This is a genomic window from Enterobacter cloacae complex sp. 6730903, from assembly GCF_048283985.1.
Taxonomy (GTDB): Bacteria; Pseudomonadota; Gammaproteobacteria; order Enterobacterales; family Enterobacteriaceae; genus Enterobacter; species Enterobacter hormaechei_C.
Map to the genome: position 1 here is coordinate 56,122 of NZ_JBLVXX010000011.1, position 56,858 is coordinate 112,979.

The following is a 56,858-nucleotide window of genomic DNA, read 5'->3' on the forward strand; positions in this document are numbered from 1 at the left end:
AGACAGATTATGAAAACGACTGACCTGACCAGCCTCATTGACCGGTTTCCGCTGCTGGCGGATTTGATTGCCCTGAAAGCGATCACCTGGCTTAACCCGCGCACCACGACGCTGGCGGAAGGGTTGCCGTATGTCGGGCTGACCAAAGCCGACGTTGACGACGCGCATGCGCGCCTGAAACGCTTCGCGCCGTATCTGGCGAAAGCCTTCCCGGAAACGGCGGCGACGGGCGGGATTATCGAATCCGACCTGGTCGCGATTCCGGCGATGCAAAAGCGGCTGGAGAAAGAGTCCGGCAAGGCCATTCCAGGCACGCTGCTGCTGAAAAAAGACAGCCATCTGCCGATTTCCGGCTCGATCAAAGCGCGCGGCGGCATCTATGAGGTGCTGACCCATGCGGAGAAACTGGCGCTAGAAGCCGGGTTGCTGAGCGTTGAAGACGACTACAGCGTTCTGCTGGAGCCGCGCTTTAAGGACTTCTTCAGCCAGTACAGCATCGCGGTGGGCTCAACCGGCAACCTGGGGATGTCCATCGGCATTATGAGCGCACGCATTGGCTTTAAGGTCACGGTGCATATGTCCGCCGACGCCCGCGAGTGGAAGAAAGCCAAACTGCGCAGCCACGGCGTCATCGTCGTGGAATATGAGCAGGATTATGGCGTGGCGGTGGAGCAAGGGCGCAAAGCGGCGGAAAGCGATCCGAACTGCTTCTTTATTGACGATGAGAACTCCCGCACGCTGTTCCTGGGCTATGCGGTTGCAGGTGAACGCCTGAAAGCGCAGTTTGCCGCGCAGGGCCGCGTGGTGGATGCCGATCATCCCCTGTATGTCTTCCTGCCGTGCGGCGTCGGCGGTGGCCCCGGCGGCGTGGCGTTTGGCCTGAAGCTGGCCTTTGGCGATAACGTCCACTGCTTCTTCGCGGAGCCCACGCACTCGCCGTGTATGCTGCTGGGTGTCTACACCGGGCTGCACGATGAAATCGCCGTGCAGGATCTGGGTATCGACAACGTGACGGCGGCAGACGGTCTGGCGGTAGGTCGCGCGTCCGGCTTCGTAGGCCGCGCGATGGAGCGTCTGCTTGACGGGTTCTATACGTTGTCCGACCAGAGCATGTACGACCTGCTCGGCTGGCTGGCGCAGGAGGAAGGGATTCGCCTGGAGCCGTCGGCGCTGGCGGGGATGGCCGGGCCGCTGCGCGTTCATTCGGATACCAACGTTACCCACCTGGTGTGGGCAACCGGCGGCGGGATGGTGCCGGAAGACGAGATGGCGAAATATTTAGCGAAAGGGAAGTAATTATGCCGGGTGGCGGCTACGCCTTACCCGGCCTACAGGTGCAAAATTTGTTGAATGTGGGTTACCGCAAACAGCAGCGACAGCGACAGCACGGCCAACGCAATCAGGAACTTATCCCGCACCGCTTTCGGCTGCGCAAAGTCGTTCTGCGACACGTCCATCAGGTTACGGCTGCGGGTGTAGCGCCATAAAATGATAGCTACCAGCGCCAGCACAACAATGGAGATCCAGAATGGCGCCCCCGTGCGGTGCCAGTTGTGCTTAATGGCAAGAGCGATCAGCGCGCCATACCCCAGCAGCGTGCGCAGCCAGGCCAGCGAGGTTCGCTCCGGCTGAAGGCCGGGGTCCGCTTCCCGCCGCGCTTTGCGGCTATCCGGCATACAGCACCAGTAGCATCACTACGCCCGCAACCATCAGCAAAATCGTACTGATAATGAGCAAGCCGCGCGTATAGGGGAGATCCTGCTTCAGACGCATCGCCTTTTCATTTCTCAGCCAGCGCAGATAGCCATAAATCGCCAGCACGCCGGCAATCAGGCACAGCAGCAGGGCCAGCACTTCGCGAATCAACGGGGTGGCAAAATCGGGGGCGAGCTGATCAAGGCCGACGCCTGCGGCCAGAAAGCCCAGGGCGGTGCGGATCCACGCTAAGAACGTGCGTTCGTTAGCCAGTGAGAAGCGGTAGTCCGGCGCTTCACCGAGGCGGGAAATGTTCATCAAGATTCCTTGTCGTGCAGCATGCAGGCTTCAGCATAGCGTAATTCAGCCAGGACAAGGAGACCGGCATCAGGCGATGCCGGTCAGAAAGATTAGTGCAGCTCTGGCCAGTAATCCTTATTCGCTTCAATCAGATCGTCCAGAATCGCCTTCGCCACCGATGCGCTCGGTACGGTTTTCGACAGGGTAATCGCCTGCCAGAGTTTCTGATACGAGCGCTGCTCCCAGGCGTCCACCACCAGTTTTTCCACCGCCACCTGCTGGCTCATGAGCCCTTTCTGGAAGTGCGGAATATCACCCACGGTCAGCGGCTCCGGTCCGTTGTGGCCGACCAGACAAGGGATTTCTACCATCGCGTCAGCGTCAAAGTTATGGATAGCCCCATTGTTAGGCACAATCAGCAGCATGCGTTCCTGGGTGTTAAAGGCAATCGCGGTCGCCAGATCGACGATGTACGACGCATGTTCGTCGATTTCCAGTTCACCGGCAGAAGAATGACCGGCTTCGATAATCGCCCGGCATGAACTGAATACATGCTTCTCACGGTGATCCATCACTTCATTGGCGCGGGTACGCTCCGGGTTGGAATGGGCGACCACATAGTCCGGGAACAGGTAATATTTCAGGTAGGTGTTCGGCATGGTGTCCGGATCCAGCGCCTGTACGTCTTTGGCCTTGGCGAAGGTATCGTTCCAGCTCGCTTCAGTATGCGCATCTTCCGAAGGCGGCACATAGCCGTTTTTCGCTACGTATTCGCGCAGTTTTGGCATCAGATCGTTGCCGTTCAGATCTTCAATCGACGTCCACCAGCCGAAGTGGTTCAGACCGTAGTAGCGCACGCGCATCTCTTTGCGGTCTTTCAGGCCGACAATCTGCGCCATACGCCCTTCAATGCCGATCGGCATGTCGCAGATGTTGAGAATTTTCGCGTTCGGACGCAGGCGGCGCGTGGCTTCCGCGACAATCGCCGCCGGGTTGGAGTAGTTCAGCATCCACGCGTTCGGGGAGTACTGCTCCATGTAATCCACCAGCTCCAGCACGCCGCCGATGGAGCGCATGCCGTAGGAGATGCCGCCCGGCCCGCACGTTTCCTGGCCCAGCACGCCGTGACGCAGCGGGATTTTTTCATCTTTTTCACGCATCGGGTATTTGCCCACGCGAATATGCGCCATCACGAAATCCACATCGGTAAACGCCGCTTTCGGATCGGTGGTGTAACTAAATTCAATCTCCGGCGCCTGCTCCTTGAGGATGATTTTGCACGCCTCGGCGATGATCTCCTGACGTGCTCCGTCATTGTCATAGAACTTCAGCGCACGCAGCGGGAAACGGTCACGGTTGGCTAACAGCATCAGGACGATACCAGGCGTGAATGTACTGCCGCCGCCTGCAATAACAACTGAGAATTTTTTCATGATATAGCCTCTGTCAGAGTGGTTTGTTCGTTTGTTAAAGGGGTTTTCATCAGCGATTCCAGCTGGTCGCGCACCTGAGGAACGTGCAGACCGACAATCACCTGTATGCCGTTGCCGCGCCGCACTACACCGTGTGCGCCCAGGGCTTTGAAGACGTCGTCGCTTTGGGTTTTCGTCATATCCACCAGGGCGATACGCAAGCGGGTGGCGCAGTTATTGATACTTTCGATGTTTGCTGCGCCGCCGAGCGCCTGTAAGAACCCAGCGGCCTGCCCGACCTTCTGGCTGGCTGCCGCCGGGGCAGTGGTTTGCCCGCGCGCGGCCTTATAGTCGGCTTTGTTGTAGAGTTTGATTTCGCTCTCTTCCCGACCCGGCGTTTTGAGATTCAGACGTTCGATAAGCGTCCTGAAGACCACGAAGTAGATCCCTGTGAAGCAGAGGCCGATGCCAATCTGGGTGAATACCGTCGAGGCGTGGTTATGGAACATCGGGATCCAGTTTTGCGGCAGGAACTGGTCCAGCAGACCGCCCCCCATGTTCCCCACCACCCCGAAGGTATACATCACCGTCGCCATCGTTGCGGCCAGCACGGCGTGGATGGCAAACAGCAACGGCGAGATAAACAGGAAGGTGAACTCCAGCGGTTCGGTAATGCCCACCAGCACGGCGGTAAGCGTGGCCGGGATCAGCAGACCTGCCACTTTGACGCGGTTCTCCGGCGACGCGGTATACCAGATAGCCAGCGCAATACCGACTGAGCCAAACACCTTAGAGTTGCCGTGCAGCGCGAATCCGCCCTCCGGGAACAACGTTTTCAGCGGCACAGTGCTCTGGCTGAACTCCTGAAGGTGCTGTGCCCAGTAGACCTGAATGCCACCTTCTACCGCAGCCGGGCCAAAGATAAACGGACCGTAGACAAAGTGGTGTAATCCGGTTGGGATCAGAATGCGTTCCAGGAAGGTATAAACCCATACGCCCAGCGCGCCAGCGGTACGGAGAAAGGCCTGCAACGACTCAATGCCCATCTGCACTTTCGGCCACCCCAGCAGCGTCAGCCAGGCGCAGGGGATCATGACGAAGAACGCGAGGATAACGACAAACGAGGTGCCCTGGAAAATCCCCAGAAAGACCGGCAACGGCTTGTCGAAAAATCGGTTGTGGATGGCGGTGACGAGCCCGGAAATGATAATCGCCCCGATGATGCTGGTATCAAGCGTTTTGATTCCGGCAATCATCGCCAGCCCGCTGCCGGCAGTGGGTTCAGCAGAGAAGTCGACGCCAAAGAAGTGACCCCAGGTCATCCCCATCGTGTTGATAAAGTAGTTCCAGGTCAGGAAGCTAATCAGCACCGCCAGACAGGCGCGGCCCTGCGCCTGCTTTGCCAGGCCAATCGGTAAGCCGACAGCAAAAATCAGCGGCATATTACGGAACACCGCCCAGCCGCCCTCTTCAATGATGTGAACAATTTGCGCGAACAGATTATCTGGCGCGGTTAAGGCCTCACCGACAAACAGCGGGTTGCGAAGCATGATGGCGATCCCAACCACGATCCCGGCAAAGGGAAACAGCAAAACCGGGGTGAACATGGCGCCGCCAAAGCGTTGTATTTGACTGAGCATTTTTAAATCCTCATGAAACAACCTGTAGGGGATAGAGGCCTTTATGGTTTTTTACTGGCCTGAGGTGAGCATAAGAACTTACTGATGCGGCAACATGGTATGCCGCTGCGATTCGTGATCGCATTCATGGTTTTAATTTGACCAATCAGGTCTACTTTTTAAACTAAACATGGACAAGTTAAGACGTATTCCACGCCATGATGTGCGCAGAGAGGTCTACTGGTGATCTACAAATCAATTGCCGATCGGCTACGGCTGCGGCTGAATTCCTCGGACTACAACATTGGCAGTCCGTTACCCGGAGAAAAAGCGCTGGCAAAAGAGTTTGGCGTAGCCCGGATGACCATCCGCAAGGCGCTGGATCTGCTGGTAAGCTGGGGGCTGGTTGAACGTCGACACGGCAGCGGGACGTTCGTGGCGCGCAAAGACGTTCATCATGAAACGACTAACCTGACCGGGCTGGTGGAGGTATTGCGCCAGCAGGGGAAAGAAGTGCAGAGCAAGGTGTTGCAGTTTGAAGTGATGCCCGCGCCGCCCGCCATCGCCAGCCAGCTGCGGATTCAGGTTGATGAGCGGATCTATTTTTCAAGGCGGGTGCGTTACGTTGACGGAAAACCGCTGATGCTGGAGGACAGCTTTATGCCGGTGAAGCTGTTCCGCAATCTTTCCCTGGCGCATCTCGAAGGGTCTAAGTTTGATTACATCGAGAAGGAATGCGGGATCACCATCAGCGGCAACTACGAGAGCCTGACGCCGGTGCTGGCAGATAAACAGCTGGCCGGTTATATGAATGTGCCGGAACAGACGCCGCTGCTGCGCATCACCTCCCTTTCCTACAGCGACAGCGGCGAGTTCCTCAATTATTCCGTGATGTTCCGGAACACCAGCGATTACCAGGTGGACTACCATTTGCGGCGTATCCACCCGGAAGACTTATTAGCCCATCCCCCAGAACAGCACCGCCAGTAGCTGCGGGGTGATAATGCGAAGAAACATCACCAGCGGATAAACCGTGGCGTAGGACAACGCCGCCGCGCCGCTGGTGGCGTGCAGGTTATTGGCGAACGCCAGCGCGGGCGGATCGGTCATGGAGCCAGCCAGCATGCCGCACAGCGTGAGATAGTTCATTTTAGCGAAGATACGCGCCAGTAATCCGACCGTTATCAGTGGGATAGCGGTAATAAATATGCCGTATCCTACCCAGCTCATCCCTTCGCCGTTCACCAGGGTATCGACAAAATCGCCGCCGGATTTCAGCCCCACCACCGCCAGAAACAGCACGATGCCCAACTCCCGCAGCGCCAGGTTAGCGCTCGGCGGCATAAACCAGTAGAGCTTGCCGACAGAGCCGATACGCCCGAGGATCAGCGCCATAATGAGCGGCCCGCCTGCCAGACCCAGCTTCAGTGCCACCGGGAAGCCGGGCACGTACAGGGGGATGGAGCCAAGCATGACGCCAAGCCCGACGCCGATAAAGACCGGCAGCATCTGCACCTGCTGGAGTTTTTGCTGTGCGTTGCCCACCATGTCCGCTACGGCATCAATGGATGAGGGACGCCCGACGAGGTTGAGAATATCACCGAATTGCAGGCTGGCATCCTGGCTGGCCACCAGCTCGACACCGGCGCGGTTAAGCCGGGAGATCACCACGTCATAACGCTCTTTAACCTGCAAATCGCGTATTTTCTTGCCCAAAACCTTCTCATTGGTCACTACCACGCGCTCCACGCGCATGTCCGTTCCACGGGTTGAGAGTGATGTATCCACCTCCTGACCAATCACCAGCCGGGCATTGTTTAAATCCGCCGGTTGCCCTACCAGATGCAGGAGATCGCCGTGCTGAATAAGGGTGTCAGGTGAAGGCACCATCAGCGTTTCATCACGTTTCAGGCGGGAACAGATAATGGTCGCGCTGTTCAGAATGGGAACATCCTGAATCGCCATATTGTTCAGGTTGGGGTTTTCGACGCGAATGTTGATGGTTTTAATGAGCGCATGGCCGTTGGTCAGCGTGCTTTCATGCTCTTTTGCCTCCTGCTCGACGTTAACGCGGAACAGCACGCGCACCAGCCACATCGAGAGCAAAATACCGCAAATGCCAAACGGATAGGCCATGGCGTAGCTCATCCCCATCTGATCGACGACATCAGCAGGGATACCCAGATCGCGCAGAATTTGCTGGCCCGCCCCGAGCGCGGGCGTATTCGTGACGGCGCCGGAGAAGATGCCCAGCACAACGGGCAGCGGAATCGCGAAGAGTTTATGCAGAATGGCGGTAACCAGCCCACCCATCACGACGATGCCGAAGGCAAAGAGATTAAGGCGTAAACCGGAGACGCGCAGGGAAGCGAAGAAGCCCGGCCCCACCTGAATACCGATGGTATACACAAAGAGGATCAGGCCGAACTCCTGGATGAAATGCAGCATATCGGCGCTGAGTACCCACCCAAGCTGGTCGGCAAAATGGCCGACAAAAATCCCGCCGAACAGCACCCCGCCGATGCCAAATCCGACGCCGCGGATTTTGATATTCCCCAGCCATAGCCCCACTACCGCGACAAGGGCCAACACGCTAACGGTTAACGCGATATCACTCATGATCCACATCCTGTGTATAACCATAGTTATGCTAAGGATTCTCTCAGAGCTGACGGCGGTTGTATGGGCGATGGCGCACAAAAAAGCCCTGCCGGGGCAGGGCTTCATGGCATCTGTGAGCGAGTCGGGTGGCGGCTGAGCCTTACCCGACCTACAGGATCGGCAGGTTTGCCTCGCGGCAAAAACGTGGTTTAGCTGTTCAACGCCGGGCGTTCGCTAATGGCGATGCGCTGAGGCGCAATGGCTTCCGGCACGTTACGGGTGAGGTCAATGTTCAGCAGCCCGTTAGTGAACGTCGCGCCAGAAACTTCCATATGGTCTGCCAGAGTAAAGCTCAGGCTAAACGGCTGAGTGACAAGCCCCTGATGCAGCCATTTGGTCTCGGTGTCTGGTTTTTCCGGTGACCCTTTCACGGTCAGGCGCGTACCCTCAAGCTGGATGTCGAGATCATCCTGGCGGAATCCGGCCAGCGCAAGCGTGATGCGGTAGTGGTTATCATCGCTTTTTTCGATGTTGTACGGCGGAAAGGTCTGCTGTTCGGTTGCGCTTTGCAGCGCGTTAGCCAGTTTGTCAAAACCGATCCACTGACGCAGCAGGGGAGAAAAATCATAGTTACGCATACTAAATCTCCTTCTGAGAAGCGAGTTCGGCACAGTTTAATTTTGTGCACAGTTGTACCTGCAAACCCTTGCGGATTCGCATATGCTCCCGTTACGGCAAGCAATTTCAGATGGGCCGCAGCCGCGACCCGCTTAATTAGTTGATTTCGATACGACGCGGTTTTTTCTCTTCCGGAATCACACGTTCCAGTTCGATAAACAGCAGGCCGTTCACCAGGTTCGCGCCCTTGACGTGGATGTTCTCAGCCAGCTGGAACTTGCGTTCAAAGTTGCGCTCTGCGATACCCTGGTAGAGGTAGGTTCGTTCTTTCTGTTCGCCCGTATGGGAGCCTTTCACCACCAGCAGATTGTCCTGCGCGGTGATCTCCAGTTCGCTCTCTGCGAAACCGGCAACAGCAATCGCAATGCGATAGTGGTTTTCGTCAACCAGTTCAACGTTGTAAGGAGGATAGCCGTTGCTCTGGCTCTGGTTGTTTTCTAAGTGGTTGAACAGACGATCAAAACCAATGGCAGAACGGTATAGCGGAGAGAGATCGAAATTACGCATAGATAAATGCTCCTGAAATCAGCGAGAAAATGTAGCCTTCCACCATGGACAGGCTTCTGCTTCCCCGAACACCCATCAGGCGTGTCCGTTATCGGGTTACATTCTTAAAATGGGTCTGGATACGGCCTTTTCAAGACTGTTGATGTGAGATTTTTTTGCACTTTGCTGGTTGTCGCATAGACTCAGGGGCACAGCACAAAGGGTTAAATTGCGATGGCGACCACAGTGCGGGAGTTTTGAGCTATCCATTTTGGACGCGCCTCGCTATAACCCTGAGTTGCAGGTTAATGCCGTGCTACTAATGATGACTGAGTGATGATGAGAAATGTTCTGATTAAGCTGGCGACGTTCAGCGGGGTTGTTTTACTTTGCGGGTGTTCGAGCGTGATGTCGCACACCGGCGGTAAAGAAGGAACATATCCGGGGACGCGCGCCAGTGCCGCAATGATCTCTGATGATGAGACAAACTGGGGTACCAAATCTCTGGCGATTCTTGATATGCCGTTTACGGCGGTTGCCGATACGCTTTTGCTGCCGTGGGATATGTTCCGCACCGACAGCTCAGTGCGTTCGCGCGTTGAGAAAAGCGAGCAGGAAAAGCTGGCGACCAATTCCGTCATCCCGCCCGCAGCGATGCCTCCACGCTAATTCTGTGCGGTTTCCGTTAGCCACAGCTGGCGGAAACCGTCCTTCTCTTCCATCCATGCAATAAATCGTCCGTCCGGGGAAAACACCACAGCGTCAGCAGACGGCGGATTGCCGTGATCGGACGTCACAAACGTCACCTCTCCGGTCTGCGCATCGCAGCAGGCAATGCGGCCTGCAAGCACAAATCCCAGCCCGTTGCCGGAAGGATGCCAGTTAAAGGCTGACTGAATATCACGCTCAGCGTGGGTCAGCTGGCGCGGCTCGCCGCCCTCAGGGGAGATAAGCCACAGCTGCACAACGCCGTTATCGTCCCGCATTAAAAACGCAATCTGCGTTCCCTGTGGATTGCTGCGCACCCAGTGGCGCGGCACGTTCACCAGCCCCGGATACGCCTTCTGGTGGGTGAAGGTAAGGCGGCGTTGCATGACGCCCGCAGGCGGCGCGGGCATTGTATCCGGCGTCCCCTGCAACGGCGCATCACCCGCCCGTTTCCAGCCCTGCTCGTCTTTGGGGAGATCGACAATAAACAGTTCGGGCACTTTCTCGCCTTTCGCAGACACCGTATCGCCGATAAACGCTAGCCTGTCGTTGCCCACCCAGCCCTCTTCGTAGGCGCGGTTGATCTCATCGCTGCCCGGTTTCGGGTTCGGCGTTGTACGGCTTACCAGTACGCTCCAGAAGGTTCCGGCATATTCCCGCGGATGGTTCCCCTGTGGGTTTACCGGACCAAAAGGCGCCGCCACCCCGACGTTACGCAAATCCAGCTGCGGATCGCGCGCGTGCAGCACATGGTCGTTGTAGGTAAAGCTGACGAACTGCCCGTTCGGGCTAAAAACGTGGACGTGGCTGCCGCCACGCAGCGCGCCTGCGGTGTAAGGCGCGGTGATATCCATCGCATCAAGATTGCTCACCTGACCATTGTGCGCAATCACCCCCTGGCGATGATGAAAATCGTAGTGCCAGTCTGCATCCGGGTTTTTCGGGCCGTGGATAAAAACATATTTGTCCTGCGCCGGATGAACGGTCACCACGCCGACATGCGCGCCGTCAGTCGCACGGTAGATCGCCTCAACCTCGCCCGTACTGACATTGACCCGCTCAATGGTTTCACCGGTAAACGACGCGCCTGACGGGCGGACATCATAGACAAGCCACTGGCTGTCTGGCGTCCAGACGTTGATGTTGGTGAGCTGGTGGTTGCGGGAAGCGAAGGTGATTTGTTTCATGGAAATACCCTGATGCGCGGTTATCGCATCAGGGTAAAACATCCGAAGGGATTAGCCTACTCGTTTAACGTCGCCGACCAGCAGGATGTAGGAGAGCGCGCCGATCAGCGCCACGGCAGAGATATACACCAGCGCCGGACCAAAGCCGTAGTCCTGCGCCAGGTAACCGATGACCAGCGGTACGGTGATCCCGCCCAGGCCGCCAACGAAGTTAAACACGCCACCGGTCAGGCCGATCAGACGCATCGGCGCCAGCGACGACACCAGCGACCAGGTGATAGAGGCAAAACCGTTTCCGAAGAACGCTACCGCCATCAGGGTCATGATCCACACCGGATCGTTGGTGTAGTTCGCTCCCATGATGCAGGTAGAGATCAGCAGTCCGCAGATAATCGGCGTTTTACGCGCAACGCCCAGCGAGAAACCTTTTTTCACCAGCTTATCCGCCAGCCAGCCCGAGAGCAGGACGCCGAAAAACGCCGCAAGGAAGGGTACGGTGGTCATAAAGCCTGCCTTCAGCGCGGTAATACCTTTTTCCTGGGTCAGATAGTTCGGGAACCAGGTGAGGAAGAACCACAGCGTGGAGGTCACCGCGAACTGTCCCAGATACACGCCCACCAGCTTACGGTGGAAGACCAGCTTCCAGTCCGCTCTGGTCAGCGGCTGGCGCGCCTCTTTTTTCACGGGCGCATCGCCGTCCACCAGGCCACCGCCGTCGCGGATGTAGTCCAGTTCGGCTTTGGAGATGCTTTTGGTCAGGCGCGGCGGCTGATACACCTTAAACCAGATTAACGACCAGATAATGCCGATCCCGCCGGTGACGATAAACACCCAGTGCCAGCTCAGCAGCTCCTGGATCCAGATTAACAGCGGCGTCAGAAACGCCAGACCAACAAACTGCCCGGAGGTGTAAAAGCCGACGGCAGAGGCTCGCTCATGTTCCGGGAACCAGCTGGTCACCATGCGGTTGTTGGTCGGAAACGCGGGCGCTTCAAACACCCCGGTGATGGCGCGCAGGCCAATCAGCGACATCAGCCCGGTGGCGAAGCCCTGGAACAGGGTCGCCACGGACCAGCCGAAAATAGCGATAAAGTAGGTCAGACGTGAACCCACGCGGTCAAGGAACCAGCCGCCCGGGATCTGGCAGAGCGTATACAGCCAGGCAAACGCCGAGAAGACGTAGCCCATTTCCGCTTTGGTGATGCCAAACTCTTCCTGAATATGAGCCGATGCCACGGCAAGGTTGGCGCGGTCGACATAACAGATGACCACGGTAATAAAGATCATGATCAGCGTCAGGTAACGACGACGCCCGGTTTTTGCAGCAGTAACTGGAATATCCATCGCAATCTGTCTCCAGATTTTGGGCATAGCGAAGCCGCTCACCATGCCCTGTAATTTACAGAGGGTTATATTTTTTCTATGTACGTTTTTTTTGCCCGGTGGCGCTTCGCTTACCGGGCCTACGAGAAAGTAGGCCGGATAAGCGTAGCGCCATCCGGCGATTTACCACTCGGCTACGGAACCGTCTTCATGACGCCACAGTGGGTTACGCCAGTCCGGCGCACTTTTACTCAGCTCAATGACTTTGGCTTCATCGATCTCCACGCCAAGGCCCGGCTTCGTTAACGGTTTAAAGAAACCGCCTTCCATGCTGAAGTCTTCTTTGTTTTTCACAAAGTCGAGCAGCTCCGCGCCCTCGTTATAGTGAATGCCCATGCTTTGTTCCTGGAACACCGCATTGCGGGAGACGAAGTCGACGTGCAGGCAGGCCGCCAGCGCAATCGGTCCAAGCGGACAGTGCGGCGCCAGCGCCACATCCCAGGCTTCTGCCATTCCGGCAATTTTGTAGCATTCGGTGATGCCGCCCGCGTGGGAGAGGTCCGGTTGCAGGATCGCAATGCCGCCCGCCTCCAGCACGCGTTTAAACTCGAAGCGCGAGAACATGCGTTCCCCCGCCGCGATGGGAATGTGCGTCTGTTCAGCCAGTTTCGGATAGTATTCCGCCTGCTCGGCCAGCACCGGCTCTTCGATAAACAGCGGGCGATACGGCTCCAGCTCTTTAATCAGCACTTTGGCCATTGGCGCGCTGACGCGGCCGTGGAAATCCAGACCAAACTCAATCTCGTTGCCGAAAGCCTCGCGGATTTGCGCCACGGTGTTCACCGCCCGGTCTACCGCGCGCGAGTTGTCTATAACGCCCATCTCTTCGCAGCCGTTGAGTTTGAAGGTGTCAAAACCGATGTTGCGCAGTTGCCGGATACCGTCGATCACTTCCGCAGGGCGGTCACCGCCCACCCAGCTGTAGGCTTTGATTTTGTCGCGCACCAGGCCGCCCATTAATTGCCAGACCGGGGCATTCAGCACTTTGCCTTTGATATCCCACAGCGCCTGATCAATACCGGCGATGGCGCTCATCAGGATCGGACCGCCACGGTAAAATCCCGCCCGGTACATGACCTGCCACAGGTCGTTGATGCGCGCCGGATCCTGGCCAATCAGGTATTCGCCCAGCTCGTGAACCGCGGCTTCAACGGTGCGCGCACGGCCTTCAATCACCGGCTCGCCCCAGCCAACCACGCCTTCGTCGGTTTCGATTTTCAGGAACATCCAACGCGGGGGTAAACGGTACGTGGTGAGTTTGGTTATTTTCATTGCACTGCCTCTCGATACGCTTTCACAAATGCTGCCGCCTGCTGTGAGGTACGCTCAACGGGCTGACCTGCACGATAGAGATCGCTGCCCAGCCCGGCGCCCACACAGCCCGCTTTTATCCACTGCACCAGGTTTTCCGGCGTGACGCCACCCACGGCAAAGACCGGCACGCTGGCGGGTAAGACCGCTTTCAGCGCTTTGATGTAATCCGGACCAAAGGCCGACGACGGGAAAATTTTGAGAGACTGTGCGCCCGCATCGAGGGCGGCAAAGGCTTCTGTGGCCGTGGCGCAACCCGGGCAGACGGTCATGCCGTAATCCACCGCCCGGCGGATCACCTCGGGGTTGATATTCGGTGTGACGATAAGCTTGCAGCCCATTTTCGCCAGTTCATCCACTTGCTCCGGCTGTAATACGGTGCCAGCGCCAATCAGCGCCTTATCACCAAACGCCTTCACAACTGCCGGAATGCTTTTTTCCCACTCCGGGGAGTTGAGCGGGATTTCCACCGCGTCGAACCCGGCGTCGATCACCGCGCCAACGTGCGCTAAGGCCTCACCGGGCGTGATACCGCGCAAAATCGCGATCAGGGGAAGTTCAGTTTGCCACTGCATGAGCGATGCTCCTTATGCCTGCCTGAAATGCCGTGTCGCCTTCCACCGCAGCAACATCCCGTCCGATAGCGTGGAACGCCTGGCGGTAACGAGACGTCAGCGATGAACCCGCGACGAGCGTGATGGCCTGCTGCCCGGCGAACGCGTCGCTCAGGGTGGCGACTTCTGCGCCAATCAGCAGGCCGGACAGAAATTCGCTGACCTGTTCGCGCGGAAGATTTCCCAGCACGTGCGAGGCGCGAACCTCAAAAAGTTGCGGCAAAACGACAGGGGAGGCGATCCCGCGCTCAAGCCCGGCGGCAAACGCTTCCGGCGAAGGGGTCTGCTCCGGCAAACCGGCCCCCACCAGCGAATGCTTAAGCAGCAAGTGGTGCAGTTCGCCGGTCATCACGGTGCGGAAATCATGAATTTGCTCAGCATCCGCCTGGACCCATTTGCAGTGCGTCCCGGGCATGACGTAGACAGAAGAAGGAGAAAGGGTGCGCGCCCCGAGCAGCTGCGTCTCTTCGCCGCGCATCACGTTATGGTTATCGTCGCGAGAGACGCATAAACCGGGAATAATCCAGACATTGTCGCCAACGGACGTTAACTGCTCGCCAACGGCGGTGAAATGCACCGGAACTGACAGGTAAGGCGCGACCTTCCAGCCCACGTTACTGCCGACCATTCCGGCCATCACCACTGGCGTTGTACCGTCGCGCCAGTTTTGTGTCACCTCTGCTAACACCGCTGCGGGGGATTTACCGTTCAGGCGCGTCACACCTGCTTCTGATTGCCTGCTTTCCAGGCACTGCTCATCCTGGTAGAGCCAGGCGCGCAGATTGGTCGATCCCCAGTCAATTGCGATGTAGCGTGATGTCATGTGATTTCCTTCAACCTTCGTGTCGAGCTGGCGATCATGGTCAGCGCCGCCTGCTCTGCCGCATCGCCGTCCTGATGCCGTATCGCATCGAACAGCGCTTTATGTTCCTGAAGCGTTTTCGGCATGTTGGCCTCATCGCCCATCCAGGTACGTTCAAATACTGCTCGCTGTAGCGAGCTGATCGCCACGCTAAGCTGCTGTAAAACCGGGTTATGCACCGACTGCAATACCGCTTCGTGGTAGCGAATATCCGCTTCGTTGAACGCCTCCCGATTCTGGTTATTGGCGATCATGTCGTTTAAAGCCGACTCAATCTGTGCCAGGTCGCCTGACGTTGCGCGCTCTGCCGCCCAGCGGGCGATGGCCGGTTCCACCAGATTTCGGACTTCGCTCATCGCGCCGATGAGCCGTGGGTCGTAGTCGTTTTCCAGTACCCATTGCAGAACGTCAGTATCGAGGTAGTTCCACTGGTTACGCGGCGCCACAAACGCGCCGCGATAGCGCTTCATTTCAATCAGCCGCTTCGCCATCAGCGAGCGGAACACTTCCCGGATGATGTTGCGCGAGGTTTCAAACTCCTCGCACAGTTCCGCCTCTGCTGGTAGCGGCGAACCGGGAACGTATTTGCCACCCACAATCTGGGTGCCCAGCGTGATGACAATGCGATCGGTTTTATTGAGTGTCATGGAGAGTCCTTGTGCTCTGTAAGTCCATCACTACTTTACCGCGACCGCTGAATTTCGCCTCACTTTTGCAGTACAAACGTGAGGCCTTCCGCCTTTGCTGTGGTGATAATGTAGTACAATCAATTAATGTTGTACTACAATCCAGATCACAAAAAGAACAATTCGATAAATTCAGGGCCAAAAAAAGCCCCGGTTAATAACCAGGGCTAATCTTTCAAAGCACTTGTTACGACAGAACGAATTTCTCGATCGCCCAGGCAACGCCATCTTCCAGGTTAGATTTGGTCACGAAGTTCGCCACTTCTTTTACCGACGGGATGGCGTTATCCATCGCCACGCCCATGCCCGCATATTCGATCATCGCAATATCGTTTTCCTGGTCGCCCAGCGCCATAATCTCCTCAGGCTTGATGCCCAGCGCATCGGCAAGCGATTTGACGCCCGTGCCTTTATTGACGCGTTTATCGAGGATTTCGAGGAAGTACGGTGCACTTTTCAGCACGGTGTATTTCTCTTTTACCTCAGCCGGAATGCGTGAGATGGCTTTGTCGAGAACCGCAGGTTCATCAATCATCATCACTTTCAGAAACTGGGTCGCCGGGTCCATTTTCTCCGCTTCGCAGAACACCAGTGGAATGGTTGCTACGTAGGACTCGTGCACCGTGTAGTAGCTGATATCGCGGTTGGCGGTGTAAAGCGTATTGCGATCGAGCGCGTGGAAGTGAGAGCCCACGTCGCGGGAGAGTTTTTCCAGGAACCGGTAATCATCATAGCTCAGTGCAGTTTGCGCCACCGTGCTGCCATCGGCTGCCTTTTGCACCAGCGCGCCGTTATAGGTGATGCAGTAATCGCCAGGCTGGTTCATGTGCAGCTCTTTCAGGTAACTGTGCACCCCGGCATACGGGCGTCCGGTGGTGAGCACCACGTTCACGCCTTTTTCGCGTGCGGCGGCGATCGCATTTTTAACGGCAGGAGAGATAGTGTGGTCCGGCAGCAGCAGCGTGCCGTCCATATCGATTGCAATGAGTTTGATAGCCATGAGGTCCCCGGGATAAATGAGTGCTACCTCATGCTAACGCGATTAAGCACACAAAAATAGAGCTACCTTGCGCAACAAAAAGCCCCTTTTACGTTTATCCCGGGAACGGGAACTCACTCGCGGGTGAGAACGATTTTGCCAAACGCACCGCGATCCAGATGTTCAAGCGCCTGTTCCAGCTCGTCAAAGCGGTAGCGATGCTCAATCACCGGTTTTAACTCCGTGACATCAACAGCACGGACAAAATCTTCCAGCGCCCGGCGGTGTCCAACCCCAATCCCCTGAATGACGGGAGATTTCAGCAACAGCTCGCTTGCAGGCAGAGAAATTTCTGTCCCGGCCAGCACGCCAATGACCGATATCCGCCCATGAACGGCAACGGCGCGCAGGGAATGTCTCAGGTTCTCCCCACCCACGGTTTCAATAATATGGTCGATGCCGCGATCCTGCGTGAGCGCCAGCGTATCTTCTGCCCAGTCGCCTTTCAGCCGGTTGATGCCCTGGCTGGCCCCCAGCTTTTTGGCCCGCGCCAGTTTTTCATCACTCCCCGACGTAACAATAACTTCTGCGCCGTGCGCTTTTGCTATCTGCAAAGCGAATAGCGCCACACCGCCCGTCCCTTGTACCAGCACCGATTGCCCGGCGCGCAGCTGACCACGTTCCACCAGCGCAAACCAGGCGGTGAGCCCCGCGCAAGGAAGCGTGCTGGCCTCAGCGTCATCCAGGCTTTCCGGGGACGCCACCAGCGCATTTTCACTCACAATCACATATTCGGCCAGCATGCCCTGGAAGTATCCACCGGACGTTTTATAGGGCAAATCGCGCGCGTCTGCCTGCGGCTTGCCGTCGATCCATTCCGGGAAGAAGGTTGAGATGACGCGTGCGCCGGGCTTGAAACGCGTAACGCCTTCGCCGATGCTGTCCACCACGCCTGCCATGTCAGATGCTGGAGTAAACGGGAAGGAAAGCGGAATCGGCATCGTGCCTTCAATCACCATTTTATCCCGGTAGTTGAGCGCAACGGCTTTAACCCTTACGCGAACCTCCCCCGGGCCTGGCTGTGGAACAGGCTCCTGAACGAGCCTGAGGCTTTCACGACCAAGGGCATCCATTGACCAGCGTTGCATTGTTTCAGTCATTTTTTTCTCCTGTCATCAGATGATTTTCAGTTCTGACAGTCTACCGTTGACTCAGCGTCGCCAGTGGCGATAAGTTTTCCCTTCATTGATGACCAAATTGACACAATCCGTCCATGACCGATACGCTGAAAGATATTCCCGTTTTCGTTGCCTCCGTTGAGGCAGGAAGTTTTGCCCAGGCCGCCGTCCGACTGCATTTGTCGCGCTCGGCGGTAGGAAAAAGCATTGCTCGTCTTGAAGAGAGGCTGGGGGTTCGTCTGTTTCATCGGACCACCCGCAGTCAGAGGCTGACCGATAACGGCGCGCTTTTTTATGAACGCTGCCTGCGCGCGCTGGAGGAGATCCGTGGCGCTGAATCGCAGCTTGAAACCGGAAAACATCAGGTCAATGGTCGGCTACGTGTTGCCGTGCCGGTGCTGTTTGGTCGCCAGTGTATCGCCCCGCTGCTAATAGAGCTGGCGCAGGAGCATCCCGGGCTTGAGCTTGAAATGTCCTTCAGCGACCGCGTCGTGGATCTCGTGGAAGAAGGGTTTGATATGGCGGTGCGCAATGGCGCTCTGGCTGACAGCAGCGTGCTGGTCGCCAGAAGGCTGGGTGAGCACCGGATGGTGCTGTGCGCCGCGCCGGATTACCTGTTTAAGAATGGCCAGCCGCAAACCGTTGATGATCTACGCCAGCATACGGCCATTAACTACACGCGTGCGGGCAGAGTCCTACCCTGGCAGCTGATGGATTACGATGGCACGTCGCGCACGTTTATTCCCCGCTCATCGCTCAATATGGATGATTTGCAGGCGATCTGCGACGCGGCGCTGGCCGGCCACGGCCTTGCATGGCTACCCTGCTGGATGGTCATCAAAGAAATTCATCAGGGAAACCTTGCCCCGCTCTTAAAGCAGGCCCCGGATGTACGCTTCGACGTTCATGCCGTCTGGCAGCAGACGCCACACCTGCCGCTAAGGGTAAGAATTGCCATAGATATGCTGGTCAAACGTTTACCGGCAGTGATGTCGCTGGAGTTTCCTGCGTCCATAAAAAAGCCGCGCTGAAGCGCGGCCAGTTATGCTGTCGTAAAGCGACGATTAAATATCGATATTCGCCGCTTTCAGGGCGTTCTCTTCGATGAAGGCGCGACGTGGTTCAACCGCATCGCCCATCAGGGTCGTGAACAGCTGATCCGCTGCGATTGCGTCTTTAACGGTGACGCGCAGCATGCGACGGCTTTCCGGATCCATGGTGGTTTCCCACAGCTGATCCGGGTTCATTTCGCCCAGGCCTTTATAACGCTGAATAGAGAGACCACGACGGGACTCTTTCACCAGCCACTCCAGCGCCTGTTCGAAGCTGGCTACCGGCTGACGACGTTCGCCACGTTCGATGAACGCGTCGTCTTCGATCAGGCCGCGCAGCTTCTCGCCAAGGGTGCAGATACGACGGTATTCCGGACCGGTCACAAATTCGTGCTCCAGCGGGTAGTCGGTATCGACGCCGTGGGTACGCACGCGGACGATCGGCTCGAACTGCTGCTCAGCGTTCTGCTGGACGTCGAACTTCCACTGGCTGCCATGCTGCTCTTTCTCGTTCAGCTCGCTCACCAGGGTGTTCACCCAGCGGGTGACGGTCTGCTCGTTGCTCAGATCGGCTTCGGTCAGGGTCGGCTGGTAAATCAGCTCTTTCAGCAGCGCTTTCGGATAGCGACGCTCCATACGGCCAATCATTTTCTGCGTGGCGTTGAACTCAGAGACCAGACGCTCCAGCGGCTCACCGGCCAGCGCTGGCGCGCTGGAGTTTGCGTGCAGGGTCGCACCATCAAGGGCGATCGCGATTTGGTACTGATCCATCGCGTCGTCATCTTTAATGTACTGTTCCTGCTTGCCTTTCTTCACTTTGTACAGCGGCGGCTGGGCAATGTAGACGTGGCCGCGCTCAACGATTTCCGGCATCTGACGATAGAAGAAGGTCAACAGCAGCGTACGAATGTGCGAGCCGTCGACGTCCGCATCGGTCATGATGATGATGCTGTGATAGCGCAGTTTGTCCGGGTTGTACTCGTCGCGACCAATGCCGCAGCCCAGCGCGGTGATAAGCGTCGCCACTTCCTGAGAAGAGAGCATCTTGTCAAAGCGCGCTTTCTCAACGTTAAGGATTTTACCCTTCAGCGGCAGAATCGCCTGGTTCTTGCGGTTACGGCCCTGCTTCGCAGAACCGCCCGCGGAGTCCCCTTCCACAAGGTACAGTTCAGACAGCGCCGGGTCGCGTTCCTGACAGTCAGCCAGTTTGCCCGGCAGGCCTGCCAGGTCCAGCGCGCCTTTACGACGGGTCATTTCACGCGCTTTACGCGCCGCTTCACGGGCACGCGCCGCATCGATAATTTTACCCACCACGATTTTCGCGTCGGACGGGTTTTCCAGCAGGTATTCGCTCAGCAGTTCGTTCATCTGCTGTTCAACCGCCGATTTCACCTCAGAAGAGACCAGCTTGTCTTTGGTCTGTGAGGAGAACTTCGGATCCGGCACCTTCACGGAGACCACGGCAATCAGGCCTTCACGGGCATCGTCGCCGGTGGCGCTGACTTTCGCTTTTTTGCTGTAGCCTTCTTTGTCCATGTAGGCGTTCAGGGTACGGGTCATCGCCGCGCGGAAGCCCGCAAGGTGCGTACCGCCGTCGCGCTGTGGAATGTTGTTGGTGAAGCAGTAGATGTTTTCCTGGAAACCGTCGTTCCACTGCAAGGCCACTTCCACGCCGATACCGTCTTTTTCAGTAGAGAAGTAGAAGATATTCGGGTGAATCGGCGTTTTATTCTTGTTCAGATACTCAACGAACGCCTTGATACCGCCTTCGTAGTGGAAGTGGTCTTCTTTGTTGTCACGTTTGTCGCGCAGACGAATCGACACGCCGGAGTTCAGGAACGACAGTTCACGCAGGCGTTTCGCCAGAATGTCGTACTCGAATTCGGTGACGTTGGTGAAGGTTTCAAGGCTCGGCCAGAAACGCACCATGGTACCGGTTTTCTCGGTATCGCCCGTGACGGCCAGCGGCGCTTCTGGCACGCCATGCTGGTAGATCTGACGGTGAATTTTGCCTTCGCGCTGGATAACCAGCTCCAGCTTCTGCGACAGGGCGTTTACTACGGATACGCCTACGCCGTGCAGACCGCCGGAAACTTTATAGGAGTTATCATCGAACTTACCGCCTGCGTGCAGAACGGTCATGATCACTTCCGCAGCAGATACGCCCTCTTCCGGGTGAATACCGGTTGGGATGCCACGACCGTCATCGGTAACGGACACGGAGTTGTCCGCATGGATCGTGACCACGATGTCTTTACAGTGACCCGCGAGCGCTTCGTCGATAGCGTTATCTACCACCTCGAATACCATGTGGTGCAGACCGGTGCCGTCATCCGTGTCGCCGATATACATACCCGGGCGCTTACGCACCGCATCCAGCCCTTTCAGGACTTTGATACTGGAGGAGTCATAAGAATTCGACATCAACGTTTCTCGCTCATTTCAACTTGGGTTAATCCGTTATTTTACCCTTTTCCACGGTAAACATCTTCGAATTTTCGTCCGACATGTCCATAACGTGTTCAGCGCTAATGGCGCTGACGAAAACCTGCGACTGCGTGGCTTTTAAGCGACTGGCAAGCAGCCCGCGCCGCGCGTCGTCAAGTTCCGAGGCAAAATCATCTATCAGGTACAGGCAGCGTCGCCCACTTTCGCGGGTGAGGAATTCCCCCTGCGCCAGGCGCAGCGCGCACATCAGGAGCTTCAGCTGCCCGCGCGACAGCGTGTCTTCCACCGGCGCACCGTCGGCACGAATGCGGAAATCCGCCTTGTGCGGGCCGTGCGCGGTGTAGGTCAACATGCGCTCGCGCTCGAAGCTTCTCTCTAACACCTCGGCATATTCCGTCTCTTTTTCCCAGCCACGCTGGAAAGAGAAGGTGAGAGAGAACTCGGGTAAAAACTGTTTGCAGGTGTCGGCCATGTCTTCGGCGATACCTGCACTGTATTCGGCACGCCAGTGGCTGATTTGTTCCGCAAGAGGAATGAGTTCCATGTCCCACGGACGCAGCTGGGCGTAGCGCGTGACCTGGCGCAATGCGGCGTTACGCTGTTTAAGCAGACGCTTCAGGTTGCTCCAGGCGTTAAAGAAACCGGCTTCATTGTGAAAGCATCCCCAGTCGAGGAACGCTCTTCTGTATTTGGGGCCGCCGTTGAGTAAAGTAAACCCCTCGGGCGTAATCAGCTGCATCGGCATCAGCAGCGCCAGCTCCGCCACCTTGTGGCCATCGGTGCCGTCGATGCGCACCTTGCTGTCGCCCTGCTTGTCTTTGGTCAGGCCGATGGCGGTTTCCCGCTCTGCGCCCTGCAAACGCCCGTGCAGAACAAAAGAGTCCTGCTCGTGGCGAATCACGCGACCAATCTGCAAACTGCGAAACGCCCGGCCGTGGCCGAGCGTATAGATGGCTTCCAGCACGCTGGTTTTGCCGCTGCCGTTCGCGCCAACCAGGAAGTTAAAGCCAGGGGATAAAGCGAGATCCGCGCTTTCGATATTGCGAAAGTCGCGGATCAACAGACGGGTGAGCGACATTACAGTCTCATTGGCATGACAACATAGGCAGCCGACTGTGATGCGGCATCTTCAATCTGTACGCTCGAAACGGAGTCAGTCAGCAGGATGCGAACGTTCTCGCATTTCAGTGCATTCAGCACATCCAGCACATAGCTGACGTTGAAGCCGATTTCCATCTCAGCCCCGGCGTAGGTGACGTCCAGAATCTCTTCTGCCTCTTCCTGCTCCGGGTTGTTGGCGGTGATTTTGATCTGGTTTTCACTCACGTACAGACGTACGCCGCGGAATTTCTCGTTGGAGAGAATAGCGGCACGCGCGAACGCCTGCTTGAGGATGTCGCAACCCGCCTCCAGCGTTTTATCCGGGTTCTTCGGCAATACGCGGCGATAATCCGGGAAACGACCGTCTACCAGCTTCGATGTGAAGACAAAATCGCCCACATGGGCACGAATATTGTTGCTGCCAATTTGCACGCGCAGCGGCGTGTCGCCGCCGTCGAGCATACGCATCAGTTCAATCACGCCTTTACGCGGCACGATCACCGAATGGTTCGGCAGTGAATCACCAATCGGCATAGAACAGACCGCCAGACGGTGACCGTCGGTCGCCACGGTACGCAGCTCTTCACCTTCGGTTTCGAACAGCATGCCGTTTAAGTAGTAACGAACGTCCTGATGCGCCATGGAGAACTGCGTGGCTTCGATCAGACGCTTCATCGTCGCCTGCGGCAGAGTAAATTCAACTTCGCTCTGCCAGTCATCCAGGTTCGGGAAGTCCGCAGCGGGCAACGTGGAGAGGGAGAAACGGCTGCGGCCAGAGCGCACCAGCATGCGGTCGCCCTCCAGCTGCACGGCGATTTCAGCGCCTTCCGGCAGCCCACGGCAAATATCAAATAATTTACGTGCCGGAACCGTGGTCGCGCCCGCGTCGTGCGGCTGAGTCAGCGTAACGCGCGCGATCATTTCCATTTCCAGATCTGTGCCGGTCAGCGACAGCGTACCGTCCGCGACCTGAAGCAGCAGGTTTCCAAGAATAGGCAGCGTAGGGCGGCCGCCTAATGGGCCACTCACCTGTTGCAGCGGTTTTAATAAATGTTCACGTTCAACGGTAAATTTCATAGCGTCACGATGATAATGTTCTGATTAAATTGGAAAAATCTTCTTTTATGTCGTGGCTTTCTTCGCGTAACTGCTCGATCTTGCGACAAGCGTGCAGCACGGTCGTATGGTCACGGCCACCAAACGCATCACCGATTTCCGGCAGACTGTGGTTGGTTAGCTCTTTTGCCAGCGCCATCGCCATCTGACGCGGACGCGCCACCGAGCGGGAACGACGTTTAGACAGTAAATCTGCCACTTTGATCTTGTAGTACTCAGCCACCGTCTTCTGAATATTGTCGATAGTGACCAGTTTTTCCTGCAAAGCCAATAAATCGCGCAGCGCTTCACGCACAAAATCGATGGTGATCGCACGACCGGTGAAGTTGGCGTTGGCGATAACGCGATTCAGCGCCCCTTCCAGTTCACGCACGTTGGAACGCAGACGCTTGGCAATGAAGAACGCCACTTCACCCGGCAGGCGAATGTCGTTCTCGTCGGCTTTCTTCATCAGGATCGCGACGCGGGTTTCCAACTCCGGCGGCTCGATCGCCACGGTCAGGCCCCAGCCGAAGCGGGATTTGAGACGATCTTCAACGCCGTTGATCTCTTTAGGATAACGATCCGAGGTCAGAATGATCTGCTGATTGCCTTCCAGCAGGGCGTTAAAGGTATGGAAAAACTCTTCCTGCGATCGTTCTTTATTGGCAAAGAACTGAATGTCATCGATCAGCAGCGCATCAACGGAACGGTAGTAGCGTTTAAACTCTTCGATCGCATTGTTTTGCAGGGCTTTTACCATGTCCTGAACGAAGCGTTCGGAGTGCATATACACCACTTTGGCATTGGGCTTACGCGCCATAATGCCGTTGCCCACCGCATGCAGCAGGTGCGTTTTACCGAGACCCGTGCCGCCATACAGAAACAGCGGGTTGTAAGCGCCGCCGGGGTTATCGGCAACCTGGCGAGCCGCCGCGCGCGCCAGCTGGTTCGACTTACCTTCAACGAAGTTATCGAACGTGTGTTTCACGTTAACGTTAGAGCGGTAGGTAGGCTCAGCGGGGGCCGGAACGTTATCCCAGCCCTGACGAGCCGGTGCAACGCGAGGCGCTGGCGCGGGCGCCGCCTGTGCAGGGGCTGCCACATTGACAACTTCACGAACGGTTTGGGTGACCGGCTTTGTGCCCACTTCAAAACGCAGCTGTGGGGCATCTGACCCGCAGAAATCGTTCAGCAGTCCATTGATGTTATTAAGGTATTTATCCCTTACCCAATCGAGCACGAAACGGTTTGGCGCATACAAAGCCAGCGTGTTATCGCTCAGTTCCGCCTGCAACGGGCGGATCCACATACTGAATTCTGTGGCTGGTAACTCATCCTGCAATCGGGCAAGACACTGCTGCCAAAGCGAAAGTGACACGGCGGACTCCACTCGAACAATAAAAGAAAACTATTGAATATTCATGATTGTTGGCGCACATCGACATGACCCTGTGCAAAAGGGTGATGTGCGAACCGCTATCTGCGGTTATACCCGGCCTGGATCGCTGGATCCCGATCGGGACCGCGGATCATAGCCTAAACTGAGCCAGAGATCTTCTGTTTCTCACAGATTCTTCCCGATTTATCCACAGGAAGATCCGGAATCGGGTAAGTGTAAACGATCCTGACGCGAGTGCCTCGCGATTTAGGCCGCATATTGGAAAATTTAATGAGTACAGACAATTTTTGGCTTAAATGATCTAACGAAGATCCGGGACGATCCTTGCGCTTTGTTGGCGAGCCCGTATAATCCTCGACCCGGCGCGTGATGCTCATCTTCCTGCGTCGTCCGTTGCTCATTTTCCACGCGAAATCGTGCGGAAATACACAGGGATTTAAGGAAAGAGAATTGACTCCGGAGTGTACAATTATTACAATCCGGCCTCTTTAATCACCCACGGCTTCGGCGTCCGTCATTCGAAACTCGGTCGGGCATCCGCAAAAGTCATGAATTTTTTCAAGTTTAGGTAGAAATCGCCATGAAACGCACTTTTCAACCGTCTGTACTGAAGCGCAACCGTTCTCACGGCTTCCGTGCTCGTATGGCTACTAAAAATGGTCGTCAGGTTCTGGCACGTCGTCGTGCTAAAGGCCGCGCTCGTCTGACCGTTTCCAAGTAATAAAGCTAACCCCTGAGTGGTTAAGCTCGCATTTCCCAGGGAGTTACGTTTGTTAACTCCCACTCATTTCACTTTCGTCTTCCAGCAGCCACAACGGGCTGGCACGCCGCAAATCACCATCCTCGGCCGCCAAAATTCGCTGGGGCATCCCCGCATCGGTCTCACAGTCGCCAAGAAAAACGTTAAGCGTGCGCATGAACGCAACCGGATTAAACGTCTGACGCGTGAAAGCTTCCGTTTACGTCAGCACGAACTGCCTTCAATGGATTTCGTGGTGGTGGCTAAAAAAGGGGTTGCCGACCTCGATAACCGTGCTCTCTCGGAAGCGTTGGAAAAATTATGGCGCCGCCACTGTCGCCTGGCTCGCGGGTCCTGATAGCCCTCATTCGGGTTTATCAACGCCTGATTAGTCCGCTACTCGGGCCACACTGCCGTTTCACGCCAACATGCTCAAGCTACGGAATTGAGGCATTGCGCAGGTTTGGAGTGATAAAAGGCAGTTGGTTGACGGTGAAACGCGTATTAAAATGCCACCCTTTACACCCAGGTGGAGACGACCCCGTCCCTCCAGGACCTTTTGATACCAGAGAACACTAACGATGGATTCGCAACGCAATCTTCTTATCATCGCTTTGTTGTTCGTGTCTTTCATGATCTGGCAGGCATGGGAGCAGGATAAAAATCCTCAACCCCAGCAGCAGACCACGCAGACCACGACCACCGCAGCGGGTAGCGCCGCCGACCAGGGCGTACCGGCCAGTGGCCAGGGGAAACAGATTACGGTTAAGACCGATGTGCTTGAGCTGACTATCAACACCCGTGGTGGTGATGTTGAGCAGGCGCTGCTGTTGACCTACCCGAAAGAGCTGAAGTCTACCGAACCGTTCCAGTTACTGGAAACCACGCCTGAATTTATCTACCAGGCGCAGAGCGGCCTGACCGGTCGTGATGGCCCGGATAACCCGGCTAACGGTGCGCGTCCACTGTATAACGTCGAGAATGACACGTTTGTACTGGCTGATGGTCAGAACGAACTGGTTATCCCGATGACCTACACCGACGCGGCAGGCAACACCTTCACCAAAACCTTCACCCTGAAACGCGGTGAGTATGCGGTGAACGTGGGCTACAGCGTACAGAACGCCGGTGCGAAACCGCTGGAAATCTCTACCTTTGGTCAGCTGAAGCAGTCCATCAATCTGCCGTCTCACCGTGACACCGGAAGCAGCAACTTTGCGCTGCATACCTTCCGTGGCGCGGCTTACTCCACGCCAGATACCAAGTACGAGAAATACAAATTCGACACCATTGCCGATAACGAAAACCTGAACGTCAGCTCTAAAGGCGGTTGGGTCGCAATGCTGCAACAGTATTTCGCGACGGCGTGGGTACCGAATAACGACGGTACGAACAACTTCTACACCGCGAACCTCGGCAACGGTATTGCAGCCATCGGCTACAAATCTCAGCCGGTTCTGGTGCAGCCGGGTCAAACCGGTAAGCTGGCAAGCACCCTGTGGGTCGGCCCGGAAATCCAGGACAAAATGGCTGCCGTTGCGCCGCACCTGGATCTGACCGTCGATTACGGTTGGTTGTGGTTCATCTCTCAGCCGCTGTTTAAGCTGCTGAAGTTCATCCACAGCTTCCTGGGTAACTGGGGCTTCTCCATCATCGTTATCACCTTTATCGTTCGTGGCATCATGTACCCGCTGACTAAAGCGCAGTACACCTCCATGGCGAAGATGCGTATGCTACAGCCGAAGATTCAGGCTATGCGTGAGCGTCTGGGCGATGACAAACAGCGTCAGAGCCAGGAGATGATGGCCCTGTATAAAGCAGAGAAAGTAAACCCACTGGGTGGTTGCTTCCCGCTGCTGATTCAGATGCCAATCTTCCTTGCGCTGTACTACATGCTGATGGGTTCCGTTGAGCTGCGCCACGCGCCGTTCGCCCTGTGGATCCATGACCTGTCCGCACAGGACCCGTACTACATCCTGCCGATCCTGATGGGCGTGACGATGTTCTTCATTCAGAAGATGTCGCCGACCACCGTGACCGACCCGATGCAGCAGAAGATCATGACCTTTATGCCGGTCATCTTCACCGTGTTCTTCCTGTGGTTCCCGTCAGGTCTGGTGCTGTACTATATCGTCAGCAACCTGGTGACCATCATCCAGCAGCAGCTGATTTACCGTGGTCTGGAAAAACGTGGCCTGCATAGCCGCGAAAAGAAAAAGTCCTGATTCGGTAAGTTAACGCTAAAATAAGGGCGGTCGATTGACCGCCTTTTTTATTTGAACGAGAGCAACCATGAGCCATAACGACACTATCGTCGCCCAGGCAACCCCACCGGGACGCGGTGGTGTAGGCATTCTGCGCATCTCCGGCCTGAAGGCGCGCGAGGTGGCCGAAGCGGTGCTGGGTAAACTGCCAAAGCCGCGCTACGCTGATTATCTGCCGTTTAAGGATGTCGACGGCACGCCGCTGGACCAGGGCATCGCGCTGTGGTTCCCCGGCCCAAACTCCTTTACCGGCGAAGACGTGCTGGAGCTTCAGGGTCACGGCGGCCCGGTGATCCTCGACCTGCTGTTAAAACGTATTCTGACCCTGCCAGGCCTGCGCATTGCAAAGCCGGGTGAGTTCTCCGAGCGTGCTTTCCTCAACGATAAGCTCGACCTGGCGCAGGCCGAGGCGATTGCCGACCTGATCGACGCCAGTTCCGAACAGGCAGCCCGCTCCGCGCTGAACTCGTTGCAGGGGGCATTTTCCGCACGCGTGAATCACCTTGTGGAAGCACTTACTCACCTGCGAATCTATGTCGAAGCGGCTATCGACTTCCCGGACGAAGAGATCGACTTCCTCTCAGACGGTAAAATTGAAGCTCAGCTCAACCAGGTGATGAACGATCTTGATGCCGTTCGCGCCGAAGCGCGCCAGGGCAGCCTGCTGCGTGAAGGAATGAAGGTGGTGATTGCTGGTCGCCCCAATGCCGGGAAATCGAGCCTGCTGAACGCCCTGGCGGGCCGTGAAGCGGCGATCGTGACCGACATAGCCGGCACCACCCGCGATGTCCTGCGCGAGCATATCCATATAGACGGCATGCCGCTGCACATCATCGACACCGCTGGCCTGCGCGATGCGAGCGATGAAGTCGAGCGTATCGGTATCGAACGCGCCTGGCAGGAGATCGAGCAGGCCGATCGCGTGCTGTTTATGGTGGACGGCACCACAACCGACGCCGTTGACCCGGCTGAAATCTGGCCAGACTTTATCGCCCGTCTCCCGGCTAAACTACCGATCACCGTGGTGCGCAACAAGGCCGACGTTACCGGCGAAACGCTGGGCATCAGCGATGTGAATGGTCACTCACTTATTCGCCTGTCGGCCCGTACCGGGGAAGGCGTGGAAGCCCTGCGTAGCCATCTCAAACAGAGCATGGGCTTCGACACCAGCATGGAGGGGGGCTTCCTGGCGCGTCGTCGTCACTTGCAGGCGCTGGAAGAGGCGGCTCGCCACCTTGAGCAGGGTAAAGCCCAGCTGATCGGCGCGTGGGCCGGTGAACTGCTGGCGGAAGAGCTGCGTCTGGCGCAGCAGAATTTGAGCGAGATCACCGGGGAGTTTACGTCGGACGATCTGCTGGGCCGGATATTCTCGAGCTTCTGTATTGGTAAATGACGCCGGGTTCATAAACGCCCACTAACCTGCATTAACTTCCTGTTAATGCAGGTTTTTATTATCCTCTTATCATTCTCTGGCCGACACCCGAGTCGTTTCAGGCATTGCCATTACCCCCCCAGACTGCTAAAAGTTAATTTTTTGTTAATGGTAATAATCATGACTGCCGAATACACCGTCGTTGAATCTGTTCCTTCAGTCGAAGATTTTTGTCGCTTACGTAGCATATCGGGCTTGTCAGCACGACCGCCAGAAGCAGCCAAAGTGGGTTTGCCACGAAGCTGTTATGGCGTACACATTCTCTGGCAGGGAGTGCCTGTCGGTATGGGACGTATTGTTGGCGACGGAGCATTAAACTTCGAGATAGTCGATATTGCCGTCGATCCCGCTCATCAGGGGCGTGGCCTTGGCCGGCTCATTATGGAAAGCATTATTCACTGGCTGGACCGTCATGCTTACAAAGGCGCTTATGTCTCTCTGGTGGCTGATGTACCGGCACTCTACGCAAAGTTCGGTTTTGAATTAGTCCGGCCGGAAAGTGAGGGAATGGCGAGAGTCTGGGGGTAGTTGCAAGCCTCCTTGTTTAGCAACCCATAGCCGCGTTCAGAAGACAGATCATCGAATACAGTAGCTCACTTATTCAGCCTCCGTTATGGTGATGTCCTGCCAGGAAATCACCATTATCCAAATGGCAACTCGCTTAATCCCCCCATGCCCCCTATCCTGCTTGCCTGCATCTATGGGGGATTTATGGCTCGTTTTCTGTTTTGTAGTTTTGCGCTGGTTCTGCTGTATCCGTCCGGCATTGATATGTATCTGGTGGGGCTACCGCATATTGCCCGCGATCTGGGTGCCAGCGAGGCGCAACTACACATCGCGTTTTCGGCCTACCTCGCGGGAATGGCGTCGTCGATGGTATTTGCCGGGAAAATCGCGGATAAAGCAGGCCGCCAGCCCGTCGCGATTACGGGTGCAGTTATCTTTGCGCTGGCATCAGTACTCTGTTCAGTGGCGCAGGAAAGCACAATGTTCCTGTCAGGACGTTTTATCCAGGGCATTGGCGCAGGCGGCTGTTACGTGGTGGCCTTTGCCATTCTGCGCGATACCTTGAGCGCCCAGCGCCGCGCTAAAGTGCTGTCGATGCTGAACGGCATTACCTGCATCATCCCGGTGCTGGCACCGGTTGTTGGCTACCTGATTATGCTTAAATTTCCGTGGCAGAGCCTTTTCTGGACCATGGCCGCAATGGGCGCCATCGTCTTTATCCTGTCCGTGTTAGTGCTGAAAGAGACCCATCCCGGTTCGCAACAGCCATATCACACCGCAACCCTCCATCCGGCTGAAAAGCTGATGAATCGCTTTTTCCTGAGTCGGCTGACAATCACCACGCTTAGCGTGGCGGTGATCCTTACCTATGTAAACGTTTCCCCGGTGTTGTTGATGGAGACGATGGGCTTCGATCGCGGTGAGTATTCGACGGTGATGGCGCTAACCGCGATGGTCAGCATGGCGGTCTCATTCTCCACGCCCTTTGCGCTCAACATCTTCCGCCAGCGCACGCTGATGCTCGCCTCACAGACGTTGTTTCTCGCCGCAGGCGTGATCCTCGCGACTGCCACCTCACATGCTGTAATGCTGGTGGGCATTACTCTGATCTGCGCCGGATTCTCCGTCGGCTTTGGTGTGGCGATGAGTCAGGCGCTTGGCCCGTTTTCGCTGCGGGCTGGCGTGGCAAGCTCGGTGCTGGGCATTGCGCAGGTCTGCGGTTCGTCACTGTGGATTTGGCTGGCGGCGGTGATCGGCCTTAACGCGCTGAATATGCTGATCGGGGTTCTGATTGGCTGTAGCATACTCTGCATTACCTTACTTATGGTCATCCAGCCCGCGGCGCACTATGAAGAAGCCCATCAGCAGTCTCGATCTTAATCTTTTACTTTGCCTGCAACTTTTGTTGCAGGAGCGCAGCGTCACCAAAGCCGCGAAGCGGATGAACGTGACGCCGTCCGCGGTGAGTAAATCGCTGGCGAAGTTGCGCGACTGGTTCGACGATCCGCTGTTTGTTAAAACGCCTTTAGGGCTACTGCCCACGCCGCTGACGGTGAGTCTGGAACAGGATTTGGCCGACTGGATGCAGATTGGCAACCAGATCCTCGATAAATTCCACCATAGCTCTCCTGGCGGGCTTAAGTTTGTGCTCGCCGCCGAAACACCGCTGATGCTGATCCGCTTTAATACCCTGCTGGAGCAGGTGAATCAGCGTTATCCACAGGCGACGGTGAAGCTGCGCCAATGGGATTACGATTCGCTGGACGCCATTACGCGCGGAGAAGTGGATCTGGGCTTCACCGGGCGTGAAACGCACCCTCGCTCGCGCGAACTGCTAAAGCTGATGCCGTGGTTTATCGACTACGAAATCCTGTTCAGTGACCGTCCGTGCGTGTATTTGCGCGAGGATCATCCCGCGCTCCAGGAAGCGTGGGATCTGGAGACGTTTCTGCGCTACCCGCATATCAGCATCTTCTGGGAACGCAGCGACACCTGGGCGCTCGATGAGGTGCTAAGGGAGATGGGCCGGGAGCGTAACATCGCCATGAGTTTGCCCGGTTTTGAACAGTCGATGTTTATGGCGGCCCAGCCGGATCACAACTACATTGCCACTGCGCCGCACTACTGCCATCACTACAATCAACTCCACCAGCGTAATCTGGTCTGTCTTCCCATTCCCATCGATGAGGCGCAGGCAGAAAAGCTCACCGTCCCCTTCACGCTGATCTGGCATAAACGGAACAGCCATAATCCGAAAATCCTCTGGCTGCGTGAGACGATTAAAGCGCTGTATACCGCACCAGGTCAGGTTTTTGCCTAAGATAATGTAAAGTTCGGTGCTCAGGCTTCTCTTATTTCCATTTACTGATTAAAACAGAAGCTGAGTTAAGCGATAATCATGTAACCGTTTAACCGACTACGACCATTATCAAGGAGCGAAAAATGGCTACGCATTTTGCACGAGGAACATTAACGGAAGGGCATCTCGTATCGGCCAGAATATCTTCAGCCTGTCACAGTGAGGCGCTCAAACTACCTGAACACCGCAGGACGCGGTTTTTAGCTTCCAGAGCGCTCCTCGCAGAACTGCTTTTTATGCTGTACGGCACCAGCGAATTACCGGACATACTCACCCAGCCAGAAGGTCGCCCGGTTTTTGCGGACCCGGCACTCCCCCATTTTTCCATTGCGTACACCGGCAACATTGTTGGCGTCGCGCTGACGACGGAAGGTGATTGCGGCCTGGATATGGAGCTACAACGCGTCACGCGCAGCTTCCATGGTGCTAACGCGCTCGATGAATACCCGCTCTCAAGCAATGAAAAGCTGTGGATACGTAACCAGAACGACCCCGTTGAAGCCAGAGCGCAGCTCATCACCCTTCGCCAGAGCATCCGCAAACTGAGCGGCGCGGCGTCAGACGACGCCAGCCTGTTGCAGCTGCTCCCCGGCTCCGGACGCCTGCGCGCGACAAAAGCCTCGCTGGTAGAGGCGCTCAGCGACGCTGAGGACGTGCTAATCTGGTCCGTTGCGGTGACACCCGCCATCGAACGGCTGAAAATCTGGGAGTTTGACAGCACTCGCGGTTGGCGTAGTCTTCCGGATGTACCTGAGCGCGCCAACGAGCCCGCCGCGCGCCTGATGCGATTAACCAGTTTACCGGCAGAAAAAGCATACACCCATAGCTGATCCGTCCAGGATCATCATGATGAAACAGGAGTAATCATGTCTGATACGTTGAAAGTTGTTACGTTACTGGGAAGCCTGCGCAAAGGTTCTTTTAACGGGATGGTTGCCCGTACGCTGCCGCAGCTGGCGCCTGCGGGAATGGAGATCAGTGCCCTGCCGTCCATTGGCGACATCCCGCTTTATGATGCTGACGTTCAGCAGGAAGAAGGGTTCCCGCAGAGCGTGGAAGCGATAGCCGAGCAAATCCGTCAGGCTGACGGCGTGGTGATTGTGACGCCTGAGTATAACTACTCGGTGCCGGGTGGTCTGAAGAACGCCATTGACTGGCTGTCCCGTTTACCGGAGCAGCCGCTGTCTGGTAAACCTGTGCTGATCCAGACCAGCTCAATGGGCGCCATCGGCGGCGCGCGCTGCCAGTATCACCTGCGTCAGATCCTGGTGTTCCTGGATGCGATGGTGATGAACAAGCCGGAATTTATGGGCGGCGTGATTCAGAACAAGGTCGACCCGCAGACGGGTGAAGTGGTGGATCAGAGTACGCGTGACCATCTCTCTGGCCAGCTGACCGCGTTTGGGGATTATATTAAGCGGGTGAAGGCGTAAGCCCTCACCCTAACCCTCTCCCACGGGGAGAGGGAACTTAGCCCGTAGGTCAGGTAAGCGAAGCGCCACCTGACACCACCAGCATCTTAGTGTGCATCAATAAACACAATCTTCAGCACAAACAGCAGCGCCACAATAATCACGCACGGGCTGAGTTCGCGGAAGCGGCCAGTACCGATTTTCATCACGCAGTAAGAGATAAAGCCCAGCGCGATACCTTCGGTGATCGAGAAGCTGAACGGCATCATCACCGCGGTAATAAATGCCGGAACGGCTTCCGTCAGATCTTCCCACTTCACGCGCGCCAGGCTTGAGGTCATCAGCACGCCGACGTAAATCAGCGCGCCGGCTGCCGCGTATGGTGGCACCATCCCCGCCAGCGGAGAGAGGAAGATCACCAGCAGGAACAGCAGACCCACAACTACCGCCGTCAGGCCGGTACGACCGCCCACGGACACACCGGAAGAGGATTCAATGTAAGCGGTAACAGACGAGGTGCCGATGAAAGAGCCAGCGACGGACGAGATACTATCCACATACAGCGCCTGCTTCATGCGCGGGAATTTGCCTTTTTCATCCGCCAGACCCGCTTTGTCGGTCACGCCAATCAGCGTACCGGAGGAGTCAAACAGGTTGACCAGCATGAAGGAGAAAATCACCCCGGCCAGTCCCAGGTTCAGCGAGCCCGCCAGATCAACGTGGCCAATCACGGTAGAGACGCTCGGTGGCGCAGAGACGATACCGTTGTAATGTACGTCACCCAGCATCCAGCCCAGCAGCGTGGTCACAATGATAGAGACCAGCACCGCAGCATGGATGTTGCGCGATGCCAGGATCGCGATGATAAAGAAGCCCAGCACGCCCAGCAGCACGCTGTGAGAGGTCAGGTTACCAATGCTCACCAGCGTTTCCGGGTTCGCCACGATAACGCCAGCGTTTTTCAGCCCCATCATGCCGATAAACAGACCGATACCGCTGGTGATGCCCACGCGCAGGCTCACGGGAATGTTTGCAATCATCCAGTAGCGCACGCGGAAGATGGTCAGCAGCAGGAGGCCGACCGCGCCCCAGAAAATAGCGCCCATCCCAACCTGCCACGGCAGGCCCATCGCCTGAACCACCACGAACGCAAAGAACGCATTCAGACCCATTGCCGGGGCCAGCGCCACGGGCAGATTAGCGAAAACGCCCATCAGGATGCTGCCAAGGGCCGCGATCAGACAGGTGGTTACAAAGACGGCGCTGGTGTCCATGCCAGCCACGCCCAGAATTTGCGGGTTAACGAAAACGATATAGACCATCGTCAGGAAGGTAGTAAAACCGGCGATCACTTCGGTGCGTGCCGTTGTGCCGTGCTCGCGCAGTTTGAACACGCGCTCAAGCAGCCCCTGACCAGACGTCTGGGTAGTGTGTTGTTGACTCATCATCAATTTCCGAACAAGGAGGGAAAATTCGTCGCTATCCTATACCAAAATGCGACAATAGTGGCGGTTACGGGATACTTTTTTCATTGATTTTGCTTATACGGCAACGATTGCGTCCCGGTGAACTGCCGTACGAAAACGTTAAACTTGTTAAAAGGGAAAGGCATGTCCGGAATTGAAGCGGTATTTTTCGACTGTGACGGTACGCTGGTCGACAGTGAGGTCATTTGTTCCCGCGCGTATGTCGCCATGTTCCAGGAATTTGGTATTACGCTCGATCTCGAAGAGGTGTTTAAACGCTTTAAGGGCGTGAAGCTGTACGAGATCATCGACATCATTAACGAAGAGCACGGGGTGGATCTGGCGAAAGCGGATCTGGAACCGGTGTACCGCGCCGAGGTCGCACGCCTCTTCGACGCCGAGCTGGAAGTTATCGCCGGCGCTAACGCGCTGCTGGATGCGATGACGGTGCCGATCTGCGTGGTCTCTAACGGCCCGGTCAGCAAAATGCAGCACTCGCTCGGCAAGCTGGAGATGTTGCACCACTTCCCGGAAAAACTGTTCAGCGGCTACGATATCCAGCGCTGGAAGCCCGATCCGGCGCTGATGTTCCACGCGGCGAAGGCGATGAACGTCAACGTGGAGAACTGCATTCTGGTGGATGACTCATCTGCCGGCGCGCAGTCAGGGATTGATGCGGGGATGGAGGTGTTTTACTTCTGCGCCGATCCGCACAACAAGCCGATCGACCATCCAAAAGTGACAACCTTTACCGATCTGGCGCAACTGCCAGCGTTGTGGAAGGCGCGCGGGTGGGATATTACGCGTTGAATTAACGTAGGGCGGGTAAGCGTTAGCGCCACCCGCCACACACATCACTCTTTCGGATCTTTGCCTGCCAGCAGCTTGTCCAGTTCGTCGCCGCCCACGTGTCGGAAATCCTGCCCCTTCACGAAGTAGAAGATGTATTCGCAAATGTTCTGGCAACGGTCACCGATACGCTCGATGGAGCGCGCACAGAACAGCGCGGTCAGTACGCTTGGAATGGTACGAGAATCTTCCATCATGTAGGTCATCAGCTGACGCACAATGCCTTCGTATTCCTGGTCAACTTTCTTGTCTTCACGGTAGATACGGACCGCTTCGTCCAGATCCATGCGCGCGAAAGCGTCAAGCACGTCGTGCAGCATCTGCACGGTGTGGCGACCGAGAGACTCCAGGCTCACCAGCAGCGGCTGGTGCTGCTGGGAGAATTTCTCCAGCGCGGTACGGCAGATTTTATCCGCCACGTCGCCGATACGCTCCAGCTCGGCGATGGTTTTGATGATCGCCATCACCAGACGCAGGTCGCTCGCCGTCGGCTGACGCTTCGCAATGATGCGCACGCAGGCTTCGTCGATGGCGACTTCCATCATATTGACGTTGTGGTCGCCTTCAATAACGCGCTTCGCCAGCTCGCTGTCCTGGTTGTGCATCGCCGTAATCGCATCAGAAAGCTGCTGCTCGACCATGCCGCCCATGGTCATCACCTGGGTGCGAATGCTTTCCAGCTCTGCGTTAAACTGGCCGGAAATATGTTTATTAAGATTGAGGTTGTCCATGGTTTCTCCACATGCACTAAGGCAAATCAACCGTAGCGGCCAGTAATATAATCTTCAGTTTGTTTCTTCGCCGGACGGGTGAACAGCGCGTCCGTATCGCTGAACTCAATCAACTCGCCCAGGTACATAAACGCCGTGTGGTCAGAACAACGTGCAGCCTGCTGCATGTTGTGGGTCACGATCACCACGGTGTAATCCTGCTTCAGCTCGGTGATCAGCTCTTCGATACGCCCGGTTGAGATCGGGTCCAGGGCTGAGCACGGCTCATCCAGCAGCAAGACTTCCGGGCGAATGGCGATACCGCGCGCAATGCATAGACGCTGCTGCTGACCACCGGAGAGAGAGTACCCGCTCTGGTGAAGTTTATCTTTGGTTTCGTTCCATAATGCGGCCTTGGTCAATGCCCACTGCACGCGCTCGTCCATATCCGCACGGGAGAGCTTCTCAAACAGACGCACACCAAAGGCGATGTTGTCATAGATCGACATCGGGAACGGCGTGGGTTTCTGGAACACCATCCCCACCTTCGCGCGCAGCAGGGCGATATCCTGGGTATTGGTCAGGATGTTGTCACCGTCCAGCAGAATTTCACCTTCTGCGCGCTGCTCCGGATAGAGCGAATACATTTTGTTAAAGGTGCGCAGCAGCGTGGATTTGCCACAGCCGGACGGACCGATAAATGCCGTTACCTGGTTCTTTGCGATATCCAGGTTGATATTCTTCAGGGCATGGAATTTGCCGTAGTAGAAGTTCAAATCACGAACCTGAATCTTACCCGGGGCAGTATCAACCATACTCATTGACTCATTTCCTCATTCGGCGCCGCGAGCTGCCGCGCCGTAAAAATTTAACCGTGTTTCTTCTTCGCGAAAATGACGCGCGCCAGAATGTTCAGCAACAGTACGCAAAGGGTGATGATCAGCACCCCGGCCCAGGCCAGCTGCTGCCATTCCGCGAATGGGCTCATCGCAAATTTAAAGATCGTCACCGGCAGGTTGGCGATCGGCTGCATCATGTCCGTGCTCCAGAACTGGTTGGAGAGGGCGGTAAACAGCAGCGGTGCGGTTTCACCGGCGATACGGGCGATAGCCAGCAGGATACCGGTCATGATCCCCGAGACGGACGCTTTCAGGGTGATCGCCGAAATCATCTTCCATTTTGGCGTGCCCAGCGCGTAAGCCGCTTCACGCAGGCTGTCCGGTACCAGTTTCAGCATGTTTTCAGTGGTACGAATAACGATAGGCACCTGCAACAGCGCCAGCGCAATCACACCCGCCCAGCCGGAGAAGTGTTCCATTTGCGCCACCACGATGGTGTAAACAAACAGACCTACCACAATCGACGGGGCAGAAAGCAGAATGTCGTTAATAAAGCGGATGACTTCAGCGATCCAGGACTTGCGGCCATACTCCGCCAGATAGATACCCGCCATGATGCCCAACGGCGTACCGAAAACGGTCGCCCACAGGATCAGCAGGCCGCTGCCCGCCAGGGCGTTTGCCAGACCACCACCCGCCGTGTTCGGCGGCGGCGTCATCTCGGTGAACAGCGCCAGGGACATTCCATCAATACCCCGGGTGATGGTGGACATCAGGATCCAGATCAGCCAGAACAGGCCGAACGCCATCGTCGCCATGGAAAGCGTCAGCGCAATGCGGTTTTTAATCCGGCGCTTTGACTGCATTTTGCGACGGGATTCCGCAAGCTGAGCGGTGTTTTGCATGTCGAGAGTCGCCATTAGCGTGCCCCCTCGTTTTTAGCCAGACGCATAATCATCAGCTTGGAGATAGCCAGCACAATAAAGGTGATAACAAACAGGATCAGGCCCAGTTCCATCAGCGCCGCGACGTGCAGCCCGGATTCCGCTTCGGCAAATTCGTTCGCCAGCGCAGAGGTAATACTGTTCCCCGGCATATAAAGCGAGGCGCTGTCGAGCTGGTAGGTGTTGCCGATGATAAAGGTGACCGCCATGGTTTCACCCAGCGCGCGGCCTAAGCCCAGCATAATGCCGCCAATCACCCCATTTTTGGTGAACGGAAGGACGATGCGCCAGATAACTTCCCAGGTGGTGCAGCCGATGCCGTAGGCGGACTCTTTCATCATCACCGGGGTTTGTTCGAAGACATCGCGCATAACCGCCGCAATGTACGGAATGATCATGATGGCGAGGATCACACCTGCCGCCAGAATACCGATACCGAATGCCGGGCCGGAGAACAGCGCCCCCACAAACGGAATGGCAGAGAGAACGTTACCGACCGGCTCCTGGAAGTACGTCGCAAACAGCGGCGCGAAGATAAACAGGCCCCACATGCCGTAAACGATACTTGGGATGGCCGCCAGCAGTTCAATGGCGATACCCAGCGGACGTCGCAGCCAGCCTGGCGCCAGTTCCGTCAGGAACAGGGCAATACCAAAGCTCACCGGAACCGCAATCAGCAGGGCGATAAAAGAGGTCACCAGCGTGCCGTAAATCGGCACCAGCGCACCGTAAATATCGTTCGGCGCATCCCACTCTTTGGTCCACAGGAAGGCGAAACCAAATTTTTGAATGCTCGGCCAGGAGGAGAAAATCAGGGACACGATAATGCCGCCCAGCAGCAATAGCACAATCAGCGCAGCCAGTTTCACCAGCGCGCTGAAAATCATGTCACCTTTTTTACCCGGAGGGTTAAATGCAGGCTTGGTTGCAGCCATAAATTACTCTTCTGTTTGAGACGTTTTTACGAATATGCCCGGTGGCGCTGACGCTTACCGGGCCTACAGAGTAAACCGTAGGGCGGGATCGCTGCGCGCCACCCGCCATCTTCGTTAAATATATCCTGTTAGTACAGTGCTTTACCGCTGCTGTCTTTCACGTTGGTTTTCCATGCAGCACGGATCTGCTCAACCACGCTGTCTGGCAGGCTGGCGTAATCCAGATCGTTAGCCTGTTTGCCGCCATTTTTGTATGCCCAGTCGAAGAACTTCAGCACTTCAGCACCCTGCTCAGGCTTCTTCTGCTCTTTGTGGACCAGAATGAAGGTGGTAGACGTGATAGGCCATGCATCGTCGCCTTTCTGGTTGGTCAGGTCCTGCGCGAAGGATTTGCTCCAGTCAGCGCCTTTCGCGGCGTTGGCGAAGTTCTCTTCGGTCGGGCTAACCGGTTTGCCGTCGGCAGAAACCAGTTTGGTGTAAGCCAGGTTGTTCTGCTTAGCGTAGGCGTACTCTACGTAGCCGATAGAGCCAGGCAGACGCTGTACGAAGGCTGCGATACCGTCGTTGCCTTTACCGCCCAGACCGGTTGGCCAGTTAACGGTAGAGCCGGAACCGACTTTAGATTTCCACTCTTCGTTCACTTTCGCCAGGTAGCTGGTGAACACGAAAGAGGTACCAGAGCCGTCAGCACGACGAACCACCGCGATATTCTGCGAAGGCAGCTTAACGCCCGGGTTCAGCTTAGTGATGGCTTCGTCATCCCATTTTTTGATTTTGCCCAGGTAGATGTCACCCAGGGTTTTGCCGTCCAGCACCAGCTCGCCTGATTTCAGGCCAGGGATGTTAACAGCCAGCACAACGCCGCCGATCACGGTCGGGAACTGGAACAGGCCTTCCTGATTCAGTTTCTCATCAGACAGCGGAGCGTCGGATGCGCCGAAATCAACGGTATTCGCGGTAATTTGTTTTACGCCACCGGAGGAGCCGATACCCTGATAGTTGACCTTGTTACCGGTCTCTTTCTGGTAGGTATCCGCCCATTTGGCATACACCGGCGCAGGGAAGGTTGCACCAGCGCCAGTCAGGCTTGCTGCTGCAAAGGCAGAGAAAGCGCTCATTGATAAGGTCGCGGCGACAACAGTTGCGACAGTGGTACGCATAACTTTCATAATGTCTCCTGCAAGGATTTCGTAAATCATTGTTTAAGTGGCTACGATGAGCAAAATAGGACAAACAGGTGACAGATAAATGTACGAAATATGACAGTTTTATGACAAAGAAAGTTTCACTTAAAGAAAACAAAAAATATCTTTAATTATCATCCACTTAAATGGGAACGTGACGGCAGGATTTCAGTAATATTTTCTTTATGTGACACTGAAAAAATAGCTGAAAATGACAGGTTGTCATAAAAAAAACTCCACCCGAAGGTGGAGTCTGAAGGAGTTATTCTACGGTAACAGACTTCGCCAGATTTCGCGGCTGGTCAACGTCGGTGCCTTTGATCAGCGCGACGTGATAAGCCAGCAGTTGCAGCGGTACGGTGTAGAAGATCGGCGCAATCACCTCTTCCACATGCGGCATCTCGATGATGTGCATGTTGTCGCTGCTGGCGAAACCGGCATCTTTATCCGCAAAGACGTACAGAACACCACCACGGGCGCGCACTTCTTCGATGTTAGATTTCAGTTTTTCCAGCAGTTCGTTGTTCGGTGCCACCACGATAACCGGCATATCCGCGTCGATCAGCGCCAGCGGGCCATGTTTCAGTTCACCTGCCGCGTAAGCTTCAGCATGAATGTAAGAGATCTCTTTCAGTTTCAGCGCGCCTTCCAGCGCAATCGGATACTGATCGCCACGCCCCAGGAACAGGGAGTGATGTTTGTCAGAGAAGTCTTCAGCCAGCGCCTCAATGCGTTTGTCCTGAGACAGCATCTGCTCGATACGGCTCGGCAGCGCCTGAAGGCCATGCACGATGTCGTGTTCAACGGAGGCATCCAGACCTTTCAGACGCGCCAGTTTCGCCACCAGCATCAGCAGAACGGTCAGCTGAGTGGTGAACGCCTTGGTGGAAGCCACGCCAATTTCAGTACCGGCTTTGGTCATCAGTGCCAGATCGGATTCACGTACCAGCGAAGAGCCCGGCACGTTACAGATGGCCAGCGAGCCCAGGTAACCCAACTCTTTAGACAGACGCAGCGCCGCCAGGGTATCAGCCGTTTCGCCAGACTGAGAAAGGGTGATCATCAGGCTGTTACGACGCACCGCAGATTTGCGATAGCGGAACTCAGACGCGATTTCCACATCACACGGCACGCCCGCCAGGGATTCAAACCAGTAGCGCGAGACCATACCGGAGTTATAAGAGGTACCGCAGGCCACGATCTGAATGTGCTCGACTTTGCTCAGCAGTTCGTTGGCATTGGCGCCCAGCTCGCTCAGATCCACTTCACCATGGCTGATGCGACCGGTCAGGGTGTTTTTAATGGCGTTTGGCTGTTCGTAGATCTCTTTCTGCATGTAGTGACGGTAAGCGCCTTTGTCGCCCGCGTCGTATTGCAGGTTTGATTCGATTTCCTGACGCTTAACCTGCTCGCCTTTGGTGTCGAATACGGTCACGCTGCGACGTGTCACCTCGGCAATGTCTCCCTCTTCCAGGAAGATAAAGCGACGGGTAACCGGCAGCAGCGCCAGCTGGTCGGAAGCGATAAAGTTTTCACCCATGCCCAGACCAATCACCATCGGGCTACCGGAACGCGCGGCCAGCAGCGTGGACGGGTCGCGGGAATCCATGATCACCGTACCGTAAGCACCACGCAGCTGAGGAATAGCGCGCAGCACCGCATCACGCAGTGTACCGCCCTGTGCCAGCTCCCAGTGCACCAGGTGAGCAATCACTTCGGTGTCGGTTTCAGAGACGAAGGTATAGCCGCGCGCTTTCAGTTCTTCACGCAGCGGTTCGTGGTTTTCGATAATGCCGTTATGCACCACCACGATGTGTTCAGACACATGCGGGTGTGCGTTGCCTTCAGATGGCTCACCGTGGGTCGCCCAGCGGGTATGCGCAATACCGGTGCCACCGTGCAGCGGATGTTCTTCCGCAGCCTGGGCCAGCATCTGCACTTTACCGAGACGGCGCAGACGGGTCATATGACCTTCTGCATCAACGACAGCCAGACCGGCAGAGTCGTAACCACGGTATTCCAGACGACGTAAACCTTCGAGAAGGATTTCAGCAATATCACGCTGCGCAACTGCGCCAACAATTCCACACATAGTTAGATTTCCTGATTATGGCGTTATGCCATGCGTTGTCGCTGACCTGTATTTGCCCTTTCCGGGCGCCCCGAGCCTTGTAGAGAGTGGGGTTATTTTTATGGGTACTGCTTATGGGGGGAGATATATATTTATCTCCTCTCCCGGGTTTGCCTGATGTCGGCTACGCCTTATCAGGCCTACTCAATCGTAGGGCGGGTAAGCATAGGGCCACCCGCCTTGTTGTTACTTCTGCTTCACCGGGCGTTTCCAGCCCTGCTTGCTGACCTGCGGAACGCGGCTTAACACCAGCTCGTTCTCGGCCACATCGCGCGTAACGGTTGTTCCGGCAGCAATGGTCACGCCTTTGCCCACGGTGACAGGCGCCACCAGCTGGGTATCGGAGCCTACAAACACGTCATCACCGATGATGGTTTTAAACTTATTGGCGCCGTCATAGTTACAGGTGATGGTTCCAGCACCGATGTTTACGTTGTCGCCAATTTCCGCATCGCCCAGATAGGTCAGATGACCGGCTTTCGAGCCCTTACCCAGACGCGCTTTTTTCATTTCCACGAAGTTACCTACGTGAGCGCCTTCCAGCAGCTCAGCGCCCGGGCGCAGACGCGCAAACGGGCCAATGGTACATGCCGCCTTAAGATGGGCATCTTCCACCACGCTGTACGGGCTGATTTCGCAGTCGTCACCGATCACGCTGTTTTTAATCACACAGCCGGTGCCGATTTTGACGCGGTTGCCCAGCGTGACGTTACCTTCCAGGATAACGTTAGTATCTATTTCAACGTCACGTCCGTGGGTCAGCGTGCCACGCAGATCGAAACGCGCCGGATCGCGCAGCATCACGCCCGCGAGCAGCAGCTTTTCGGCCTGCTCGGACTGATAAATACGCTCAAGACGGGAAAGCTGGAGGCGATTGTTCACGCCGTCCGTTTCGCTGATGCGCGCCGGATGAACGGCGGCAATTTCACGCCCTTCGTGGTACGCCATCGCAATAATATCGGTGATGTAGTACTCACCCTGCGCGTTGTTGTTATTAAGCTTAGACAGCCAGCGCTTCATATCCGCACCGTTCGCAATCAGGATGCCGGTGTTGATCTCCTGAATCTGGCGCTGTTCGTCAGTGGCATCTTTATGCTCAACAATCCCCGTCACGTTGCCGTTTTCACGCGTAATGCGGCCATAGCCGGTTGGATCGTCCAGCACGACGGTCAACAAACCGATGCCGCCCTGCGGTTTGGCTTCACGCAGGCGAGTGAGGGTTTCAACGGAGATCAGCGGGACGTCGCCGTAGAGCATCAGGATATCTTCATCATCAGCGAAGAAGGGTGCAGCCTGCTGCATTGCATGACCTGTACCCAGCTGTTCTGCCTGTAGCACCCAGTTGAGATTGTCGTCACGCAGCGTTTTTTTCAGCAGATCGCCGCCGTGTCCATAAACCAGATGTACCTGGCTGGCGCCTAATTCATTAGCTGCATCAATAACATGCTGCACCATTGGCTTTCCTGCCAGCGTGTGGAGCACTTTAGGCAGATCGGAATACATGCGGGTACCTTTGCCTGCGGCAAGGATCACCACGCTCATCGCACTGTTTAACATACGCATCCTGACGGTAGTTTGTGTGAGAAGTAAAAACGTTTGATGCTTAAAATTCTACATCTTTTTCATCATGAATTAAGGCCGAAAAAAAAAGCCAGCCTGGGATCCAGACTGGCTTTTGTGCTTTTCAAGCCGGTGTTACATCGCTTTTTTGGTCAACTCGATAACGCGCAGTTTCGCGATCGCTTTGGCCAGCTCCGCAGACGCCTGAGCGTAATCCACGTCACCATGAGAGCTGTTAATGTGCTCTTCAGCCTTACGCTTCGATTCCAGGGCTCGCGCTTCGTCGAGATCCTGGCCACGAATAGCGGTATCGGCCAGAACGGTCACACTGCCTGGCTGCACTTCAAGAATGCCGCCGGACAGATAGATAAACTCTTCATGACCGAACTGTTTAACGATGCGGATCATACCAGGCTTAATGGCGGTGAGCAGCGGTGCGTGACCCGGGAAAATACCCAGTTCACCTTCACTACCCGTTACCTGGATTTTCTCGACCAGACCAGAGAACATTTGTTGCTCTGCGCTGACGACGTCCAGGTGGTAAGTCATTGCCATATCACCCTCCGATTAAGGCGTTAAAGTTTTTTGGCTTTTTCCACGGCTTCTTCGATGGAACCAACCATGTAGAACGCCTGCTCTGGCAGGTGATCGTATTCGCCTTCCATGATGCCTTTAAAGCCACGGATGGTGTCTTTCAGGGAAACGTATTTACCTGGAGAACCGGTGAATACTTCCGCAACGAAGAACGGCTGGGACAGGAAGCGCTGGATCTTACGCGCACGTGCTACCACCAGTTTGTCTTCTTCAGACAGTTCATCCATACCCAGGATGGCGATGATGTCTTTCAGTTCCTGATAACGTTGCAGCAGGGACTGTACGCCACGCGCGGTGTCGTAGTGCTCCTGGCCAACAACCAGTGGATCCAGCTGACGGCTGGTGGAGTCCAGCGGGTCAACGGCCGGGTAGATACCCAGAGACGCGATCTGACGGCTCAGTACCACGGTTGCATCTAAGTGAGCAAAGGTGGTGGCTGGGGATGGGTCAGTCAAGTCATCCGCAGGTACGTATACCGCCTGAACGGAGGTGATAGAACCGGTTTTGGTAGAGGTGATACGTTCCTGAAGAACACCCATCTCTTCCGCAAGCGTAGGCTGATAACCTACCGCTGAAGGCATACGACCCAGCAGTGCAGATACTTCCGTACCGGCCAGGGTGTAACGGTAGATGTTATCAACGAACAGCAGAACGTCACGGCCTTCGTCACGGAACTTCTCAGCCATCGTCAGGCCAGTCAGCGCAACGCGCAGACGGTTTCCTGGTGGCTCGTTCATCTGGCCGTAAACCAGGGATACTTTATCCAGAACGTTGGAGTCGGTCATTTCGTGGTAGAAGTCGTTACCCTCACGAGTACGTTCACCTACGCCCGCAAACACGGAGTAACCGGAGTGCTCGATCGCGATGTTACGGATCAGCTCCATCATGTTTACGGTTTTACCTACACCCGCACCACCGAACAGACCGACTTTACCGCCCTTCGCGAACGGACACATCAGGTCGATAACTTTGATGCCGGTTTCCAGCAGTTCCTGAGAGCTGGACAGCTCTTCGTAGGAAGGTGCCGCGCGGTGGATAGCCCAACGCTCTTCTTCACCGATGTCGCCTTTCATGTCGATTGGTTGACCCAATACGTTCATGATACGACCCAGTGTTGCTTTACCTACCGGGACTTCGATCGGGTGCTCAAGGTCTTTTACTTCCAGACCACGACGCAGACCGTCGGAAGAACCCATGGCGATGGTACGCACGATACCGCCGCCGAGCTGCTGCTGAACTTCCAGCACCAGGCTCTCGTTACCATTCTGTACCTCAAGCGCGTCGTACACGCGTGGTACGGCGTCCTGAGGGAACTCGACGTCCACCACGGCGCCGATTACCTGGACAATCTTTCCAGTAGCCATCTTGAATCCTCTACGTAATTCGTAAACCTGGTTAAACCGCGGCGGCCCCCGAGACGATCTCGGTGAGTTCCTGAGTAATGCTGGCCTGACGAGCTTTGTTGTAAACCAACTGCAGCTCTTTAATCAGGCTGCCGCCATTATCGGTCGCGGCTTTCATCGCCACCATTCGTGCGGCCTGCTCGCTGGCCAGGTTTTCTACAACGCCCTGATAAACCTGAGATTCAACGTAACGACGCAGCAGGGTATCCAGCAGCGGTTTCGGATCGGGTTCATACAGGTAATCCCAGGCTTTCTGTTTCAGCTCGTCATCTTCTGATGCCGGTAACGGCAGCATCTGAGTGAGCGTAGGCACCTGAGACATGGTGTTAATAAATTTGTTGCTGACAACGTACAGTCTGTCCAGACGGCCTTCATCGTAGGCCTGCAACATCACTTTAACCGGGCCGATCAGTTCGGACAGGGACGGGTTATCACCCATACCGGTCACCTGAGCGACAATGTTGCCGCCAACGGAGTTAAAGAAAGAGACGCCTTTAGAGCCAATCAGTGCCAGATCGCACTGAACGCCTTTATCGGACCAGCCTTTCATATCCGCCAGCAGTTTTTTGAACAGGTTAATGTTCAAGCCGCCACACAGACCACGGTCAGTCGACACCACCAGGTAGCCCACGCGCTTAACGTCGCGTTCTTCCAGGTAAGGGTGCTTATATTCCAGATTACCGTTTGCAAGGTGACCAATCACTTTGCGCATGGTCTCTGCATAAGGACGGCTGGCCGCCATGCGATCCTGCGATTTACGCATTTTGGAAGCGGCGACCATCTCCATCGCTTTAGTGATCTTTTGCGTGTTCTGGACGCTTGCGATCTTACTACGTATCTCTTTTGCGCCGGCCATGAGCTTCTCCTCAATGCCAGACGGCTTGTCCTGAGACAAGCCGCCGGACGATTACCAGGATTGGGTTGCTTTGAAGGAATCGAGGATAGCTTTCAGCTTGCCTTCGATTTCGTCGTTATAGCCACCGGTCTGGTTGATCTCTTGCATCAGCGGAGCGTGATCACGGTCGACGTAAGCCAGCAGAGCGGCTTCGAAGCTACCGATTTTCGCCAGTTCCACATCTTCGAGGTAACCGCGTTCAGCCGCGAACAGTACCAGGCCCTGCTGAGCAACAGACATTGGCGCGTACTGTTTCTGCTTCAGCAGTTCGGTCACTTTCTGACCGTGGCTCAGCTGTTTACGGGTTGCTTCGTCCAGATCGGATGCGAACTGAGAGAACGCAGCCAGTTCACGATACTGTGCCAGCGCGGTACGGATACCACCGGACAGTTTCTTGATGATCTTGGTCTGAGCAGCACCACCCACACGGGATACGGAGATACCCGGGTTAACCGCCGGACGAATACCGGAGTTAAACAGGTTGGTTTCCAGGAAGATCTGACCATCGGTAATGGAGATTACGTTGGTCGGAACGAACGCAGAAACGTCACCCGCCTGGGTTTCAATGATCGGCAGAGCGGTCAGAGAACCTGTTTTACCCTTCACTTCACCTTTGGTGAAGTTCTCGACGTATTCCGCGTTAACGCGGGAAGCACGCTCCAGCAGACGAGAGTGGAGGTAGAATACGTCGCCCGGGAATGCTTCACGTCCTGGTGGACGACGGAGCAGCAGGGAAACCTGACGATAAGCAACGGCCTGTTTAGACAGGTCATCGTATACGATCAGCGCATCTTCACCGCGGTCACGGAAGTATTCGCCCATTGCGCAACCGGCGTATGGCGCCAGGTATTGCAGTGCAGCAGATTCAGACGCGGTTGCTACCACAACGATGGTGTTAGACAGTGCGCCGTGCTCTTCCAGTTTACGAACCACGTTGGAAATGGTGGACGCTTTCTGGCCGATAGCCACGTACACACATTTGATGCCGGAATCACGCTGGTTGATGATGGCGTCGATAGCCATCGCGGTTTTACCGGTCTGACGGTCACCGATGATCAGTTCACGCTGACCACGACCGATTGGGATCATGGCGTCAACGGACTTATAACCCGTCTGCACTGGCTGATCAACGGACTGACGGTCGATAACGCCTGGTGCGATAACTTCGATTGGGGAGAAGCCATCGTGCTCAACCGGACCTTTACCGTCGATTGGCGCACCCAGGGTGTTAACAACGCGACCCAGCAGGCCACGGCCAACCGGTACTTCCAGAATACGGCCAGTACACTTAACCTTCATGCCTTCGGCGAGGTCAGCGTATGGACCCATCACAACGGCACCTACGGAGTCGCGCTCCAGGTTCAGTGCGATAGCGTAACGGTTACCCGGCAGGGAAATCATCTCACCCTGCATACAATCGGCCAGGCCGTGGATGCGGATAACACCGTCACTTACAGAAACAATAGTACCTTCGTTGTGAGCTTCACTCACAACATTGAACTGAGCAATGCGCTGCTTGATCAGTTCGCTGATTTCGGTGGAATTCAGTTGCATGCTCCAGTCCCCTTAAGACTGCAAGACGTCTGCAAGGCGCTCAAGACGGCCGCGTACGCTGCCATCAATGACCATATCACCCGAGCGGATGATTACGCCTGCCATTACAGACTTATCGATTTTGCAATTCAGCTTAACTTTGCGTGACAGACGTTTTTCCATCGCGGCGGTGATTTTCGCAAGCTGTTCGTCACTCAGTTCAGTCGCGGAAGTTACTTCAACTTCTGCGGTAGCTTCACTAAGGGCACGTAAGTGCTCAAACTGCTCGAGAACATCCGGGAGCACACGGAGACGACCATTTTCCGCCATCACCTTAATCAGGTTCTGGCCGTTGGCATCCAGTTGCTCTCCGCACACGGCGATAAACGACGCGGCGAGGGTTTCAGGCGCTAACGCACCAGAAAGCAACTCGGCCATTTGTTCGTTTTTCGTCACCTCAGCGGCAAACGCCAGCATATTCTGCCAGCGATCGACATTTTGGTGTTCGACAGCAAAGTCAAAAGCTGCTTTGGCGTAGGGGCGAGCTACCGTAACAAATTCAGACATCAGCCCCTCCCTCCTTACAGTTCAGCGACAAGTTTGTCCACGATGTCGCTGTTAGCAGCTTCATCCACGGAACGTTCGATGATCTTCTCGGCGCCAGCAACAGCCAGAATCGCAACCTGCTTACGCAGTTCTTCACGAGCACGTTTACGCTCAGCTTCAATTTCAGCCTGAGCCTGTGTCACGATCTTAGTACGTTCCTGTTCTGCTTCAGCTTTGGCTTCGTCCAGGATCTGAGAACGGCGTTTGTTAGCCTGTTCAATGATTACCTGAGCTTCAGCTTTCGCTTTTTTCAGCTGGTCTGTCGCGTTGGCCTGTGCAAGGTCCAAATCTTTCTTAGCGCGTTCTGCGGAAGCCAGACCGTCAGCAATTTCTTTCTGACGTTTTTCGATGGCAGCCATTAAAGGCGGCCATACATACTTCATGCAGAACCAGACAAAGAGAATAAACGCGATGGCCTGGCCGAGGATTGTTGCGTTCATGTTCACAGCACAATACCTCTTAAATTTCTGTGGCTTGGGGTTTTAAAACAACTACTACGCGACAGCAAACATCACGTACAGACCCAGACCTACAGCGATCATTGGGATTGCATCCACCAGACCCATAACGATAAAGAACTGAGTACGCAGCAGAGGAATCAGATCAGGTTGACGCGCTGCGCCTTCCAGGAATTTGCCCCCGAGGATGCCGATACCGATCGCAGCACCGATAGCCGCCAGACCCATCATCACAGCGGCAGCCATGTACAGCAGATCCATATTCAGGTTTTCCATGACAGTCTCCAGTTTGTTTCAATTAAAACGTAGTAGTGTTGGTAAAAAATCAGTGCTCTTCAGACGCCATCGACAGATAGACGATCGTCAGAACCATGAAGATAAAGGCTTGCAGCGTAATGATCAGGATGTGGAAAATGGCCCATGGCACATTCAGAATCCACTGTGACCACCACGGCAGAAGACCCGCGATCAGAATGAAAATCAGCTCACCCGCATACATGTTGCCGAACAGTCGCAGACCCAGTGAAACAGGTTTGGACAGCAGGCTAACGCCTTCCAGGATCAGGTTGACCGGAATAAACGCCCAGTGGTTGAACGGCTGCAAGGTAAGCTCTTTCACAAAGCCGCTTACGCCTTTCATTTTGATGCTGTAGAACAGAATGAGGATAAATACGCCCAGCGCCATCGACAGGGTGATGTTCACGTCGGCAGACGGAACCACGCGCAGTGCAGGCAGGCCGAGTACGTGCTCACCGATCCAAGGTAAGAAATCGATAGGCAGGAGGTCCATCAGGTTCATCAGGAAGACCCAAACGAACACGGTCAGGGCCAGCGGAGCAATCAGTTTGCTCTTACCATGGTACATGTCTTTCACGCTGCCATGGACGAAGCCGATGATCATCTCGATGAACGTCTGGAATTTCCCTGGAACACCGCTGGTCGCCTTTTTAGCAACGCTGCGGAACATGGCCAGGAACAGAAGACCCAAAACCACCGAGAAGAACATGGAGTCGATGTTGATCGTCCAGAAGGTGGCCGGGGGGTTATGTGGATCCACCAGCGAGAATGTACGCAGGTCCAGCTGAAGGTTATTCAGATGGTGACCTATGTAATCCTGCGGCGTCATATTTTCTGAAGCCATGATGCCTTTTACCCTTTGTTATTGATTACAGCTGGAGCCAGAACTTGTACCACCAGCACCAAAACCCACGTTGCTATCAGCGGCATGAATACCACTTTCAAAACCGCCAGCGCCATCACCAGTAGAGCAAAGGTCAGCAACACCTTACACACTTCGCCGAGAGCGAAGGACCAGGCCACGCGGCCTTTGGCGGGTGTATGCGCCTGATGACGCCAGGCAAAAATCATAAACAACACGTTTGGCAGAACCACCGCCAAACCTCCGCACGCGGCGGAGATGCCCCAGAAGGGGTCTTTGAGGCTAAACAGCAGTCCACTTGCTATCACAGCCAGAAACTGAATGAACAGAAGCTTACGAGCAACGTTTCTACTCAAGAGCGACACAGACATCACGTTTTTACTCCTGCTCCCTTCGAGGTATGCCGCGTGTCGTATAAAACGTCCTTTAAGGCTCAGAGTCAAGCATCAAAAAGCGGTCAAATTATACGGTGCGTACCCGTGATTTCAAACATTAAGTAGCGAAAAGGTGAATAAATGTTTAAATATTTTTCCCCAGTCCTATTTTTCAACTTTTGACCTAAGTGCCGACCTTCAGGCAAAACTGCAAACAGCGCGGAAACGTTGGTGATAAAGCGTGCACGAGATCACAAAATACACATTTGCGATAAAGTGGTATTTATCAAAGACGTAAAACGATTTATTTCATCTGTATGAAATTAAAGCAAAAAAATCGCAACTATTTTTAAAACAGAGCCGTATACAACAAAAACCTTTTATTGACATTCTTAATAAATATTTAACATTCCATTCTTGTTGCCTTTACCCACTTTTAGCAGGCTGATATTTTCATGGTTGATTATCCTCAGAGTGAACAACTCACTTCAGGTTAACCATAAGAAAACCCATGGTAATAACAAGGTTAAATTAACAACGGCCAAAACAGACGGGATGTGCTGCTTTTTAACACGATCAGAACAGCACAAATTCCACATTTTTTATTAATTTTTAAAAAGTGTTTGGCTTAATTATCACCAGATGACGCTCACCTTCGAGCTGAGGGATCTGAAGTTTCTCAATGGATTCGACAGCAAAACCGTCCGGAAGCTGCTCGATTTCGTCCCCCGGAAGTTGCCCTTTCAGCGCATAAAAACGCCCCTTCTCCGCCGGCAGGTGTTTGCACCAGCTCACCATGTCATTGAGTGACGCAAATGCGCGGCTGATAACGCCGTCAAACGGTGGCTCAGCTGGGAACTCCTCTACCCTGCTCTGCACGGGCGTGATGTTTTCCAGCTTCAGCTCATGCTGGACCTGGCGTAAAAAGCGTACGCGCTTACCCAGGCTGTCCAGCAGCGTGAAATGGCTTTCCGGTCGAACAATAGACAACGGAACGCCCGGCAAGCCCGGACCGGTGCCCACGTCGATAAAACGTTCACCGTTCAGGTAAGGCGCCACGACGATGCTATCGAGGATATGGCGAATCAGCATCTCGTTGGGATCGCGTACGGAGGTGAGGTTGTATGCTTTATTCCATTTGTTCAGCATATCGACATAGGCCACCAGCTGATTTTTCTGGTGATCGGTGAGCGAAATACCTGCCTGTTCCAGCAGACGAGAGAGTTTATTGAGCACGGTGGATACCTGTTGAGAGTTTTTTTGCCCGGTGGCGCTGCCGCTTACCGGGCCTACGAATAAGTAGGGCGGGTCAGCGAAGCGCCACCCGCCAAAAGCAATGTCAATTACGCGCTGCGGCGCAGCATACCCTGCTTTTTCAGCCACACCAGCAGAATCGAAATCGCGGCAGGTGTGACGCCGGAGATACGTGAGGCCTGGCCAATCGACACAGGTTTGTGATCGTTCAGCTTAGCGATCACTTCGTTGGAAAGCCCCGTCACCTGACGATAGTCCAGCATTTCCGGCAGCAGCGTGTTTTCGTTGCGCTGCTGTTTTTCGATCTCATCCTGCTGACGCGCGATGTAACCTTCGTATTTCACCTGGATCTCGACCTGTTCAGCCGCTTCAGCGTCTTCAAGGCCCGGTGCGAACGCGGTCAGTTTGACCAGATTCTCGTAGGTGACTTCAGGACGGCGCAGCAGATCTTCCCCGCTGGCTTCGCGCGACAGCGGTGCTGTTAAGTGAGCGTTTACTTCGGCAGCGGTTTCCGCCTGCGGATTCACCCAGGTGGTTTTCAGGCGCTGACGTTCCTGTTCTATACGCTCCAGCTTCTCGTTGAAGCGCGCCCAGCGTTCGTCATCCACCAGTCCCAATTCGCGGCCTACCTCGGTCAGACGCAGATCGGCATTGTCTTCGCGCAGCATCAGGCGATATTCCGCACGAGAAGTAAACATGCGGTACGGTTCTTTGGTCCCCAGCGTGCAGAGATCGTCGACCAGAACGCCCAGGTAAGCCTGAGAACGCGCCGGTGCCCAGCCCTCTTTCTCGGCAGAGAAGCGAGCAGCGTTCAGACCGGCCAGCAGCCCTTGCGCGGCAGCTTCTTCGTACCCGGTGGTGCCGTTAATCTGGCCTGCGAAGAACAGACCCTGGATGAATTTGCTTTCCAGCGTCGGCTTCAGGTCACGCGGATCGAAGAAATCGTACTCAATAGCGTAGCCAGGGCGAACGATCTTCGCGTTTTCCATGCCCTGCATCGAACGCACAATCTGCATCTGCACGTCGAACGGCAGGCTGGTGGAGATGCCGTTCGGGTAAATTTCGTTAGAGGTCAGCCCTTCCGGCTCGAGGAAGATCTGGTGCTGATTACGATCGGCAAAGCGCATCACTTTGTCTTCGATCGACGGGCAATAACGTGGGCCGATCCCTTCGATCACACCGGCGTACATTGGGCTGCGATCGAGATTATTGCGGATCACGTCATGGGTTTTTTCATTGGTGTGCGTGATGTAGCACGGCACCTGCTGCGGATGTTGCGCCGCATTGCCCATGAACGAGAACACCGGCATCGGGTTATCGCCGTGCTGCTGTGCGAGCACGCTGAAATCAATGGTGCGCGCATCAATACGCGGCGGCGTACCGGTTTTCAGGCGGCTTACGCGCAGCGGCAGTTCACGCAGACGACGAGATAACGGAATCGACGGCGGATCGCCAGCACGGCCACCGCTGTAGTTGTCCAGACCAATATGGATTTTACCGTCCAGGAATGTCCCGACCGTCAGCACCACCGCTTTTGCGCGGAACTTGAGACCCATCTGGGTCACGGCGCCAACAACACGATCGTTCTCCACGATAAGATCTTCTACCGCCTGCTGGAAGATCATCAGGTTCGGTTGGTTTTCCAGCGCGGTGCGCACAGCCTGACGGTAAAGCACGCGGTCTGCCTGTGCACGGGTGGCGCGAACAGCCGGACCTTTACTCGCGTTTAGTATCCTAAACTGGATGCCTGCATGATCGATCGCTTTCGCCATCAGGCCGCCAAGTGCATCCACTTCTTTTACCAGGTGTCCTTTCCCAATGCCGCCAATCGCCGGATTACAGGACATTTGTCCCAGCGTGTCGATATTGTGTGTCAAAAGCAGGGTCTGCTGACCCATTCGCGCTGCGGCCATTGCGGCCTCAGTGCCTGCGTGACCCCCGCCAATGATGATGACGTCAAAAGGATCCTGATAAAACATGGTGGTCTGCCTCGCGTAAAGCGGTATGAAAATGGATTGAAGCCCGGGCCGTGGATTCTACTCAACTTTAGTCTTTCGAGAAAGCATTGGGATCCTGGGCTATTAAAAAGAAGATCTTTTTATTTAGAGATCTGTTCTATTGTGATCTCTTATTAGGATCGCAGACCTTTGTGGATAAGTCCGATCCCATAAATAAGATCATGCAGTTAGGAAGGATCGTTTGCTGTGAATGATCGGTGATCCTGGACCGTATAAGCTGGGATCAGATCGCCACTTTATGCACAGGTCAAAAACTAAACCAACGTTGTTCTTTGGATAACTACGGCTTAATACGAGCTTTTAACCAGAGTTATCCACATCTGATCGCACGATCTTTAATCGTTTTTGAGTAAATTTTTCCATTCCGCGAGCCAGATCTCGGCTGGATCTTCGGGAATGTCATGATCGAGGATGTTGATCTTCAGCGTTTCACCCAGCTGTTTTGCTCCGCAGGCGGTCACCGCAGCTTCTACTTTCTCTATAGCGCCACAGAAAGTGTCATATTCACGGCTGCCGATCCCCACAGCGCCAAACCGGACGTTTGACAGATCGGGCTGTTGTTCCAGCAGTTCGTCATATAAAGGTTGCAGGTTATCCGGCAGATCGCCCGCGCCGTGCGTGGAGGTGATCAGCAGCCAGACCCCATCAGTCGGGAGATCTTCCAGCAGCGGTCCGTGCAGCGTTTGTGTAGAAAAGCCCGCATCTTCCAGCTTCTCAGCCAGATGTTCCGCTACATATTCCGCACCGCCCAGGGTGCTGCCGCTGATAAGAGTAATGTCCGCCATTGATCGCTCGCTCAGATAAAGAGGCGGCCATTGTACGCTGTGAACGAGCTGGGATCTACCTGTGGAAAATGTGGGAATGAAATTGCCCGATCACGGGCGGATAGTACGCATGATCGGGTTTTGCAGGGAGATCAGGGTTTCAGTGGACTGAATTTCATCGATTGTTTGGATCTTGTTGATAAGTACCTGCTGGAGGGCGTCGATGGATCGGCACATGACCTTTATAAAGATGCTGTAGTGCCCGGTGGTGTAGTACGCCTCGGTAACTTCATCCAGCGCGTTCAGTTTCTCCAGCGCGGAGGGGTAATCTTTGGCGCTTTTCAGAATAATGCCAATGAAGCAGCAGACGTCGTAGCCGAGCTGCTTCGGACTGACATCTATACGTGCGCCGGTGATGATCCCGGCCTGCTTCATTTTCTCGACGCGAACGTGAATGGTCCCCGGGCTGACGCCAAATTGTTTCGCCAGTTCGGCATACGCGGTGCGTGCGTTGGCCATTAGCGCTTCCAGAATGCCGCGGTCCAGATTGTCGATCTGATAATTTTCCATAGGTTTTTCTTATGAAGATTAATGATTCCTTCTATTCTAGCGTCTTATTTTAACGAATCAAAAGTGAAGGCGGCTTTTTGTTGATGGGTTATTGAATTAAGCGCCTGCTCTGTTGCTTAATCAGTATCAACAGGACGCAGGAGTATAAATAATGAAAACCGCTTACATCGCAAAACAACGCCAGATCAGTTTCGTTAAATCCCATTTTTCCCGCCAGCTGGAAGAGAAGCTTGGCCTTATTGAAGTTCAGGCGCCGATTCTGAGCCGCGTGGGTGACGGGACGCAGGATAACTTGTCTGGTTGCGAAAAAGCGGTACAGGTAAAAGTGAAAACACTGCCAGACGCCCAGTTCGAAGTGGTTCATTCCCTGGCGAAGTGGAAGCGTCAAACCCTGGGACAACACGACTTCAGCGCGGGCGAAGGGCTTTACACGCACATGAAAGCCCTTCGCCCCGATGAAGACCGCCTTTCCCCGATTCACTCTGTCTACGTTGACCAGTGGGACTGGGAGCGCGTAATGGGAGATGGCGAGCGTCACGTCGGTACGCTGAAATCCACCGTTGAGGCGATCTACGCCGGGATCAAAGCAACCGAAGCGGCCGTGAGCAAAGAGTTTGGTCTGGCACCGTTCCTGCCGGAAACGATCCACTTTGTCCACAGTCAGGAATTGCTGAGCCGTTTCCCGGATCTGGATGCCAAAGGCCGTGAACGCGCGATTGCCAAAGAGCTGGGCGCGGTATTCCTGATCGGCATTGGCGGGAAATTGTCTGATGGTAAACGTCACGACGTCCGGGCGCCGGATTACGATGACTGGAGCACCGTGGGCGAAAGCGAATATGCCGGTCTGAACGGCGATATTCTGGTCTGGAACCCGGTTCTGGAAGATGCGTTTGAACTCTCTTCGATGGGGATCCGCGTGGATGCTGAAGCACTGAAGCGTCAGCTGGGCGTGACCGGTGATGAAGATCGTCTGCAACTGGAGTGGCACCAGGCGCTGCTGCGCGGTGAAATGCCGCAGACCATCGGCGGTGGGATTGGCCAGTCTCGTCTGACCATGCTGCTGCTGCAACTGTCTCACATTGGTCAGGTACAGTGTGGGGTC

General features: G+C 55.4%; 56 protein-coding genes and 1 other annotated feature (1 of these 57 running past the window's edge). Of the genes, 16 read left to right on the top strand and 40 right to left on the bottom strand.

Annotated features, from left to right (window positions below):
- Positions 1-9 precede the first annotated feature (9 nt).
- Positions 10-1,296, top strand: coding sequence for a D-serine ammonia-lyase (dsdA, locus tag ACNQ0W_RS08135; RefSeq protein WP_062933074.1), 1,287 nt, complete (start codon positions 10-12; stop codon positions 1,294-1,296).
- A 32-nt stretch (positions 1,297-1,328) separates the two neighbouring features.
- On the opposite strand, the gene ACNQ0W_RS08140 is transcribed toward dsdA, so the two are convergent.
- From ACNQ0W_RS08140 to ACNQ0W_RS08155, 4 genes are all read right to left on the bottom strand, one after another.
- Complete coding sequence (locus ACNQ0W_RS08140) at positions 1,329-1,676, bottom strand: DUF202 domain-containing protein (RefSeq protein ID WP_022650092.1); 348 nt, start codon at positions 1,674-1,676, stop codon at positions 1,329-1,331.
- Positions 1,666-2,013, bottom strand: coding sequence for a YidH family protein (locus ACNQ0W_RS08145; RefSeq protein ID WP_003861080.1), 348 nt, complete (start codon positions 2,011-2,013; stop codon positions 1,666-1,668). The genes ACNQ0W_RS08140 and ACNQ0W_RS08145 overlap by 11 nt, the downstream gene beginning before the upstream one ends.
- A 92-nt stretch (positions 2,014-2,105) precedes the next feature.
- Complete coding sequence (locus tag ACNQ0W_RS08150) at positions 2,106-3,428, bottom strand: 6-phospho-alpha-glucosidase (protein WP_006808790.1); 1,323 nt, start codon at positions 3,426-3,428, stop codon at positions 2,106-2,108.
- Positions 3,425-5,047, bottom strand: coding sequence for an alpha-glucoside-specific PTS transporter subunit IIBC (locus ACNQ0W_RS08155; RefSeq protein ID WP_062933073.1), 1,623 nt, complete (start codon positions 5,045-5,047; stop codon positions 3,425-3,427). The genes ACNQ0W_RS08150 and ACNQ0W_RS08155 overlap by 4 nt, the downstream gene beginning before the upstream one ends.
- A gap of 222 nt (positions 5,048-5,269) precedes the next feature.
- Here ACNQ0W_RS08155 and ACNQ0W_RS08160 point away from each other — a divergent pair, with 222 nt between their 5' ends.
- Positions 5,270-6,016: a GntR family transcriptional regulator gene (locus ACNQ0W_RS08160; protein ID WP_017383690.1), complete on the top strand. Its 747-nt coding sequence runs from the start codon at positions 5,270-5,272 to the stop codon at positions 6,014-6,016.
- Here the strand turns inward: ACNQ0W_RS08160 and ACNQ0W_RS08165 are convergent.
- The 3 genes from ACNQ0W_RS08165 to ibpA all read right to left on the bottom strand — a co-directional run bounded on the left by ACNQ0W_RS08165 (position 5,984) and on the right by ibpA (position 8,812).
- Complete coding sequence (locus tag ACNQ0W_RS08165) at positions 5,984-7,645, bottom strand: putative transporter (protein ID WP_032103318.1); 1,662 nt, start codon at positions 7,643-7,645, stop codon at positions 5,984-5,986. The genes ACNQ0W_RS08160 and ACNQ0W_RS08165 overlap by 33 nt on opposite strands.
- Before the next feature lie 191 nt (positions 7,646-7,836).
- On the bottom strand, positions 7,837-8,265 hold the full coding sequence (ibpB, locus tag ACNQ0W_RS08170) for a small heat shock chaperone IbpB (protein ID WP_062933072.1): 429 nt from the start codon (positions 8,263-8,265) through the stop codon (positions 7,837-7,839).
- Positions 8,266-8,401: 136 nt separating this feature from the next.
- Complete coding sequence (ibpA, locus tag ACNQ0W_RS08175; protein WP_062933071.1) at positions 8,402-8,812, bottom strand: small heat shock chaperone IbpA; 411 nt, start codon at positions 8,810-8,812, stop codon at positions 8,402-8,404.
- Positions 8,806-8,880: a sequence feature (ROSE (Repression Of Heat Shock gene Expression) occurs in the 5'-region of heat shock genes and acts as an RNA thermometer to modulate expression.), on the bottom strand. Its footprint overlaps the gene before it by 7 nt.
- A gap of 247 nt (positions 8,881-9,127) precedes the next feature.
- On the opposite strand from ibpA, the gene ACNQ0W_RS08180 reads away from it, so the two are divergent.
- A complete protein-coding gene (locus tag ACNQ0W_RS08180) occupies positions 9,128-9,460 on the top strand; it encodes a YceK/YidQ family lipoprotein (protein WP_047050637.1) in 333 nt (110 codons plus the stop codon).
- On the opposite strand, the gene ACNQ0W_RS08185 is transcribed toward ACNQ0W_RS08180, so the two are convergent.
- The 8 genes from ACNQ0W_RS08185 to ACNQ0W_RS08220 all read right to left on the bottom strand — a co-directional run bounded on the left by ACNQ0W_RS08185 (position 9,457) and on the right by ACNQ0W_RS08220 (position 17,681).
- Positions 9,457-10,686, bottom strand: coding sequence for a DUF3748 domain-containing protein (locus tag ACNQ0W_RS08185; protein ID WP_074135702.1), 1,230 nt, complete (start codon positions 10,684-10,686; stop codon positions 9,457-9,459). The two genes, ACNQ0W_RS08180 and ACNQ0W_RS08185, sit on opposite strands and share 4 nt — an antisense overlap.
- Positions 10,687-10,737: 51 nt before the next feature.
- Complete coding sequence (locus ACNQ0W_RS08190; protein WP_160863355.1) at positions 10,738-12,075, bottom strand: MFS transporter; 1,338 nt, start codon at positions 12,073-12,075, stop codon at positions 10,738-10,740.
- A 117-nt stretch (positions 12,076-12,192) separates the two neighbouring features.
- Complete coding sequence (dgoD, locus tag ACNQ0W_RS08195; protein ID WP_417933183.1) at positions 12,193-13,341, bottom strand: galactonate dehydratase; 1,149 nt, start codon at positions 13,339-13,341, stop codon at positions 12,193-12,195.
- Positions 13,338-13,955, bottom strand: coding sequence for a 2-dehydro-3-deoxy-6-phosphogalactonate aldolase (locus ACNQ0W_RS08200; RefSeq protein ID WP_062933068.1), 618 nt, complete (start codon positions 13,953-13,955; stop codon positions 13,338-13,340). The genes dgoD and ACNQ0W_RS08200 overlap by 4 nt, the downstream gene beginning before the upstream one ends.
- Positions 13,939-14,817 carry a 2-dehydro-3-deoxygalactonokinase gene (locus ACNQ0W_RS08205; RefSeq protein ID WP_062933067.1) on the bottom strand — a complete coding sequence of 293 codons (879 nt, stop codon included), beginning with the start codon at positions 14,815-14,817 and terminating at the stop codon, positions 13,939-13,941. Before ACNQ0W_RS08205 ends, ACNQ0W_RS08200 begins: the two co-directional genes overlap by 17 nt.
- Entirely contained in the window at positions 14,814-15,503 is a 690-nt protein-coding gene (dgoR, locus tag ACNQ0W_RS08210; RefSeq protein ID WP_003861109.1) for a D-galactonate utilization transcriptional regulator DgoR, read from the bottom strand. The genes ACNQ0W_RS08205 and dgoR overlap by 4 nt, the downstream gene beginning before the upstream one ends.
- Positions 15,504-15,729: 226 nt before the next feature.
- Positions 15,730-16,542 carry a sugar-phosphatase gene (gene yidA / locus ACNQ0W_RS08215; protein ID WP_023295661.1) on the bottom strand — a complete coding sequence of 271 codons (813 nt, stop codon included), beginning with the start codon at positions 16,540-16,542 and terminating at the stop codon, positions 15,730-15,732.
- Between the two features lie 113 nt (positions 16,543-16,655).
- Positions 16,656-17,681 (bottom strand): zinc-dependent alcohol dehydrogenase family protein, encoded by a 1,026-nt coding sequence (locus tag ACNQ0W_RS08220; RefSeq protein ID WP_062933066.1) that lies wholly within the window; start codon positions 17,679-17,681, stop codon positions 16,656-16,658.
- A gap of 113 nt (positions 17,682-17,794) precedes the next feature.
- Between ACNQ0W_RS08220 and ACNQ0W_RS08225 the strand changes: the two genes are divergently transcribed.
- Positions 17,795-18,730: a LysR family transcriptional regulator gene (locus tag ACNQ0W_RS08225; RefSeq protein WP_047729022.1), complete on the top strand. Its 936-nt coding sequence runs from the start codon at positions 17,795-17,797 to the stop codon at positions 18,728-18,730.
- 33 nt (positions 18,731-18,763) lie between these two features.
- Here ACNQ0W_RS08225 and gyrB read toward each other — a convergent pair whose 3' ends face one another.
- Genes gyrB through dnaA form a run of 4 tightly spaced genes read right to left on the bottom strand, consistent with a single transcriptional unit; the run spans position 18,764 to position 24,776 of the window.
- Positions 18,764-21,175, bottom strand: coding sequence for a DNA topoisomerase (ATP-hydrolyzing) subunit B (gene gyrB / locus ACNQ0W_RS08230; protein ID WP_003861119.1), 2,412 nt, complete (start codon positions 21,173-21,175; stop codon positions 18,764-18,766).
- Positions 21,176-21,203: 28 nt separating this feature from the next.
- The gene (gene recF, locus ACNQ0W_RS08235; RefSeq protein ID WP_062933065.1) at positions 21,204-22,277 is read right to left on the bottom strand and encodes a DNA replication/repair protein RecF; all 1,074 of its coding nucleotides are present in this window, start codon (positions 22,275-22,277) and stop codon (positions 21,204-21,206) included.
- Positions 22,277-23,377 carry a DNA polymerase III subunit beta gene (dnaN, locus tag ACNQ0W_RS08240; RefSeq protein WP_417933184.1) on the bottom strand — a complete coding sequence of 367 codons (1,101 nt, stop codon included), beginning with the start codon at positions 23,375-23,377 and terminating at the stop codon, positions 22,277-22,279. The genes recF and dnaN overlap by 1 nt, the downstream gene beginning before the upstream one ends.
- A 4-nt stretch (positions 23,378-23,381) precedes the next feature.
- Entirely contained in the window at positions 23,382-24,776 is a 1,395-nt protein-coding gene (gene dnaA / locus ACNQ0W_RS08245) for a chromosomal replication initiator protein DnaA (protein ID WP_003861124.1), read from the bottom strand.
- Positions 24,777-25,377: 601 nt separating this feature from the next.
- On the opposite strand from dnaA, the gene rpmH reads away from it, so the two are divergent.
- The 10 genes from rpmH (at position 25,378) to ACNQ0W_RS08295 (ending at position 33,531) form a co-directional block, all read left to right on the top strand.
- The gene (gene rpmH / locus ACNQ0W_RS08250; RefSeq protein ID WP_000831330.1) at positions 25,378-25,518 is read left to right on the top strand and encodes a 50S ribosomal protein L34; all 141 of its coding nucleotides are present in this window, start codon (positions 25,378-25,380) and stop codon (positions 25,516-25,518) included.
- Positions 25,519-25,534: 16 nt separating this feature from the next.
- Positions 25,535-25,894: a ribonuclease P protein component gene (rnpA, locus tag ACNQ0W_RS08255; protein WP_003861126.1), complete on the top strand. Its 360-nt coding sequence runs from the start codon at positions 25,535-25,537 to the stop codon at positions 25,892-25,894.
- Positions 25,858-26,115, top strand: a complete 258-nt coding sequence (gene yidD / locus ACNQ0W_RS08260; RefSeq protein WP_001307474.1) for a membrane protein insertion efficiency factor YidD — start codon at positions 25,858-25,860, stop codon at positions 26,113-26,115. The genes rnpA and yidD overlap by 37 nt, the downstream gene beginning before the upstream one ends.
- A 2-nt stretch (positions 26,116-26,117) precedes the next feature.
- A complete protein-coding gene (gene yidC, locus ACNQ0W_RS08265) occupies positions 26,118-27,761 on the top strand; it encodes a membrane protein insertase YidC (protein ID WP_003861138.1) in 1,644 nt (547 codons plus the stop codon).
- Between the two features lie 67 nt (positions 27,762-27,828).
- Entirely contained in the window at positions 27,829-29,193 is a 1,365-nt protein-coding gene (gene mnmE, locus ACNQ0W_RS08270) for a tRNA uridine-5-carboxymethylaminomethyl(34) synthesis GTPase MnmE (protein WP_062933064.1), read from the top strand.
- A gap of 159 nt (positions 29,194-29,352) precedes the next feature.
- Positions 29,353-29,760 carry a GNAT family N-acetyltransferase gene (locus ACNQ0W_RS08275; RefSeq protein ID WP_045343935.1) on the top strand — a complete coding sequence of 136 codons (408 nt, stop codon included), beginning with the start codon at positions 29,353-29,355 and terminating at the stop codon, positions 29,758-29,760.
- Between the two features lie 183 nt (positions 29,761-29,943).
- Positions 29,944-31,119 (top strand): MFS transporter, encoded by a 1,176-nt coding sequence (locus ACNQ0W_RS08280; RefSeq protein WP_017694030.1) that lies wholly within the window; start codon positions 29,944-29,946, stop codon positions 31,117-31,119.
- The gene (gene yidZ / locus ACNQ0W_RS08285; protein ID WP_047050619.1) at positions 31,088-32,059 is read left to right on the top strand and encodes an HTH-type transcriptional regulator YidZ; all 972 of its coding nucleotides are present in this window, start codon (positions 31,088-31,090) and stop codon (positions 32,057-32,059) included. The genes ACNQ0W_RS08280 and yidZ overlap by 32 nt, the downstream gene beginning before the upstream one ends.
- 122 nt (positions 32,060-32,181) lie before the next feature.
- A complete protein-coding gene (locus ACNQ0W_RS08290) occupies positions 32,182-32,928 on the top strand; it encodes a 4'-phosphopantetheinyl transferase family protein (RefSeq protein WP_047050618.1) in 747 nt (248 codons plus the stop codon).
- A gap of 36 nt (positions 32,929-32,964) precedes the next feature.
- Positions 32,965-33,531 (top strand): NADPH-dependent FMN reductase, encoded by a 567-nt coding sequence (locus ACNQ0W_RS08295; RefSeq protein ID WP_003861147.1) that lies wholly within the window; start codon positions 32,965-32,967, stop codon positions 33,529-33,531.
- Positions 33,532-33,617: 86 nt separating this feature from the next.
- Here the strand turns inward: ACNQ0W_RS08295 and adeP are convergent, their stop codons facing one another.
- The gene (adeP, locus tag ACNQ0W_RS08300; RefSeq protein WP_017383704.1) at positions 33,618-34,955 is read right to left on the bottom strand and encodes an adenine permease AdeP; all 1,338 of its coding nucleotides are present in this window, start codon (positions 34,953-34,955) and stop codon (positions 33,618-33,620) included.
- 165 nt (positions 34,956-35,120) lie between these two features.
- Between adeP and yieH the strand changes: the two genes are divergently transcribed.
- Positions 35,121-35,786, top strand: coding sequence for a 6-phosphogluconate phosphatase (gene yieH, locus ACNQ0W_RS08305; RefSeq protein WP_017694033.1), 666 nt, complete (start codon positions 35,121-35,123; stop codon positions 35,784-35,786).
- A gap of 44 nt (positions 35,787-35,830) precedes the next feature.
- On the opposite strand, the gene phoU is transcribed toward yieH, so the two are convergent.
- From phoU to asnC, 20 genes are all read right to left on the bottom strand, one after another.
- Entirely contained in the window at positions 35,831-36,556 is a 726-nt protein-coding gene (gene phoU / locus ACNQ0W_RS08310; protein ID WP_003861153.1) for a phosphate signaling complex protein PhoU, read from the bottom strand.
- A 26-nt stretch (positions 36,557-36,582) separates the two neighbouring features.
- Positions 36,583-37,356: a phosphate ABC transporter ATP-binding protein PstB gene (pstB, locus tag ACNQ0W_RS08315; protein ID WP_003861154.1), complete on the bottom strand. Its 774-nt coding sequence runs from the start codon at positions 37,354-37,356 to the stop codon at positions 36,583-36,585.
- A gap of 47 nt (positions 37,357-37,403) precedes the next feature.
- Positions 37,404-38,294 (bottom strand): phosphate ABC transporter permease PstA, encoded by an 891-nt coding sequence (gene pstA / locus ACNQ0W_RS08320; RefSeq protein WP_003861156.1) that lies wholly within the window; start codon positions 38,292-38,294, stop codon positions 37,404-37,406.
- Positions 38,294-39,253: a phosphate ABC transporter permease PstC gene (gene pstC / locus ACNQ0W_RS08325; protein ID WP_015570141.1), complete on the bottom strand. Its 960-nt coding sequence runs from the start codon at positions 39,251-39,253 to the stop codon at positions 38,294-38,296. The genes pstA and pstC overlap by 1 nt, the downstream gene beginning before the upstream one ends.
- A gap of 128 nt (positions 39,254-39,381) precedes the next feature.
- Entirely contained in the window at positions 39,382-40,422 is a 1,041-nt protein-coding gene (gene pstS / locus ACNQ0W_RS08330) for a phosphate ABC transporter substrate-binding protein PstS (RefSeq protein WP_017383706.1), read from the bottom strand.
- A gap of 277 nt (positions 40,423-40,699) precedes the next feature.
- A complete protein-coding gene (gene glmS, locus ACNQ0W_RS08335; RefSeq protein WP_047050604.1) occupies positions 40,700-42,529 on the bottom strand; it encodes a glutamine--fructose-6-phosphate transaminase (isomerizing) in 1,830 nt (609 codons plus the stop codon).
- A gap of 225 nt (positions 42,530-42,754) precedes the next feature.
- Positions 42,755-44,125, bottom strand: coding sequence for a bifunctional UDP-N-acetylglucosamine diphosphorylase/glucosamine-1-phosphate N-acetyltransferase GlmU (gene glmU, locus ACNQ0W_RS08340; protein WP_062933809.1), 1,371 nt, complete (start codon positions 44,123-44,125; stop codon positions 42,755-42,757).
- Between the two features lie 138 nt (positions 44,126-44,263).
- Positions 44,264-44,683, bottom strand: coding sequence for a F0F1 ATP synthase subunit epsilon (locus tag ACNQ0W_RS08345; protein WP_003862360.1), 420 nt, complete (start codon positions 44,681-44,683; stop codon positions 44,264-44,266).
- A gap of 20 nt (positions 44,684-44,703) precedes the next feature.
- Positions 44,704-46,086, bottom strand: coding sequence for a F0F1 ATP synthase subunit beta (gene atpD / locus ACNQ0W_RS08350; protein ID WP_003862362.1), 1,383 nt, complete (start codon positions 46,084-46,086; stop codon positions 44,704-44,706).
- 31 nt (positions 46,087-46,117) lie between these two features.
- Positions 46,118-46,981, bottom strand: a complete 864-nt coding sequence (atpG, locus tag ACNQ0W_RS08355) for a F0F1 ATP synthase subunit gamma (protein WP_003862364.1) — start codon at positions 46,979-46,981, stop codon at positions 46,118-46,120.
- Between the two features lie 51 nt (positions 46,982-47,032).
- Positions 47,033-48,574: a F0F1 ATP synthase subunit alpha gene (atpA, locus tag ACNQ0W_RS08360; RefSeq protein WP_003862367.1), complete on the bottom strand. Its 1,542-nt coding sequence runs from the start codon at positions 48,572-48,574 to the stop codon at positions 47,033-47,035.
- A gap of 12 nt (positions 48,575-48,586) precedes the next feature.
- Entirely contained in the window at positions 48,587-49,120 is a 534-nt protein-coding gene (gene atpH / locus ACNQ0W_RS08365; RefSeq protein ID WP_003862369.1) for a F0F1 ATP synthase subunit delta, read from the bottom strand.
- Positions 49,121-49,134: 14 nt separating this feature from the next.
- Positions 49,135-49,605 carry a F0F1 ATP synthase subunit B gene (atpF, locus tag ACNQ0W_RS08370; protein WP_003862370.1) on the bottom strand — a complete coding sequence of 157 codons (471 nt, stop codon included), beginning with the start codon at positions 49,603-49,605 and terminating at the stop codon, positions 49,135-49,137.
- Between the two features lie 48 nt (positions 49,606-49,653).
- The gene (atpE, locus tag ACNQ0W_RS08375) at positions 49,654-49,893 is read right to left on the bottom strand and encodes a F0F1 ATP synthase subunit C (protein ID WP_000429386.1); all 240 of its coding nucleotides are present in this window, start codon (positions 49,891-49,893) and stop codon (positions 49,654-49,656) included.
- Between the two features lie 49 nt (positions 49,894-49,942).
- Complete coding sequence (atpB, locus tag ACNQ0W_RS08380; RefSeq protein WP_003862373.1) at positions 49,943-50,758, bottom strand: F0F1 ATP synthase subunit A; 816 nt, start codon at positions 50,756-50,758, stop codon at positions 49,943-49,945.
- 8 nt (positions 50,759-50,766) lie between these two features.
- Entirely contained in the window at positions 50,767-51,147 is a 381-nt protein-coding gene (atpI, locus tag ACNQ0W_RS08385; RefSeq protein ID WP_003862375.1) for a F0F1 ATP synthase subunit I, read from the bottom strand.
- A gap of 615 nt (positions 51,148-51,762) precedes the next feature.
- Complete coding sequence (gene rsmG / locus ACNQ0W_RS08390) at positions 51,763-52,386, bottom strand: 16S rRNA (guanine(527)-N(7))-methyltransferase RsmG (RefSeq protein ID WP_047050599.1); 624 nt, start codon at positions 52,384-52,386, stop codon at positions 51,763-51,765.
- Positions 52,387-52,493: 107 nt separating this feature from the next.
- Complete coding sequence (gene mnmG / locus ACNQ0W_RS08395) at positions 52,494-54,383, bottom strand: tRNA uridine-5-carboxymethylaminomethyl(34) synthesis enzyme MnmG (protein ID WP_003862379.1); 1,890 nt, start codon at positions 54,381-54,383, stop codon at positions 52,494-52,496.
- A 374-nt stretch (positions 54,384-54,757) separates the two neighbouring features.
- Entirely contained in the window at positions 54,758-55,207 is a 450-nt protein-coding gene (mioC, locus tag ACNQ0W_RS08400) for an FMN-binding protein MioC (RefSeq protein WP_003862381.1), read from the bottom strand.
- 90 nt (positions 55,208-55,297) lie between these two features.
- Positions 55,298-55,756 (bottom strand): transcriptional regulator AsnC, encoded by a 459-nt coding sequence (gene asnC, locus ACNQ0W_RS08405; protein WP_003862383.1) that lies wholly within the window; start codon positions 55,754-55,756, stop codon positions 55,298-55,300.
- A 151-nt stretch (positions 55,757-55,907) separates the two neighbouring features.
- On the opposite strand from asnC, the gene asnA reads away from it, so the two are divergent.
- On the top strand, positions 55,908-56,858 hold the 5' portion of the coding sequence (gene asnA / locus ACNQ0W_RS08410; RefSeq protein WP_062933810.1) for an aspartate--ammonia ligase. It continues 42 nt past the right edge of the window; 951 of the gene's 993 nt are visible here — the first part of the coding sequence; its start codon is at positions 55,908-55,910; its stop codon lies beyond the right edge, outside the window.

Excerpts from the sequence above, each read along its gene's own strand:
- mioC (WP_003862381.1), bottom strand. The coding sequence starts at position 55,207 with ATGGCGGACATTACTCTTATCAGCGGCAGCACCCTGGGCGGTGCGGAA.
- ibpA (WP_062933071.1), bottom strand. The coding sequence starts at position 8,812 with ATGCGTAATTTCGATCTCTCTCCGCTATACCGTTCTGCCATTGGTTTT.
- ACNQ0W_RS08200 (WP_062933068.1), bottom strand. The coding sequence starts at position 13,955 with ATGCAGTGGCAAACTGAACTTCCCCTGATCGCGATTTTGCGCGGTATC.
- ACNQ0W_RS08275 (WP_045343935.1), top strand. The coding sequence starts at position 29,353 with ATGACTGCCGAATACACCGTCGTTGAATCTGTTCCTTCAGTCGAAGAT.
- ACNQ0W_RS08190 (WP_160863355.1), bottom strand. The coding sequence starts at position 12,075 with ATGGTGAGCGGCTTCGCTATGCCCAAAATCTGGAGACAGATTGCGATG.
- atpG (WP_003862364.1), bottom strand. The coding sequence starts at position 46,981 with ATGGCCGGCGCAAAAGAGATACGTAGTAAGATCGCAAGCGTCCAGAAC.
- ACNQ0W_RS08290 (WP_047050618.1), top strand. The coding sequence starts at position 32,182 with ATGGCTACGCATTTTGCACGAGGAACATTAACGGAAGGGCATCTCGTA.
- pstS (WP_017383706.1), bottom strand. The coding sequence starts at position 40,422 with ATGAAAGTTATGCGTACCACTGTCGCAACTGTTGTCGCCGCGACCTTA.
- ACNQ0W_RS08145 (WP_003861080.1), bottom strand. The coding sequence starts at position 2,013 with ATGAACATTTCCCGCCTCGGTGAAGCGCCGGACTACCGCTTCTCACTG.
- phoU (WP_003861153.1), bottom strand. The coding sequence starts at position 36,556 with ATGGACAACCTCAATCTTAATAAACATATTTCCGGCCAGTTTAACGCA.
- atpE (WP_000429386.1), bottom strand. The coding sequence starts at position 49,893 with ATGGAAAACCTGAATATGGATCTGCTGTACATGGCTGCCGCTGTGATG.
- yieH (WP_017694033.1), top strand. The coding sequence starts at position 35,121 with ATGTCCGGAATTGAAGCGGTATTTTTCGACTGTGACGGTACGCTGGTC.
- ACNQ0W_RS08280 (WP_017694030.1), top strand. The coding sequence starts at position 29,944 with ATGGCTCGTTTTCTGTTTTGTAGTTTTGCGCTGGTTCTGCTGTATCCG.
- dnaN (WP_417933184.1), bottom strand. The coding sequence starts at position 23,377 with ATGAAATTTACCGTTGAACGTGAACATTTATTAAAACCGCTGCAACAG.
- ACNQ0W_RS08155 (WP_062933073.1), bottom strand. The coding sequence starts at position 5,047 with ATGCTCAGTCAAATACAACGCTTTGGCGGCGCCATGTTCACCCCGGTT.
- ACNQ0W_RS08180 (WP_047050637.1), top strand. The coding sequence starts at position 9,128 with ATGATGAGAAATGTTCTGATTAAGCTGGCGACGTTCAGCGGGGTTGTT.
- ibpB (WP_062933072.1), bottom strand. The coding sequence starts at position 8,265 with ATGCGTAACTATGATTTTTCTCCCCTGCTGCGTCAGTGGATCGGTTTT.
- atpH (WP_003862369.1), bottom strand. The coding sequence starts at position 49,120 with ATGTCTGAATTTGTTACGGTAGCTCGCCCCTACGCCAAAGCAGCTTTT.
- yidA (WP_023295661.1), bottom strand. The coding sequence starts at position 16,542 with ATGGCTATCAAACTCATTGCAATCGATATGGACGGCACGCTGCTGCTG.
- glmU (WP_062933809.1), bottom strand. The coding sequence starts at position 44,125 with ATGTTAAACAGTGCGATGAGCGTGGTGATCCTTGCCGCAGGCAAAGGT.
- ACNQ0W_RS08220 (WP_062933066.1), bottom strand. The coding sequence starts at position 17,681 with ATGACTGAAACAATGCAACGCTGGTCAATGGATGCCCTTGGTCGTGAA.
- atpB (WP_003862373.1), bottom strand. The coding sequence starts at position 50,758 with ATGGCTTCAGAAAATATGACGCCGCAGGATTACATAGGTCACCATCTG.
- ACNQ0W_RS08205 (WP_062933067.1), bottom strand. The coding sequence starts at position 14,817 with ATGACATCACGCTACATCGCAATTGACTGGGGATCGACCAATCTGCGC.
- yidC (WP_003861138.1), top strand. The coding sequence starts at position 26,118 with ATGGATTCGCAACGCAATCTTCTTATCATCGCTTTGTTGTTCGTGTCT.
- pstB (WP_003861154.1), bottom strand. The coding sequence starts at position 37,356 with ATGAGTATGGTTGATACTGCCCCGGGTAAGATTCAGGTTCGTGATTTG.
- mnmG (WP_003862379.1), bottom strand. The coding sequence starts at position 54,383 with ATGTTTTATCAGGATCCTTTTGACGTCATCATCATTGGCGGGGGTCAC.
- adeP (WP_017383704.1), bottom strand. The coding sequence starts at position 34,955 with ATGAGTCAACAACACACTACCCAGACGTCTGGTCAGGGGCTGCTTGAG.
- dsdA (WP_062933074.1), top strand. The coding sequence starts at position 10 with ATGAAAACGACTGACCTGACCAGCCTCATTGACCGGTTTCCGCTGCTG.
- ACNQ0W_RS08140 (WP_022650092.1), bottom strand. The coding sequence starts at position 1,676 with ATGCCGGATAGCCGCAAAGCGCGGCGGGAAGCGGACCCCGGCCTTCAG.
- dgoR (WP_003861109.1), bottom strand. The coding sequence starts at position 15,503 with ATGACACTCAATAAAACCGATCGCATTGTCATCACGCTGGGCACCCAG.
- ACNQ0W_RS08295 (WP_003861147.1), top strand. The coding sequence starts at position 32,965 with ATGTCTGATACGTTGAAAGTTGTTACGTTACTGGGAAGCCTGCGCAAA.
- yidD (WP_001307474.1), top strand. The coding sequence starts at position 25,858 with ATGGCGCCGCCACTGTCGCCTGGCTCGCGGGTCCTGATAGCCCTCATT.
- gyrB (WP_003861119.1), bottom strand. The coding sequence starts at position 21,175 with ATGTCGAATTCTTATGACTCCTCCAGTATCAAAGTCCTGAAAGGGCTG.
- atpI (WP_003862375.1), bottom strand. The coding sequence starts at position 51,147 with ATGTCTGTGTCGCTCTTGAGTAGAAACGTTGCTCGTAAGCTTCTGTTC.
- ACNQ0W_RS08165 (WP_032103318.1), bottom strand. The coding sequence starts at position 7,645 with ATGAGTGATATCGCGTTAACCGTTAGCGTGTTGGCCCTTGTCGCGGTA.
- ACNQ0W_RS08345 (WP_003862360.1), bottom strand. The coding sequence starts at position 44,683 with ATGGCAATGACTTACCACCTGGACGTCGTCAGCGCAGAGCAACAAATG.
- pstC (WP_015570141.1), bottom strand. The coding sequence starts at position 39,253 with ATGGCTGCAACCAAGCCTGCATTTAACCCTCCGGGTAAAAAAGGTGAC.
- asnC (WP_003862383.1), bottom strand. The coding sequence starts at position 55,756 with ATGGAAAATTATCAGATCGACAATCTGGACCGCGGCATTCTGGAAGCG.
- glmS (WP_047050604.1), bottom strand. The coding sequence starts at position 42,529 with ATGTGTGGAATTGTTGGCGCAGTTGCGCAGCGTGATATTGCTGAAATC.
- pstA (WP_003861156.1), bottom strand. The coding sequence starts at position 38,294 with ATGGCGACTCTCGACATGCAAAACACCGCTCAGCTTGCGGAATCCCGT.
- mnmE (WP_062933064.1), top strand. The coding sequence starts at position 27,829 with ATGAGCCATAACGACACTATCGTCGCCCAGGCAACCCCACCGGGACGC.
- atpA (WP_003862367.1), bottom strand. The coding sequence starts at position 48,574 with ATGCAACTGAATTCCACCGAAATCAGCGAACTGATCAAGCAGCGCATT.
- ACNQ0W_RS08225 (WP_047729022.1), top strand. The coding sequence starts at position 17,795 with ATGACCGATACGCTGAAAGATATTCCCGTTTTCGTTGCCTCCGTTGAG.
- recF (WP_062933065.1), bottom strand. The coding sequence starts at position 22,277 with ATGTCGCTCACCCGTCTGTTGATCCGCGACTTTCGCAATATCGAAAGC.
- yidZ (WP_047050619.1), top strand. The coding sequence starts at position 31,088 with ATGAAGAAGCCCATCAGCAGTCTCGATCTTAATCTTTTACTTTGCCTG.
- ACNQ0W_RS08150 (WP_006808790.1), bottom strand. The coding sequence starts at position 3,428 with ATGAAAAAATTCTCAGTTGTTATTGCAGGCGGCGGCAGTACATTCACG.
- ACNQ0W_RS08185 (WP_074135702.1), bottom strand. The coding sequence starts at position 10,686 with ATGAAACAAATCACCTTCGCTTCCCGCAACCACCAGCTCACCAACATC.
- rpmH (WP_000831330.1), top strand. The coding sequence starts at position 25,378 with ATGAAACGCACTTTTCAACCGTCTGTACTGAAGCGCAACCGTTCTCAC.
- dgoD (WP_417933183.1), bottom strand. The coding sequence starts at position 13,341 with ATGAAAATAACCAAACTCACCACGTACCGTTTACCCCCGCGTTGGATG.
- atpD (WP_003862362.1), bottom strand. The coding sequence starts at position 46,086 with ATGGCTACTGGAAAGATTGTCCAGGTAATCGGCGCCGTGGTGGACGTC.